The 57,671-nt window shown below is 41.9% G+C and carries 55 protein-coding genes and 1 other annotated feature (2 of these 56 only partly in view); of the genes, 39 read left to right on the top strand and 16 right to left on the bottom strand.

The genetic code is table 11. From position 1 onward, the window contains the following. The 9 genes from MKZ11_RS02220 to MKZ11_RS02180 all read left to right on the top strand — a co-directional run. Positions 1–39, top strand: the end of a protein-coding gene (locus tag MKZ11_RS02220; RefSeq protein WP_340796894.1) for a response regulator transcription factor. 645 nt of this gene lie to the left of the window's left edge; 39 of the gene's 684 nt are visible here — the last part of the coding sequence; its start codon lies beyond the left edge, outside the window; its stop codon occupies positions 37–39. 39 nt (positions 40–78) lie between these two features. Then, positions 79–1,074, top strand: a complete 996-nt coding sequence (locus tag MKZ11_RS02215; RefSeq protein ID WP_340792431.1) for a sensor histidine kinase — start codon at positions 79–81, stop codon at positions 1,072–1,074. A 103-nt stretch (positions 1,075–1,177) separates the two neighbouring features. Further along, positions 1,178–1,966: an ABC transporter ATP-binding protein gene (locus MKZ11_RS02210; RefSeq protein ID WP_340792430.1), complete on the top strand. Its 789-nt coding sequence runs from the start codon at positions 1,178–1,180 to the stop codon at positions 1,964–1,966. Further along, complete coding sequence (locus MKZ11_RS02205; RefSeq protein ID WP_340792429.1) at positions 1,944–3,923, top strand: ABC transporter permease; 1,980 nt, start codon at positions 1,944–1,946, stop codon at positions 3,921–3,923. Before MKZ11_RS02210 ends, MKZ11_RS02205 begins: the two co-directional genes overlap by 23 nt. Before the next feature lie 136 nt (positions 3,924–4,059). Then, a complete protein-coding gene (locus MKZ11_RS02200; protein ID WP_340792428.1) occupies positions 4,060–5,199 on the top strand; it encodes a VanZ family protein in 1,140 nt (379 codons plus the stop codon). Between the two features lie 53 nt (positions 5,200–5,252). Beyond that, a complete protein-coding gene (locus tag MKZ11_RS02195) occupies positions 5,253–6,293 on the top strand; it encodes a DUF418 domain-containing protein (RefSeq protein WP_340792427.1) in 1,041 nt (346 codons plus the stop codon). A gap of 11 nt (positions 6,294–6,304) precedes the next feature. Further along, positions 6,305–6,661, top strand: a complete 357-nt coding sequence (locus MKZ11_RS02190) for a YxeA family protein (protein ID WP_340792426.1) — start codon at positions 6,305–6,307, stop codon at positions 6,659–6,661. Between the two features lie 52 nt (positions 6,662–6,713). Beyond that, the gene (locus MKZ11_RS02185; protein WP_340792425.1) at positions 6,714–6,911 is read left to right on the top strand and encodes a hypothetical protein; all 198 of its coding nucleotides are present in this window, start codon (positions 6,714–6,716) and stop codon (positions 6,909–6,911) included. A gap of 58 nt (positions 6,912–6,969) precedes the next feature. Continuing rightward, the gene (locus MKZ11_RS02180; protein ID WP_445326970.1) at positions 6,970–8,379 is read left to right on the top strand and encodes an alanine/glycine:cation symporter family protein; all 1,410 of its coding nucleotides are present in this window, start codon (positions 6,970–6,972) and stop codon (positions 8,377–8,379) included. A 647-nt stretch (positions 8,380–9,026) separates the two neighbouring features. Here MKZ11_RS02180 and argS read toward each other — a convergent pair. Then, positions 9,027–10,691 carry an arginine--tRNA ligase gene (argS, locus tag MKZ11_RS02175; protein WP_340792424.1) on the bottom strand — a complete coding sequence of 555 codons (1,665 nt, stop codon included), beginning with the start codon at positions 10,689–10,691 and terminating at the stop codon, positions 9,027–9,029. A 55-nt stretch (positions 10,692–10,746) separates the two neighbouring features. Beyond that, positions 10,747–10,941: a binding site (T-box leader), on the bottom strand. A 167-nt stretch (positions 10,942–11,108) separates the two neighbouring features. Further along, complete coding sequence (locus MKZ11_RS02170; protein ID WP_340796892.1) at positions 11,109–13,172, bottom strand: catalase; 2,064 nt, start codon at positions 13,170–13,172, stop codon at positions 11,109–11,111. 440 nt (positions 13,173–13,612) lie between these two features. Between MKZ11_RS02170 and MKZ11_RS02165 the strand changes: the two genes are divergently transcribed. Further along, positions 13,613–13,759, top strand: coding sequence for a hypothetical protein (locus tag MKZ11_RS02165; protein ID WP_340792423.1), 147 nt, complete (start codon positions 13,613–13,615; stop codon positions 13,757–13,759). A gap of 35 nt (positions 13,760–13,794) precedes the next feature. Continuing rightward, a complete protein-coding gene (locus MKZ11_RS02160) occupies positions 13,795–14,298 on the top strand; it encodes a YndM family protein (protein WP_340792422.1) in 504 nt (167 codons plus the stop codon). 108 nt (positions 14,299–14,406) lie between these two features. Here MKZ11_RS02160 and MKZ11_RS02155 read toward each other — a convergent pair whose 3' ends face one another. Further along, the gene (locus MKZ11_RS02155) at positions 14,407–15,318 is read right to left on the bottom strand and encodes an SDR family oxidoreductase (protein WP_340792421.1); all 912 of its coding nucleotides are present in this window, start codon (positions 15,316–15,318) and stop codon (positions 14,407–14,409) included. Between the two features lie 114 nt (positions 15,319–15,432). On the opposite strand from MKZ11_RS02155, the gene MKZ11_RS02150 reads away from it, so the two are divergent. The 18 genes from MKZ11_RS02150 to MKZ11_RS02065 all read left to right on the top strand — a co-directional run bounded on the left by MKZ11_RS02150 (position 15,433) and on the right by MKZ11_RS02065 (position 36,659). Next, a complete protein-coding gene (locus MKZ11_RS02150; RefSeq protein WP_340792420.1) occupies positions 15,433–15,606 on the top strand; it encodes a hypothetical protein in 174 nt (57 codons plus the stop codon). Between the two features lie 154 nt (positions 15,607–15,760). Then, positions 15,761–15,925 carry a hypothetical protein gene (locus tag MKZ11_RS02145; RefSeq protein WP_340792419.1) on the top strand — a complete coding sequence of 55 codons (165 nt, stop codon included), beginning with the start codon at positions 15,761–15,763 and terminating at the stop codon, positions 15,923–15,925. Between the two features lie 251 nt (positions 15,926–16,176). Further along, positions 16,177–18,399: a ribonucleoside-diphosphate reductase subunit alpha gene (locus tag MKZ11_RS02140; RefSeq protein ID WP_340792418.1), complete on the top strand. Its 2,223-nt coding sequence runs from the start codon at positions 16,177–16,179 to the stop codon at positions 18,397–18,399. Further along, complete coding sequence (locus tag MKZ11_RS02135; protein WP_340792417.1) at positions 18,384–18,824, top strand: flavodoxin; 441 nt, start codon at positions 18,384–18,386, stop codon at positions 18,822–18,824. The genes MKZ11_RS02140 and MKZ11_RS02135 overlap by 16 nt, the downstream gene beginning before the upstream one ends. Then, entirely contained in the window at positions 18,803–19,840 is a 1,038-nt protein-coding gene (locus MKZ11_RS02130; RefSeq protein ID WP_340792416.1) for a ribonucleotide-diphosphate reductase subunit beta, read from the top strand. The genes MKZ11_RS02135 and MKZ11_RS02130 overlap by 22 nt, the downstream gene beginning before the upstream one ends. Positions 19,841–20,442: 602 nt before the next feature. Next, on the top strand, positions 20,443–21,705 hold the full coding sequence (ltrA, locus tag MKZ11_RS02125) for a group II intron reverse transcriptase/maturase (RefSeq protein WP_340792415.1): 1,263 nt from the start codon (positions 20,443–20,445) through the stop codon (positions 21,703–21,705). 1,281 nt (positions 21,706–22,986) lie between these two features. Continuing rightward, entirely contained in the window at positions 22,987–23,685 is a 699-nt protein-coding gene (gene ric, locus MKZ11_RS02120; RefSeq protein WP_340792414.1) for an iron-sulfur cluster repair di-iron protein, read from the top strand. A 267-nt stretch (positions 23,686–23,952) separates the two neighbouring features. Then, positions 23,953–27,627, top strand: a complete 3,675-nt coding sequence (locus MKZ11_RS02115) for a nitrate reductase subunit alpha (RefSeq protein ID WP_340792413.1) — start codon at positions 23,953–23,955, stop codon at positions 27,625–27,627. After that, entirely contained in the window at positions 27,617–29,221 is a 1,605-nt protein-coding gene (gene narH / locus MKZ11_RS02110) for a nitrate reductase subunit beta (RefSeq protein ID WP_340792412.1), read from the top strand. The genes MKZ11_RS02115 and narH overlap by 11 nt, the downstream gene beginning before the upstream one ends. Further along, positions 29,214–29,783: a nitrate reductase molybdenum cofactor assembly chaperone gene (locus MKZ11_RS02105; RefSeq protein ID WP_340792411.1), complete on the top strand. Its 570-nt coding sequence runs from the start codon at positions 29,214–29,216 to the stop codon at positions 29,781–29,783. The genes narH and MKZ11_RS02105 overlap by 8 nt, the downstream gene beginning before the upstream one ends. Beyond that, on the top strand, positions 29,776–30,456 hold the full coding sequence (gene narI / locus MKZ11_RS02100) for a respiratory nitrate reductase subunit gamma (RefSeq protein WP_340792410.1): 681 nt from the start codon (positions 29,776–29,778) through the stop codon (positions 30,454–30,456). The genes MKZ11_RS02105 and narI overlap by 8 nt, the downstream gene beginning before the upstream one ends. A gap of 214 nt (positions 30,457–30,670) precedes the next feature. Beyond that, positions 30,671–31,135, top strand: a complete 465-nt coding sequence (locus MKZ11_RS02095; RefSeq protein ID WP_340792409.1) for a GAF domain-containing protein — start codon at positions 30,671–30,673, stop codon at positions 31,133–31,135. Further along, positions 31,135–32,211, top strand: a complete 1,077-nt coding sequence (locus MKZ11_RS02090) for a sensor histidine kinase (RefSeq protein WP_340792408.1) — start codon at positions 31,135–31,137, stop codon at positions 32,209–32,211. Before MKZ11_RS02095 ends, MKZ11_RS02090 begins: the two co-directional genes overlap by 1 nt. After that, positions 32,208–32,855 (top strand): response regulator transcription factor, encoded by a 648-nt coding sequence (locus MKZ11_RS02085; RefSeq protein WP_340792407.1) that lies wholly within the window; start codon positions 32,208–32,210, stop codon positions 32,853–32,855. The genes MKZ11_RS02090 and MKZ11_RS02085 overlap by 4 nt, the downstream gene beginning before the upstream one ends. Positions 32,856–32,873: 18 nt before the next feature. Next, the gene (locus tag MKZ11_RS02080) at positions 32,874–33,401 is read left to right on the top strand and encodes a hemerythrin domain-containing protein (RefSeq protein ID WP_340792406.1); all 528 of its coding nucleotides are present in this window, start codon (positions 32,874–32,876) and stop codon (positions 33,399–33,401) included. A gap of 151 nt (positions 33,402–33,552) precedes the next feature. Further along, entirely contained in the window at positions 33,553–35,046 is a 1,494-nt protein-coding gene (locus MKZ11_RS02075) for a nitrate/nitrite transporter (RefSeq protein WP_340792405.1), read from the top strand. 62 nt (positions 35,047–35,108) lie between these two features. Next, positions 35,109–36,128 (top strand): ThiF family adenylyltransferase, encoded by a 1,020-nt coding sequence (locus MKZ11_RS02070; protein ID WP_340792404.1) that lies wholly within the window; start codon positions 35,109–35,111, stop codon positions 36,126–36,128. Positions 36,129–36,143: 15 nt separating this feature from the next. Beyond that, entirely contained in the window at positions 36,144–36,659 is a 516-nt protein-coding gene (locus tag MKZ11_RS02065) for a MogA/MoaB family molybdenum cofactor biosynthesis protein (RefSeq protein WP_340792403.1), read from the top strand. Between the two features lie 44 nt (positions 36,660–36,703). Here MKZ11_RS02065 and moaC read toward each other — a convergent pair whose 3' ends face one another. Next, complete coding sequence (moaC, locus tag MKZ11_RS02060) at positions 36,704–37,195, bottom strand: cyclic pyranopterin monophosphate synthase MoaC (protein ID WP_340796891.1); 492 nt, start codon at positions 37,193–37,195, stop codon at positions 36,704–36,706. 65 nt (positions 37,196–37,260) lie between these two features. Between moaC and MKZ11_RS02055 the strand changes: the two genes are divergently transcribed. Genes MKZ11_RS02055 through moaA form a run of 6 tightly spaced genes read left to right on the top strand, consistent with a single transcriptional unit; the run spans position 37,261 to position 41,273 of the window. Then, positions 37,261–38,517 (top strand): molybdopterin molybdotransferase MoeA, encoded by a 1,257-nt coding sequence (locus tag MKZ11_RS02055; RefSeq protein WP_340792402.1) that lies wholly within the window; start codon positions 37,261–37,263, stop codon positions 38,515–38,517. Beyond that, positions 38,514–39,026 (top strand): molybdopterin-guanine dinucleotide biosynthesis protein B, encoded by a 513-nt coding sequence (mobB, locus tag MKZ11_RS02050; protein ID WP_340792401.1) that lies wholly within the window; start codon positions 38,514–38,516, stop codon positions 39,024–39,026. The genes MKZ11_RS02055 and mobB overlap by 4 nt, the downstream gene beginning before the upstream one ends. Then, the gene (locus MKZ11_RS02045) at positions 39,013–39,459 is read left to right on the top strand and encodes a molybdenum cofactor biosynthesis protein MoaE (protein WP_340792400.1); all 447 of its coding nucleotides are present in this window, start codon (positions 39,013–39,015) and stop codon (positions 39,457–39,459) included. Before mobB ends, MKZ11_RS02045 begins: the two co-directional genes overlap by 14 nt. Beyond that, entirely contained in the window at positions 39,456–39,689 is a 234-nt protein-coding gene (moaD, locus tag MKZ11_RS02040; RefSeq protein WP_340792399.1) for a molybdopterin converting factor subunit 1, read from the top strand. The genes MKZ11_RS02045 and moaD overlap by 4 nt, the downstream gene beginning before the upstream one ends. After that, positions 39,686–40,258, top strand: coding sequence for a molybdenum cofactor guanylyltransferase (gene mobA / locus MKZ11_RS02035; RefSeq protein WP_340792398.1), 573 nt, complete (start codon positions 39,686–39,688; stop codon positions 40,256–40,258). The genes moaD and mobA overlap by 4 nt, the downstream gene beginning before the upstream one ends. A gap of 4 nt (positions 40,259–40,262) precedes the next feature. Further along, complete coding sequence (gene moaA / locus MKZ11_RS02030) at positions 40,263–41,273, top strand: GTP 3',8-cyclase MoaA (protein ID WP_340792397.1); 1,011 nt, start codon at positions 40,263–40,265, stop codon at positions 41,271–41,273. 179 nt (positions 41,274–41,452) lie between these two features. On the opposite strand, the gene MKZ11_RS02025 is transcribed toward moaA, so the two are convergent. From MKZ11_RS02025 to MKZ11_RS02005, 5 genes are all read right to left on the bottom strand, one after another. Further along, on the bottom strand, positions 41,453–42,979 hold the full coding sequence (locus tag MKZ11_RS02025; RefSeq protein WP_340792396.1) for a tripartite tricarboxylate transporter permease: 1,527 nt from the start codon (positions 42,977–42,979) through the stop codon (positions 41,453–41,455). 18 nt (positions 42,980–42,997) lie between these two features. Beyond that, entirely contained in the window at positions 42,998–43,447 is a 450-nt protein-coding gene (locus MKZ11_RS02020) for a tripartite tricarboxylate transporter TctB family protein (protein ID WP_340792395.1), read from the bottom strand. A 55-nt stretch (positions 43,448–43,502) separates the two neighbouring features. Continuing rightward, complete coding sequence (locus MKZ11_RS02015; protein WP_445326969.1) at positions 43,503–44,522, bottom strand: Bug family tripartite tricarboxylate transporter substrate binding protein; 1,020 nt, start codon at positions 44,520–44,522, stop codon at positions 43,503–43,505. Positions 44,523–44,662: 140 nt separating this feature from the next. After that, positions 44,663–45,355: a response regulator gene (locus tag MKZ11_RS02010; RefSeq protein ID WP_340792394.1), complete on the bottom strand. Its 693-nt coding sequence runs from the start codon at positions 45,353–45,355 to the stop codon at positions 44,663–44,665. Next, positions 45,339–46,949 carry a sensor histidine kinase gene (locus MKZ11_RS02005; protein ID WP_340792393.1) on the bottom strand — a complete coding sequence of 537 codons (1,611 nt, stop codon included), beginning with the start codon at positions 46,947–46,949 and terminating at the stop codon, positions 45,339–45,341. The genes MKZ11_RS02010 and MKZ11_RS02005 overlap by 17 nt, the downstream gene beginning before the upstream one ends. A 138-nt stretch (positions 46,950–47,087) precedes the next feature. Between MKZ11_RS02005 and MKZ11_RS02000 the strand changes: the two genes are divergently transcribed. The 4 genes from MKZ11_RS02000 (at position 47,088) to MKZ11_RS01985 (ending at position 50,199) form a co-directional block, all read left to right on the top strand. Continuing rightward, positions 47,088–48,050 (top strand): 2-hydroxyacid dehydrogenase, encoded by a 963-nt coding sequence (locus tag MKZ11_RS02000; RefSeq protein ID WP_340792392.1) that lies wholly within the window; start codon positions 47,088–47,090, stop codon positions 48,048–48,050. 70 nt (positions 48,051–48,120) lie between these two features. Continuing rightward, positions 48,121–48,534 (top strand): VOC family protein, encoded by a 414-nt coding sequence (locus tag MKZ11_RS01995; protein WP_340792391.1) that lies wholly within the window; start codon positions 48,121–48,123, stop codon positions 48,532–48,534. A gap of 341 nt (positions 48,535–48,875) precedes the next feature. Further along, complete coding sequence (locus MKZ11_RS01990; RefSeq protein WP_340792390.1) at positions 48,876–49,529, top strand: VC0807 family protein; 654 nt, start codon at positions 48,876–48,878, stop codon at positions 49,527–49,529. A gap of 94 nt (positions 49,530–49,623) precedes the next feature. Then, positions 49,624–50,199: a rhomboid family intramembrane serine protease gene (locus MKZ11_RS01985; RefSeq protein ID WP_340792389.1), complete on the top strand. Its 576-nt coding sequence runs from the start codon at positions 49,624–49,626 to the stop codon at positions 50,197–50,199. Positions 50,200–50,311: 112 nt separating this feature from the next. On the opposite strand, the gene MKZ11_RS01980 is transcribed toward MKZ11_RS01985, so the two are convergent. The 7 genes from MKZ11_RS01980 to hutG form a co-directional block, all read right to left on the bottom strand. Then, positions 50,312–50,785 carry a hypothetical protein gene (locus tag MKZ11_RS01980; protein ID WP_340792388.1) on the bottom strand — a complete coding sequence of 158 codons (474 nt, stop codon included), beginning with the start codon at positions 50,783–50,785 and terminating at the stop codon, positions 50,312–50,314. Beyond that, positions 50,751–51,959: a site-specific integrase gene (locus tag MKZ11_RS01975; RefSeq protein WP_340792387.1), complete on the bottom strand. Its 1,209-nt coding sequence runs from the start codon at positions 51,957–51,959 to the stop codon at positions 50,751–50,753. Before MKZ11_RS01975 ends, MKZ11_RS01980 begins: the two co-directional genes overlap by 35 nt. Positions 51,960–52,061: 102 nt before the next feature. Beyond that, entirely contained in the window at positions 52,062–52,892 is an 831-nt protein-coding gene (locus MKZ11_RS01970; RefSeq protein WP_340792386.1) for a hypothetical protein, read from the bottom strand. A 2-nt stretch (positions 52,893–52,894) separates the two neighbouring features. After that, positions 52,895–54,229 carry a tyrosine-type recombinase/integrase gene (locus tag MKZ11_RS01965; RefSeq protein WP_340792385.1) on the bottom strand — a complete coding sequence of 445 codons (1,335 nt, stop codon included), beginning with the start codon at positions 54,227–54,229 and terminating at the stop codon, positions 52,895–52,897. A gap of 390 nt (positions 54,230–54,619) precedes the next feature. Then, positions 54,620–55,981 carry a sodium-dependent transporter gene (locus MKZ11_RS01960; protein ID WP_340796889.1) on the bottom strand — a complete coding sequence of 454 codons (1,362 nt, stop codon included), beginning with the start codon at positions 55,979–55,981 and terminating at the stop codon, positions 54,620–54,622. A 228-nt stretch (positions 55,982–56,209) separates the two neighbouring features. Beyond that, a complete protein-coding gene (gene gltS / locus MKZ11_RS01955; RefSeq protein WP_340792384.1) occupies positions 56,210–57,400 on the bottom strand; it encodes a sodium/glutamate symporter in 1,191 nt (396 codons plus the stop codon). After that, positions 57,384–57,671 carry the final stretch of a formimidoylglutamase gene (gene hutG, locus MKZ11_RS01950; protein WP_445326968.1) on the bottom strand. Its footprint extends 696 nt past the window's final position, so only the last 288 of its 984 coding nucleotides appear in the window; its start codon lies off the right edge, out of view; its stop codon occupies positions 57,384–57,386. Before hutG ends, gltS begins: the two co-directional genes overlap by 17 nt.

Genomic DNA, 57,671 nt, shown 5'->3' with positions numbered 1-57,671 from the left:
ACAAAAAAAGGACAGGGGTATATGGCGACTACGCTGTAGGAAGGAGCTTTTCGTTTGTTTAAAAGTTATCTGTTGGATATGAAAAGCTGGATAATTTTTTTTATAGCAGCACTCGGGTTTGCAGATATGCTTATTTGGCTTGATGGTGGAATCGATGTTGAATTTTCATCTGTTTTGTATTTTAATGTTTTGCTGATAAGTATGTTCTTCATTTTCTTCATATGGCGCTATTTCAAGGACATGAAGTTTATGAAGGCGTTGATTCCGCCCGATGGCGTAATTGAAGAAGATTGGCAAGAAGCGTTGCCGGAACCGCTATCAAAACGAGACACAATGACGAATAAGATGCTGCGGCAAGTTGCGGATGAATATACGAAAAGACTGTACGATTTAAAAGCAACTAATGTGATTGAAAGTGACTATACTGCTGCTTGGGTACATGAAGTGAAAGCGCCGCTGACTGCCATGAAGTTGGTGATTGAAGCAAATCGAAGTGAACCGGCATTGCAGAAAATCGAATTGGAGTGGCTACGTGTCCATTTGCTAATTGACCAACAGTTATACATTTCTCGTTTGCCTTCATTGGAATCGGATTATGTTGTAGAGAATAGCAACATTCATCAGCTCGTAGCTGCTGAAGTGCGCGAGCTTGCATCGTGGTGCAGGCAAAAAAATATAGCCATCGAATTTGAAGAAGACAGGGAAGTTGTTACGGATAGTAAGTGGTGTCGGTTCATCATCCGTCAAGTATTGACGAACGCCGTAAAATACAGCCCGGCTGGCGCAACGATTTGGATTACTACAAATGTGATGGCAAGTGGTAATGTGGTTCTGGCGATAAAAGACGAAGGACCTGGTATCCCATCACATGACCTGCCCCGGTTATTCGATAAAGGATTCACTGGCGGCACAGGAAGGCTACATAACGCAGCAACAGGTCTAGGGCTTTATCTCGCCAAGACAGTCGCCGACAAAATCGGCATCACCCTTACTGCACAATCGGAAATAGGACAAGGGACAACGATACAATTGACATTTACGATTGGAAATGAGTTCGACTCCGTACTAACGTGACGAATATGTAACATTGGCCGACCTGTTTGTCATGCAAATCAAACGACTACAAGGGACTACGCACGATAAGATAAGGACATCGCAAACAGGGAGGCAAATTATTATGAATGAAACACATACAATGAACAAAACAGTTTTGCATGCGCAAAACATCCGGAAATCCTATGGGTCACGCAACAATGTCCAACAAGTACTAAAAGGCATCGAACTTCGTGTCCATGAAGGTGAATTTGTTGGTATTATGGGCTCTTCGGGAGCAGGGAAGACCACATTGCTCAACGTTCTCGCAACGATTGATCGTACAACAGAGGGGTCTATCCTCATCGGAGATTCCGATATTTCGAAGATGAAAGACCGGGAACTTTCCGCGTTTCGTCGTGATAAGTTAGGGTTCATTTTCCAAGACTATAATTTGCTGGATACATTGACTGTAAAAGAAAACATCTTGCTACCTGTATCACTTGGTAAGATGAATAAAAAAGAAGCGGAAGCAGAGTTCACGGCAATCGCAGACATCCTTGGTATTAAAGAACTTGCAAACAAATACCCGCACGAAATTTCGGGTGGTCAAAAACAACGAACGTCAGCTGCGCGTGCGCTCATTAACAGGCCTTCCATGGTATTCGCAGATGAACCGACAGGCGCACTCGATTCCAAATCGGCATCTTCTTTACTAGGCACTTTGGAAGATGTTAATAACAAGCGAGGTGTCACAATCATGATGGTTACGCATGACCCGCTTGCATCCAGCTATTGCAGCCGCGTCGTCTTTTTGAAAGATGGCTCCATTTATACGGAATTGTATCGTGGCGATAAAACGAGACAAGCCTTCTTCCAGGAAATCCTGAAAGTTCAAGGCATTCTCGGGGGTGACAGCGTTGACACTATTTGACCTTGTTATCCGGAGTATGCGGAAAAATATTAAGCACTATTATCTCTATTTCTTTGCATTGATTTTCAGTGTCGTTCTGTATTTTGTGTTTGCAACGTTGCAATATGATTCAGCAGTTATTGAGCAAGCAAGTGATTCTATGAAGATGGATTCTGCATTCAAGGTGGCGGGTATTCTGGTTCTTTTCATTGCAGGCATATTCGTTATTTACGCCAATTCAATTTTCCTTCGGAGAAGAAGTCGTGAAATTGGACTGTATCAATTGATTGGATTGACGAAAGGGGCAGTTGCACGGCTCTTTATTATTGAAAATACACTCCTTGGTGCCGGAGCACTTATTATCGGAATTGGTATGGGGATGCTGTTATCCCGAGTGTTTTTATTGATACTCATGAAATTGGTTGGCTTCGACGGCATTGTAGAGCTGTCATTTTCGATGGCGGCTGTTTTACAGACAGCACTTGTATTCATTGTTATCATCGCACTTACATCGATTCAAATGGTCTTCAAGGTGTATCGGAGTACATTGCTTGCCCTATTCAATGCTGACAAAGAAGGGGAACAGCCGAAGAAACCGAAAAGTGGGCTGTCGGCACTACTTGCTTTACTTGGTATCGGATTGATCGTCTTTGGATATTGGCTATCGGCACATATGTTGAACGAATTGTTATTCTTTAATATGCTTGGCGTTTTATTTTCAACGATATTAGGAACCTATCTTCTATTCCGCGTGACAATCAGTTGGTTGTTCTATCAAGTACGAAAGAGCAAGCAAGGACATTTAGGACTTTCCAATAGTTTGTCACTTGCCTCACTCATGCACCGACTAAAAGGGAATGCGAACTCGCTCACCATCATTACAGTTCTATCTGCAATGACTTTAGCGATGCTTGCAGGTTCCTACTCGCTTTATTATTCAACGGAAAAAGAAACGCGCTACATGATGCCATTCGATTTTGCGTTTGAAGAAGGAGTGGCAACACCGCTTTCAGACAACGAAATATCGGCAGAGGACTTTGAGGTTGAGTTAAAAGAAAATGGAATTGATTACACAACTGGGACAATCGAATTACTCGGAGTGGAAGGAACTCATGAAAAAGGCATTTTCCCTACTTTTCTTGATATGAGGGAAGAAACTTTTAATGCCTATCTTGTAAATGCTAAGCAATTACAAAAAGCAGGTCTCGAAGTTGAAACGCCAAAAGATGGATCTGTCATTTTTCATAACGCTTCCATGTTGACTATGGCAAAAGATATAAAGATACCATTCGAGATGTATATTACAAGTGGTGAAACAGAAAGCATATTTACCGCTGTGAAATATGGTGAAGGAGACGTTGTGAACGCAGTTTGGGGATCTCAACTTGTAGTGAGTGATGCCGATTTTGAACAGTATAAAAGAACGATGAAACCAGAAAAAATAGTAGAGATGACCCCAGAGAGTATAGTAAGGAATGTCCGCGTTTTCAATGTAACAGACAAAGACCAACTTGCCATTGCATCTACTATCCGTAACCCAAATCAAGACACCATGTCGTCATATGGCACCGATTATTATTTGACGTATGTAAAATCCATGCAAAGTACTGGACTTCTCATCTTTATCGCTGGGTTTCTAGGGTTGGTGTTCTTAATTTCTACAGGCAGTATTTTGTATTTCAAACAAATGACTGAAGCTGAACAAGAGAAAAAAAGTTATGCAACACTTCGTCAACTTGGCTTTACAGTAAAAGACATTATGCGCGGGATTATACGCAAACAAGCATTTGTCTTTGGCTTGCCGCTACTGATTGGTCTATTGCATTCAGTCTTTGCGATAAAGGCGGCATCGTTCCTATTCATGTCCGACATTACAGTACCAACAACGATTGCGATGGGCCTTTATGCATTGATTTACCTCGTATTCGCTTTCTTGACAGTCGGCTATTATCGGAAAACGGTGAAAGCTGCACTGTAATTGATTTTAACTTTACGAATAGTTCTAATTTCGAAGTGGCACTCTTTCATGTAATAGTGGATTGGGTGCCATTTCCGATAAAAGGGATTCAATTCAGGAATACGTTAGAGGTAATGGTTAGGAAGGGGGGGATTAATTGCAAACTCATATCATGCCAATTTTCATCGCATTTATTGTCTGTTTTATGCTCGCATCATTTTTGACTTTGCCTTGGGCAATCTACCAATACCGAAAATATGGGTACATTAGTTTTTGGCGCACGTTGTTGATAATCAGTTTTTTATTTTACGGTTTAAGTGCCTTCTTTCTTGTGATTTTACCTTTACCAACAGTTAGGGATAATTGTCAATTTGCGGATCCGATAATGTCGTATATGCAATTACGACCGTTTCAATTCATCCAGGACATAGCACATGATACAGGTGTAGTTTGGTCAAGGCCCTCTTCATATAAATCATTGGTTGGGGCTCTCTCGGTGTATCAAGTCGTATTTAACGTACTCCTATTATTTCCAGCTGGCGTGTTTTTACGTTATTTATTCAAAACGAAGGCCAAATGGTTTTATGTGATTCTGATAGGATTCGGCGTGTCCTTATTTTTTGAAATTACGCAGTTAACAGGTGTTTTCGGGATTTTCACATGTCCATACAGACTGTTTGATGTCGATGATCTTATGGCGAATACACTCGGCGCATTTCTCGGCTTCCTTTTTGCACCCCTGTTCTTAGCGCTTATTCCTTCAAGGGATAAGATAAATGAACAGGATGAAACGCATATGAATGAAGGACAATCGACCATAGGTGCACAACTTTTTGGACTTGTTCTGGACATCATTCTAGTTAGGTTCATTACGGGGGTTGTTATGAGCTTGATGAAATGGACAGGTATGTTCACCGAATTTGCGCTCTTTACGGTTGTCCTATTTGTGGGGATTGTAATTGTACCGATGATTTGGAAGGGCTATACACTAGGTTCAAGAATTGTTCGGATGAAATTACAGCCCGAAACGACCAAATGGTTTACTAGTTTAAGCAGACGATACCTTGCGATTTACTTGCCTTATTTCTTCAGTGGACTTGCAGGTGTAGCAAATCAGTTCGCAAGTCAAGCAGAATTACTGTTACTCCTTTTCTCAATCGGTCTTGTTTGTTTATCAGTGCTTTTATGGATGACTGTAATCGGACATATACTGATTCGTTGGATAAAAAAAGACAAGCCACTTTATTTTAATGAGTATAGCAATATAAATTCTTTAAGAAGACATACAAAAAATTAAATGAATAAAGAAGGCGAAATTCTTATTGTACCTGTAAGAAAGAGGAATGTTGAATGAACCCATCAATCGCAAAAAAAGAAAGAATTATATCATTGGATATTATCCGTGGAATCGCATTGTTTGGTATTATGCTGATTAACATACCTGCTTATAAAGTTGTTATGGAGGGTGATATTCTCCCCGTAAATACTGGGATGAATCATTATGTAGATATGCTCATTCATATCTTGGTGGAAAAGAAATTCTTCTCCATATTCTCCTTCCTGTTCGGTATCGGTTTCTACATTTTTACATCACGTGCCCAGCAGCGTGGAGATAAGCCAAGATGGCGTTTTGTTCGCCGTTTGCTGAGCTTATTGGTACTCGGTATTATTCACGCAATCATATTTTGGGGATCTATTTTAGCAGCCTATGCTGTTATCGGATTTCTTCTCCTCCCATTTTACAGGGTGCAAATCTCGACCATCAAAAAATGGCTGGCCGGCTTCACTTGCGTTTACCTGATTGCGCTGATTATAGCATTAGTCATTCCGACAATGGCCAGTTCCATGGCTTCACTCGGAAATGATACAGTGCTTGTCTACATTATGTTTTTGGCAGGTTTCTTAGTTGCAAAAGCGGACTGGCCACGACAAATTGGCCGATTGCAAAAGCAAGTCAGATGGATTCAGATTGTGACACTGCCAATCGTCATTGGTTTTTCTGTATGGATTTGGATAGCAAAGCAACAAGGTGTAGATTATGTGGATTTAATCATTTCTCTTGGCACAATTCCTACCGTGCTGTTTTATCTGGCAACGATGTTCTTATTGTTTGAAAATAAGATCATTGTACAACTACTGAAACCTGTAGCTCGCGTCGGCCAAATGGCTTTGACTAACTATGTTGCTCAAAGTTTCATTGCTTTGGCAATCATGTCACTAATGGGCATCAAATTTGCATCGTCAAGTCAGACCGTCTTGATTGCCAGTATAATTTTCATTATCCAGATACTTTTCAGTGTTCTATGGTTTAAATTTTTCAAGATGGGTCCATTGGAGAAAGTGTGGCGTCTTATGACTTATGGAAGAAAAAATTCAACTACGAATAGATAGGGAGCAAAATCATGAAGAAAGTAATCGTAGCAATTGCAATCATAGTTGTTATTATCGGTTTCCTAATAACCTTTAGAACTGTGGGTTTCAATCGATTAGGAACAGAAAGTTATTATGTTCAAATCACGGAAAGTGGTACTAAACTCGAGGACAAATCACCCGGTGGAGAGCTATATGTTCGATACGAATACACACTGCCCGCTTTTGATAAAAAAGGAAATGAAAAAGAGTTTACGTTCACAGGTGGTCACGAATTGCGTAAAGATGCATATTTGGAGTTGTTTATTAAGAAAGGAAAGGAAGTAACTTCTTATCAAGAAGTGGAAAAGGAAGAGATTCCCACGAAGGCAAAGGACAAGCTAAATTGATTTTGATAATTGTAATAAACGTTTAATGATGAGTACCAAGTAGCTATATTAAATGTCTGACATTACAGTGCCCGCTTCAATAGCAATGGGCATTTATGTACTGATTTACATTATGTATGCTGTTCTCACTATCGGTTATTATAAAAAACGGTCAAGGCAGCATTATAATCAAAATGCCATCAGGTTTCACCAAAAACCTGATGGTATTTTGATTTATATAAATATAAAGAATACGGTAGACATTTTTTGATTTGGGGTATATAAATATAACTTAACGTAAAAATAGATTAGAAAGAGGTGGTTTCTCCATGTTTATGGATGCATTAAAATGGCTGGTTGGTCCAGCAAATGATTTTATATGGACGTACATACTGATCGGCGTTCTTCTTTTAATAGGAGCCTACTTTACGATTCGTACGAAATTCGTCCAAGTGCGGCTGTTTGGTGAAATGTTCCGCTTGATAGTTGAGAAAAAAGAAGGCGATGATGGAGTCTCCCCGTTTCAGGCATTCACAATCAGTGCAGCTTCACGGGTAGGTACGGGTAATATTACAGGAGTTGCGCTTGCAATCGGAATCGGAGGACCAGGCGCAGTGTTTTGGATGTGGATTATTGCCATTATCGGGATGGCTACGGCTTTCGTGGAAAGTACGCTTGCGCAGGTTTACAAAGTGAAAGATGGTGATTCATTCCGCGGAGGGCCTGCTTATTATATGCAGAAAGCACTTGGTTGGCGGAAACTCGGGATTGTGTTTGCTATTCTGTTGACACTTTGTTTCGGATTTATTTTCAATGCTGTACAGTCGAATACAATTAGCCAATCATTCAATGATGTCTTCGGCATTCCTGCATGGGTGATAGGATTAAGTCTGGTTTTATTAACAGCGGTCATTATTTTTGGTGGTGTTAAAAGGATTGTTAAAGTTACGCAGACAATCGTACCGGTTATGGCGGTCCTTTACATTCTTGTCGCGGCTTATATCGTTATTATGAATATTACTGAAGTGCCCGCAATGTTTGCATTAATTATTGAACATGCTTTCGGCATCAAGGAAATAGTCGGCGGCGGTATCGGAGCTGCAATGATGCAAGGCATACGGCGCGGGCTGTTTTCAAACGAAGCTGGAATGGGGAGCGTGCCGAATGCAGCAGCTACAGCGAACGCTTCACATCCGGCAAAACAAGGGCTTGTTCAGAGTCTAGGTGTATTTTTTGACACGATTATCATCTGTTCAGCTACTGCATTCATCATTCTGCTGGCGGATCTTTATGGGACTGGAGAAATGGACGGTATCCTGCTGACGCAGGCTTCGATGGCTGTTCATGTTGGAGCATGGGCTCCGTATTTCGTTGCGTTTGCCATCATGTTCTTTGCATTCAGTTCGATCATAGGAAATTATTATTACGGGGAGACAAATATCGAATTCATTAATGCCCATAAATCTTGGATGACAGTTTACCGTTTCGCCGTTCTCGGCATGGTTATGTTCGGTGCAATGGCGAAAGTGAGCGTTGTCTGGAGCATGGCAGATCTATTCATGGGAATGATGGCGCTATTGAACTTATTTGTCATTCTGGTGCTTGGTAAAGTTGCATTCAAAGTGCTCGATGATTTCTCAGCACAACGTAAAAAAGGGCTGAATCCGGTGTTTAAAGCTAGCTCGGTTCCGGGTCTTAAAGGTGCGGAGTGTTGGGAAGAGGAAGATGGAAAGCGTTGAATGACATACGGAATTAAAAGTTGGGAAATTTAGTAGCAAATAACGTTGAGAATACTACTAAAAGAAGCGCTGCCATGTAGGCAGCGCTTCTTTTGTGTAAAGAAAGGAGTTTTTGATTACTTACTTCTGAATTAATGAAACGTTCCAACTAACACGGACGTATAAGTAGTAGAGTTGGTTCAAGTAAAAGGGCAGAATGTAAAAAACTATCTGATTCTAGTAATAAAATCACAGGAAAGTAATGAGGTGCAAAGACTTTGGGCTTTTTTGGGCTAATAATATTGCTTGTATTTGTTTTCGACTTTTCAAAAATGAGAAGTCAAAACGAAACAGTGATTGAACAGAATGAAAAGATTATTTCATTGCTGGAGGAGATTAAGAACAAATAGCCGTGTATTCCGCAACTCTATATGTTGAGATAAAGAATATCCGCTTTGGTGGGTGGCCTCCCCTCGCACCAAAGCGGATTCAATGGGATTCTTTATTTCAACATATATTGAACAAGAAACTCAATTAATTAATGTAATGGATTGCGATGGTGAAATGCCAAATTTAAATGTTTGGCGTTTTCATCATCGCTTTTCGTTGTTTTTATACGCTACACAGAACCTAATGACTTACGAATGATTGGTGTCATTCACTTTCAATCACATCTCCTCAGGCGCCTTCATTCCCAACAATCGGAGCGCCTCTTTCAATACAATTACGGTGCTTGTGATCAGCGCAATTCTGTATTGTAGATGGTTTGTATCGGAAAGAACCTTAACATTCCCATAAAAGGAGCTGAACGTTTGGGCAAGATCAATTGCGTATTTTGCAATGATGGAAGGGTCCAACTCATCAGCGGCACGCTTAACTATATGTGGGAATTGCTCCAATGCTCTAATGATCTCCCATTCGAAATCATTCACGTCATTTACGCTAAATGACTGTATTTCCCCGGCTTTTCTTAACACTGACTTGGCCCGTGCATAAGCATATTGGACATAAGGGCCGGTTTCGCCTTCTGTTTGAAGCATTGTTTCCAAGTTGAATTCGATATCGTGTTTTCGGTGCTGTTTCAGATCGCCAAAAATGATGGCTCCGACGCCGACTGCTTCGGCGACTTCTCCCTTGTTAGCTAAATTCGGATTCTTCGCTTCAATTGTCGCCTCGGCGAGCGAAATTGCCTCATTCAAAACTTGTTCCAGCAAGACGATTTTTCCTTTGCGGGTCGACATCTTTTTCCCGGCTTTCAATATGAGACCGAAAGGAATATGTTGGATATCATCTGCCCATTCGTAGCCCATTTTACTAAGGACCTTCTTAAATTGCGTAAAATGGAGACTTTGTTCATTCCCAACGACATAGAGAGATTTGACGAAGTCATACGTTTCTTTTCTATCGATTGCTGCAGTTAAATCACGTGTGGCATATAATGTCGCGCCGTCTGATTTCATAATCAAACAAGGCGGCATATCCTCATCAAGTTCAACGACGAGTGCTCCATTTGATTCTTGTAAAAGTCCTTTATCCGCCAACTCTTTAACGATTGGTTCCATCTTGTCATTATAGTAGGCCTCGCCGTTATAGGAATCAAAAGTGATACCAAGCAAATCATAAATGCGTTGAAATTCTTTGAGGGATTCCGTTTTGAACCATTTCCATAACGCCAACGCTTCCAAATCTCCATCTTCCAGGGCCTTGAATGCTGCTCTGCCTTCATCATTCAGCGATTCGTCATGCTCCGCTTCTTCATGAAAACGAATATACAGTCTTAGTAACGTCTGAATTGGCGCTAGCTGAACCTCTCGTTCATTGCCCCATTTCCGGTAGGCTGTCAGCAGCTTGCCGAATTGCGTACCCCAATCACCGATGTAATTGATTTTCACAGTCTTAAAACCGTTTTTTTCTAGTAGCAGTGAAATTGAATTCCCGATGACAGTGGAACGCAGATGCCCCATGGAAAATGGCTTTGCGATATTAGGTGAGGACAAGTCAATCGTCACCACGCCGCCACTCCCTACGTTAGATGAACCAAAGGATATTGATTGATCTAGAATTTTCAGCAGTAGGCTACTGGTAATCGTAGAACGGTTCAGAAAGATATTCACATACCCGTTGACGGCCACAGCTTTATGAATCAGTGGATGATTGATGGCTTGTGCAATTTCATCGGCAATAATAACAGGTGATTTTCTAAGTGCTTTTGCGAACGGGAAACAAGGCAGGGCCAAATCTCCTAAATGTGTGTGAACGGGCCTTTCTAACATATTTTTATCCAATGGCACCGGGCTGAATTGTTGAAGCACTTGCAGGACATCTGTTTTCATCACGAACACCCCTTTAATTAATGAAAAAATAAAATAAAAAGCCTTCATCTCAAATTAATGAGACGAAAGCTTAACTTCCGCGGTACCACTCAAATTGCCCGCAATAGGGGCCACTTTCTCATAACGGCGAGACACCGGCTTGGAACAAGCATCTCTGAAGTGCGGTTCACAAGCACTCTTCACCGGGCTCCCACCATCCCCGGTTCGCTGAAAAAGAAGCGGTTGCTACTCTCTTCGTCAATGATATTGTATGTGATCATAGCAAGACGACGAACAAGTGTCAACAAGTAGTAAACAGCGGATATTTGGATGAAAATTCACGTTTAATGGAACAAACGTGTTAGTTGTGAAATTCATGTTTGATTTGGTGACTGTCACCATAATAAATTGCGATTGTCCCCAATTAAGATCACAATACTATTTTCTATCCCAAAAACGTTGCTGAGCGATTGCAGAGACAAACTCATTGCCGAAGTCTTGATTATTTTCGGCAAAAACGATGCCAGCTAAATTATTTTTTTCTGTTTTTTGAAAATAAGACTGACCAGTTGAAGCAACACCAATTGGTTTATAGTGTTTATATGTGTTATTTACATAATACATCATATCTTTCTTGAATTTATCTTGGTTTTCAGAATTTCCTCCAACTACATAAATGGAGTCAAGTAAATATGGACTAGAGGTGAGAAAGGTCTTATTGACTTTGATTTTTGTTCCATCGGCCCCAGTGACTGTACCAAGCCTTTCACTGACTATTTCGATGAAAACCCCATGCTGTTGGAGTGCGTTAATCGCATTTGTTACCTCTTGACCGTTAAAACCATTGCCAATCAATACGCCAACTTTTAACGAATATGCATATTTAGGGGTACTTGCCTGACTAAGGGAAGCGTAACTAGTTGATACCGGGACATTCGTTCCACTTGGACGATCGACACCGATATTATCAGCCACAATGCAAGCCAATTCCTTATCTACATTGACCAACATATCGACGTTTTGCTGGCGGACAGATTCGCTCATTACACTTCCGAGTTGATAGCTAAGCGCTTCGATCGTATGTTGCTTTTCAACTGGAGTCAAGCTATTCCAGAAGATTCTCGGTTGAGTAAAGAAATCATCGAACGATTTGCTCCGTGCCCGTATGGCGTGCCCATCTATTTTTTTCGGATAGGATTCATAGCCGCCTTCTTCCGGTGGCGTCGTGTACGGCGTATTATTCGCTAAAGAGTTTTCGTGATAGCTGACTTGGTCCACATCGATCCGATATCTCATAAAGCCTTGTCTTGTATTATTATGAAACGGACAGATCGGCCGATTGATCGGCAAATCCTGAAAATTTGCGCTGCCGAGACGATGGTATTGTGCACTTTGATAAGCGATTAACCTTCCTTGCAGGACTGGATCATTGGAAAAATCAATTCCCGGAACGACATTGGCAGGGTTGAATGCGACTTGCTCCAATTCTGCAAATTCATTATCGACATTACGATTTAATGTCATTTTACCAATCAGTTGAACAGGGACAATCTCTTCCGGCCAAAACTTCGCAGGATCTAAGACGTCAAAGTCGAATTTGAATTCATCTTCCATCGAAATCAGCTGGACACCTAATTCATATTCAGCATAAGCACCACGGTCAATCGCTTCTCGAAGATCCCGTCGGTGGAAATCCGGGTCTATTCCGCCAATTTTTTGCGCTTCGTCTTGAAGCAAGGAATGGACACCGAGGACAGGTTTCCAAACAAACCTTACAAAGGTTGCTACTCCTTGATCGTTGACCAATAGATACGTATTGATCGACCATGATTCCATCATACGATAACTTCTTAAAATGCCCCGATCCGACATGATCCACAACACCATATGCAGCGATTCCTGGTTATTTGCTACGTAATCCCAGAAGGTGTCATGTGCCCCGGCGGCAGTTGGCATTCCGGTACGCGGCTCGGGTTGATAAGCATGCATGACATCCGGGAATTTCATCGCATCTTGGTTGACTAATACAGGCATGGCAATCGTTGTCAAGTCGTAATTTCCTTCTTCTGTATAAAATTTTACGCCCTTGCAACGTAAATCCCTTGCTGTATCCTTAGAACCTCTACTCCCTTGCACAGTAGAAAACCGGACAAATACAGGAGTCTTTTTCCCGGTTTCCTGTAAAAATCCGGCTTTTGTATACTGTTTCATCGACTGATAACATTCAAACTCACCATGGGCCCCGTAACCTCTTGCGTGAACTTTTCTTTCCGGTATTGGTTCATGGACAAAATGCGTCATTTTTTCAAAGAACTCATAGTCCTGACGCAATGAAGGACCACGTGCTCCGGCCTTCAACTGTTCCGAGTCATTTGATAATTTTTTCGATTGATTTGTGGTCAATGGTTTCCCTGTATTTTGTATGCGGAACTGTTCTAGTTGTTCGTTTTTGCTATTTTCGTCAACAGGTTTTTTGTTTCTTGAGGAGGATTTGTCATCCATGCAATCACCTATCCCATCATTGTTTTTCTCCATCATTAAATCGTATGCATTTTTTTATTAACTTATACCTTTCGGATTTAGTTGTCGAAGAAACACATAGTCAAAAAAAGGTTCGCTATCTGTGCTTATTCCTAGAATAGAGTATGCTGTATAACTCAAATTTGACAGACCGTAGATAAAAGTTCTGCAAAAGTCTTTACTTTTTTCTGCACCCTCCATTAACCATTTCATAGGGTGGTTGCATGAATCAATTTCATAATTACTTGTAACCTTTTTTTGAGAAATTGCGGTAGATAAAAATCCTTGTATCACATTTGCTTTTTTGGGAATAGGCAGATTATACAAATTACCACTACTAGTATAAAAAATACGTTTAGTGACAAATTAATGGTGTTCCAACACGAAGTGGATGAAAAGTTGTGGACAGTAATCTGTCTTTTGTGAACGACTACAAATTCATCCCTGCAACTTCAATTGTAAGTAGAGCTGGAACAGAAGCCCTGCAGGATTTATACAGTCACACTGTACAAATCGTAAATATTAGTTTAGTTGGACATTCTAATCATGTCGGTTTTAAAAAGAAATAAACAAAATTATAACCCAGAATGGAGGAAAGTAACTGATGAAGACGATGACAGCGCTAATAATTAAATTTGTAATGATTACAGTAGTGTTGTGGGTTGTTTTAGGGCTTTACGGAGTTTCGTTTGCAAATATCCTGCTCACAAGTGTGTTATTGACAGGTGTATCGTTTATCGGTGACATGTTCTTGTTACCACGGATAAAAAATATAGCTGCTACAATAGCCGATTTTGGTTTAGCACTTGTTATGATCTGGTTAGTGGGTACGTACTTTTATGACCAGCCCGTTCGCTTAGGTATGGCTGCTTTTATATCTGCAATTCTTATTGCGGGAGGGGAATTCGTATTTCATAAGTATTTACAAAAACAGATTTTCACTGATGAAAAAGTGGTTCCTGAAAAAGACATTAGATCATACCAAAAAGATAACTTGCAGACCGAATTTGGATCAGAGTACGATATCAAGAAGCCAGTTGAAGATAAGCCAAAAGATAAGAACAAAAAATACAGACCTAAAAAACGGAAGAAGAAAAATCCATATTAACCCCCATTTCATGATGAAAACACCAGAATCCTGTTAAGGTCTGGTGTTTTCTGATTGTACAGCATGGTCTTAGGCAATATGGGCGTAAGTTACAGTTATAAACTATTCTTATGATGAAGTGAATTGTCCGCCATTCACATGAAGTGTTTGACCTGTCACGAAACGTGAATCATCGGATGCGAGATAGACAAAGGTTGGGGCAACTTCAAAAGGCTGACCTTGGCGCTCCATTGGATTTCCCGCTTGCGTTACTTCGTCTGCGGAGAAACTTGAAGGGATGAGCGGGGTCCATATTCTGCCGGGTGCAATTGCATTGACTCGAATACCCTGCGACACAAGATTGTTCGCCAAGGCCCGCGTGAAACTGACGATGGCTCCCTTGGTAGCGCTATAATCGATCAATTGATCATTACCTTCGTAAGCTACCACAGAGGTTGTGTTAATGATGGAACTTCCTGCTTGCAAGTGGGGGAGTGCAGCACGGGTTGTATAAAAATAGGAGTAGATATTCACTTTGAAGGTATCATCGAATTGCTGATCACTGATATCCAGCAGACTTAATTGCTGGAATTGGATTCCGACGTGATTGCAAAGGATATCCAGCTTCCCGAATGTACTGATGGTTTGTTCCACAATATCTATGCATTGTTGTTTATCCCTTAAGTCGCCAGGCAAGAGCAGACAACGCTTTCCAAGTTCTTCAATCCTCGTTTTTGTCCGGTTTGCATCCTCGTGTTCATCCAGATACGAAATCGCGACATCGGCCCCCTCTTTTGCAAAAGAAATCGCGGCTGCTGCTCCCATCCCGCTGTCTCCGCCTGTTATGAGCGCGACTTTATTGTTTAGTTTCCCACTGCCTTTATAATTCGGATTTTCAATAATTGGGGCGGGGACCATCAATCCTTCGACGCCTGGTTGGCGCAGTTGGCGTTGCTCGGGCACTGTTATCGGTACTTCTTGATACCTTGTGATTTTTCCGAAGTTCGGATACAGCGGATAATCCTGACTTTCTTTTGTCACAGGAAACCTCCTAAAGTTCTAGATGAACTACATTATGCTAGCAAAGCAATGACAATGAATGACTTTCCTGATTGAGTTCGAATAGGATAGAAAAAGAGATGGAAGGATGTTACTTTGCGGAACGATAGCGTCAAAAATGAAGTAGAAGTATTGCTAATTAATCATTCAGACGAAAAAGTGGATATCATTTATAATTCCAATCCGATTCCTGTGCGAGCACCTAAAATTGGAATGAGGCCGCCTTTTTACTGGAATCCACAATATGTGCACTATTATCCGACTATCTAACGCAAGTGCGTTAGTTATGGAAGGTGACCCAATATATTGTGTCGGTAACAGGGGGAAGAGGATATTTGACATTTTAAGCGAGTTTTATTCCACAATATAAAGGGTGAAAAATGTAGAAAAATGAATTGAGAAATTGGACTGACCGCTGAAAGTAATGTCAGCCCAATTTTTTTTAGATTTTAAATTAATGTTTATAACTTGTGTATCATTTGCAAGAATGACGATGATGACGGTCAAAGCGACACGAGAAAATGACTGTGGATATGTGGATAAGTTATTGATGGTAGGACAAGTAAACTTTCTTCCTATTTACGATTAGACCACAACATGTTAGGGTATGTATAATGATTAAGACACTACATATAGTGTTAGTGGCGAAATTGAACGAAAGCTGTATTATTGACAAATAGGAATTTAGAGTGTCAAATAAGTTCTTGACTACCTAACTACAGCCAACAAATTATCCCTCAGTAAATAAAACTCATAAACGATGGATCTGCCTGAAAAAGGTGGGATTATCGTTTTTTATTGGAAATAGAAAAATTAGGTTTGATAAAGGAGCCGATGAAAATGACAATGAATATTACTAAGACGAGCACTGAGATGCTATTGGAAGATTTGCAAAACGAGTTTGGCGTGGAGGAGATCCGTCCATTGCTTAATGCAAGTGAAAAATGGAATGAACGCCATCCGGAAGCAAGCGCATCAGAATGGACGAAAGCAATGATCTTAGAAACGCTCAGCAATATCGACGAAGTTACGACGTACTGGACATTTGTTGCTGCACGTATCCATCTGCATGACGTTTATAATCGTCAAGAACAGCTGCGTGGTGTAAAGGTCTATACAGACTTTGCAGATAATGTTGCTCGTCTTGTTGAACAAGGATTATACACACCCGTCTTAACGGAAAAATATTCACGCGAAGATCGTGTCATTCTTGGCAATCTAATCGAACCGGAACGGGACAAGTTATTTACATATATCGGATTGAAAACACTTATGGACCGTTACGTCACTGTGGATTTCAGCAAACGATCGGTTGAACTGCCTCAGGAGCGCTGGCTTGTCATTGCGATGACGTTGATGCAGGACGAAACAACTAACCGACTTGAAAAAGTAGCGGAGTCGTACTGGGCGATGAGCAGTCTCTATATGACGGTTGCAACACCTACATTGTCGAATGCTGGAAAACCGCATGGCCAACTGTCGAGTTGCTTTATCGACACGGTCGACGATTCTTTGCAAGGCATCTATGACAGCAATACGGATATTGCCAACTTGTCGAAATACGGCGGCGGCATCGGCGTTTACATGGGTAAAGTTCGGAGCCGTGGCTCATCCATCCGTGGATTTAAAGGCGCATCAAGTGGTGTCCTTCCGTGGATCAAGCAGTTGAACAACACTGCGGTAAGTGTGGATCAGCTTGGACAGCGCCAAGGTGCGATTGCAGTGTATCTCGATGTTTGGCATAAAGATATCTTCACGTTCCTTGACCTCAAATTAAACAACGGTGACGACCGCTTGCGTGCACACGATATCTTTACAGGCGTCTGCCTTCCGGATATCTATATGGAACAAGTTGATGCACGCGGGGACTGGCATCTGTTCGATCCACATGAAGTTCGGACAGTAATGGGTTATTCACTTGAAGATTTCTACGATGAAACAAAAGGTGAAGGTTCATTCCGTGAAAAATACGAAGAGTGTGTCAATCATCCTGAACTCAGCCGTGAAATCGTTCCTGCCATTGATCTCATGAAACGGATTATGCGTAGCCAATTGGAAACGGGAACACCATACATGTTTTACCGTGATGAAGTGAACCGCGCGAATGCGAACAAACACGAAGGCATGATTTATTCGTCGAATCTTTGTACAGAAATCATGCAAAATATGAGCCCGACTCAATTTGAATCTGTCACGCTCGAAGATGATATCGTTGTTACACGTTCAAAACCGGGTGATTTCGTCGTTTGTAACCTATCATCCATTAACCTTGGTCGTGCAGTTCCAGCAAGCGTTTTGGAAAGACTTATTACAATCCAAGTACGCATGCTTGATAATGTCATTGATCTGAATAAAATACCGGTCGTTCAAGCACAACGGACTAACGCTCGTTACCGCGGAATCGGTCTAGGGACATTTGGCTGGCATCACTTGCTTGCCCTGCAAAATATACAATGGGAATCAAACGAAGCAGTGGATTATGCGGACAAACTATATGAGAAGATTGCTTACTTGACGATAAAAGCTTCAATGGAACTGGCTACGGAAAAAGGTTCATATCCATTATTTGAGGGATCCGACTGGCAGTCCGGCGTTTATTTCGACAACAAAAACTACGATTCGAAGGAATGGCATGAACTCCGTAATGACGTGGCAGCAAACGGAATGCGAAATGGTTATTTGATGGCAGTCGCGCCAAATAGCTCGACGTCTATCATTGCAGGATCAACTGCATCAATCGACCCGGTTTTCAAACCGTTCTATCATGAAGAGAAGAAAGACTATAAACTTCCGGTTGTTGCACCTGATCTTAATCACAACACATACGACGTTTACCGCCGCTCCGCGTATATCGTCGATCAGCGTTGGTCGATTAAACAAAACGCAGCAAGACAGCGCCATATTGACCAGGCTATCTCTTTCAACATCTATGTTCCGAATACAATCCGTGCATCCGTTCTGCTTGAACTTCATTTGCAAGCGTGGAAGTCTGGTATGAAAACAACGTACTATACACGTTCAACTGCAACGGATATTGAAGAGTGTGAATGGTGTCATTCTTAATCGTTTACGCATCGTGGAGCGGAAACACGCAAGAAGTTGCTGAAATGATTGAAGAAACGTTAGTGTCGGAAAATATAGATGTTGTCACATATCGAATCGGTGGGGGCACAATTCCGAATCCCCGCCATTTCGATGTGATGCTCTTTGGATCGTTCACGTGGGAGCAAGGCGCAACGCCTGACGAAGTAAAAGATTTTGTAGCAGACGTAGGTTATAAACCGGATAATGTATACGTCTTTGGAACGGGTGATACCCAATTTGGTGGCGATACATTATTTTGCCACGCCGCAGTGAAGTTGGCCCGGTTTTACGGATCAACTTATGAGCCGCTTAAAATCGAACAAAGCCCGCGCGGCGTACAAGAAGAGAAAGTAATTGAATGGTCGAAGGGAGTCATCAGACATTGGAAAAACTTAAACGAGTAAAAGTGCTAGAACCAGCACATCCAAATAAATCAACGGCTATTTTCGGTGGGAAGGCGAGCGGTATCCTAAATTGGAATGATATCGCACATCCCCATTTCTATACATTAAGACAGCAAATCCGTTCACTATTCTGGACGGCAAATGAAGTCGATATGACGCAAGACGTCAAGCAATTTGCGACGCTGACACAGCCGGAGCAAGATGCATTCCTTAAAATCATCGGCTTACTCGCGACACTTGACGGTCCGCAGACGACAATTGCGTTAAAAATGGCGGACTATACAACCGATCCATCTGTTAAATCAATTATGGCTACCATCGCTGATCAGGAAAGCGAACATAATCACAGCTATGCGTATGTTCTTTCATCAGTTACGACACTTAATAAGCAGATGGCTTCATTTGAAATGGGCCGCTCAGATGAAGTGTTATTGAAACGGAATGAGCGTATTGTCGAAGTCTACAACGATTTCGCAGAGCGTCCGACAATTGAATCGGCATTGAAAGCGATGGTCTATACGACGCTGCTTGAAGGCTTATTTTTCTATAGCGGTTTTGCATTTTTCTACAATCTGGCACGCAACCAAAAAATGGTCGGCACATCGACAATGATTTCGTACATCAACCGTGATGAGTTGCAGCACGGTAAAGCGATCAGCGATATATTCCGTGCAGCACTTGCGGAAAATCCTGAACAGAATACAGATGAATTTACAGCTTGGATTTATGATCAGTTCAAACATTCCGTCGAACAGGAAGTTATCTGGAGCCGTTATGTGCTTGCTGATATCGAGGGCATTGACTTGGCCGAGATGGAAGGGTACGTCAAATACCGTGCGAACAAAATGCTTCGGATGCTAGGACTCAGTGAAATCTATCCAGAATTCACTGATAATCCGATGAAATGGATTCGCGCATATGTAGATAGTTTTGATGATACGAAAACCGACTTCTTCGAACAATCTTCACGTCAATACGTTAAAACAAGTGATTTGAACGGCTTCGACGATCTATAATTTAAAGTCTTACAAAAGCGTACACGAGGTATCTCGTGTATGCTTTTTTAAGTGCGCCCAGCATGGGCGTAGTCTATAGGGTGCAAGTCCCGAACTGTGAAGGCAGAAGTAACAGTTAGCTTAACGCAAGGGTGTCCATGGCGACGTGGAATCTGAAGGAAGCGAGCGGCAAACCTCCGGTCTGAGGAACACGAACTTCATATAAGGCTGTGTATGATTGGGTGAGTTTGCTTAACAAAACAAAGCCCTTTCTGCCGAAGGTCATATGCAGTAAATGAAGCAGATAGGTGGAGGGAAAGACTACGTTCTTACCTGGGGAGGTCTGATTGAAACGCCGAGTACACTTGGTAACCTACTCAGTGATGGGTAGCTGAACAATCAGAAGTCAGCAGAAGCCATAGTACCATTCGAACTCGAGCAGAATGGGAAGGGCTGAACAATTAAGAGAGAACAACATCTTGGCATTCAGTAACCTGCGAAGAACACAGATAACCGATAAGGCATGCTTGAAGGAGGAAGTGGTGAATCCCATGGGGGACTTCGAGATGGTGGAGCAGAGCTGGCATAAGAAGAAGCGTTGTTCACGGAAAGAGGCGTAACCAATGTTGATGGAACGAATACTGTCGCGTGAAAATCTGCTTTCTGCCCTGAAACGGGTAGAACGCAATAAAGGGAGCCATGGTGTAGATGAAATGCCCGTACAAAACCTACGAAAGCACATCTTGGAACACTGGGAATCCATGAAAATGGAACTTCTTGAGGGTACTTATAAGCCGCAACCTGTCCGCAGGGTCGAAATCCCGAAACCTGACGGTGGCGTGCGGTTATTAGGTATCCCTACCGTGACGGATCGTCTCATTCAGCAAGCCATTGCCCAAGTATTAACTACTTTGTATGATCCAACGTTTTCAGAACATAGCTATGGATTTCGACCAAAGCGAAGCGCCCACGGCGCAATAAGGAAAGCGAAAGGATATATGCAGGAAGGTAATCGGTGGGTAATCGATATAGACTTGGAGAAATTCTTTGACAAAGTGAACCATGACAGGTTAATGGGAACACTTTCGAAACGAATCGAAGACAAACGTCTGCTTAAGCTAATCCGTAACTATTTGAAATCAGGAATTATGATAAATGGTATCGTGACAACCAATGAGGAAGGTACGCCGCAAGGTGGCCCACTCAGTCCATTACTTTCCAATATTGTCCTTGATGATCTAGACAAAGAATTGGAGGAAAGAGGACATAAATTTGTCCGATACGCTGACGACTGCAACATCTATGTGAAAACAAAGAAAGCAGGAAATCGAGTCATGGGTTCTGTCACTTCGTTTATTGAAGGAAGGCTTAAGTTGAAAGTTAACCTGAATAAATCTGCGGTAGACCGCCCTTGGAAGAGGAAGTTTCTTGGATTCAGCTTTACTTTACATAAAGAACCAAAGGTTCGGATTGCCAAAGAAAGTATGAAACGGATGAAGAATAAAATCCGAGAGATAACCTCTAGGAAGAAACCCTATCCGATGGATTATCGAATCAAGAAACTAAATCAATACCTTATGGGGTGGTGCGGTTATTTTGCATTGGCGGATACGCCAAGCGTTTTCAGAGCTTTCGATTCATGGATTAGAAGAAGACTTCGAATGTGTATGTGGAAAAACTGGAAGAAACCAAGTACGAAGGTGAGGAAGCTCATTGGATTAGGTGCGCCGAAAGATAAGGCATACGAATGGGGTAACTCGCGTAAAAGTTACTGGAGAATTTCTAAAAGTCCTGTATTACATAGAACCCTCGGAAACTCCTATTGGAGTTCCCAAGGGCTCAAAAGTCTACTATCACGTTACGAAATTTTGCGTCATCAATCTTAATTGAACCGCCGTATACCGAACGGTATGTACGGTGGTGTGAGAGGTCGGGAGTTAATCACTCCCTCCTACTCGATTACTGTATATCAGATTCGTTTATTAACTAAATTTAATCATAAAGTGACTGCTTACTCTTTCTTTATAGTATTTTCTCTTCGAATTTAGGGTACTTTCAACCCCTATAGAAAGGTAGTTATTCTTTCAACTTCGGAAGTATATATGCTGAATAAATGAATACGGCGTATGCGCTTTATAAGGGCTTTTGGGAGGTCGCTGAAAAAGAACTAATACTTGGAGTTAATTGGAATTACTACTAATGCCGCTTCGGCGCTTTGTGGATGCCTTCCCCGATAAGCCAGAAAGGAGAACACTTTCAGTCTTATCGCTCCGGCTACCACGAAGTCGCTCCTTCGCTGGATGGTCTATTTGAGAAAGCACATTTTGTTATTTGTGGTGAAATCTGCAATCTGGCGTGACGTAAATCGAGCGGATGTGATCAACGAATGTCCCAATACACGAGGATAGAATTAGAAATCCTGCTAATATCGCTTCGACGCTTTGTGGATGCCTCCCGCGAGAAGCCGGAAAGGAGAGCGCTTTCAGTCTTATCGCTCCGGCTACCACGAAGAAGCGTCTTCGCTGGATGGTCTATTTGAGAAAGCGCATTTTGTTATTTGTGGTGAAATCTGCAATCTGGCGTGACGTAAATCGAGCGGATGTGATCAACGAATGTCCCAATACACGAGGATAGAATTAGAAATCCTGCTAATATCGCTTCGACGCTTTGTGGATGCCTCCCGCGAGAAGCCAGAAAGAAGAGCACTTTCAGTCTTATCGCTCCGGCTACCACGAAGTCGCGCCTTCGCTGAATGGTCGATGTGAAAAAATATATTTCATTAGCTGTGATGAAATCTGCGACCTGAAGTGAATCTTTCTTGACTATAATTATAGATGTTGAACTAGTGAATGCGGTGTATAAACTGAGCGAAGGCGCCTTAACAGGGGTAGCCGAAGCCATAAGACTGGCGGCGAAGCTGCTTGGCTTATGGCGGGAGGCATCCCCTAGCGCCGTAGCGGTTCAATGGAATTCTTTATTTCATCATACGTAGACTATTATGCTATTCTTACTGGTGCTTTATGTGAAAAAGTGGTTAATCAACAGACGTGACTTTATATATCGTCTATTTCTTAAGTAGGGAAAGCCCTACTATTACTCGTTAACACAACAATCTATAGTTAAAAGCAAGTACCATTCTCGCCAAAAAGAATGTAGGAGGAAAACGAATGAGTCAACTCGCACTCGACACTCAAGTTTCCGATATTGTCACAGCACTTCCTCAAAGTGCTGATTTGTTCAGAAATCTGCGCATCGATTTTTGCTGCGGTGGAAAAGTGGCCCTCAAAGAAGCCGCAGAAAAACGCGGTCTTGATCCAAAGGAAGTGTTAACGAGTTTAAAAGAGATGGAACAGAAGCGTGAAATGCGTGAAAGCATTCATCCATCTTCATTCGGCAATAAAACATTGATTGCTTATATTCAAGAAAAGTATCATGCAGATTTACGGGAAGAATTGCCTTTGCTGGCCCCTTATATAATGAAAGTTGCTCGTGTCCACGGAGGGAAGTATCCTTATCTGTTACGTGTTCAAGAAATCTTTAAAACATTGCGCACCGAATTGCTTGATCATACAGATGATGAAGACAGAAATGTATTCCCGCTCATTCAAAAGTTCATGGAAAATCCAACGCCGGCATTAAAAGAAAAATTGAAGCCGCATGTATTCGAACTCGAGGAAGAGCACGACAACGCAGGGAAGCTGCTGAAGGAATTGAGAGATATTACCGGCGATTTCACTCTTCCGGAAGATGCCTGTGGGACATTCCAGATTGTCTACAAACGGCTCGAACAGCTTGAAAAAGACACATTCGATCATGTTCATCTCGAAAATAATGTGCTATTTGATCGCGTACGAGCTGCAATATGATTCGATAAGATGTCAAAAGCCAAAGTGGATGGTGGCAGAAAAAGTCACAACATGTATATGGAAAGTCGAAATAGGCCGTTTTATCATGTCCAATGCGGATAGATAAAGCGGCCTTTCATATGAGTAAGGGTATTCCCCATGGTAAATAGGAACATCCCTACTAGGAAGACTCCTAAACTATACCTACAATTAGTAGTATATGAATGAACAAATCTCTGATTCCCGTCATTGATCGTTAGGTATTCTGAAAAGGAGTTGGTTTTTCCAATGAAGAAAAAGTTTGAACTTAATTACTTCAAACCGGTTGAACGTTTTTCGGGAAATTGGTCAATTTTAGAAGAAAAAAGTCGAGATTGGGAAAATATGTACCGGCAACGTTGGTCGCACGACAAAGTTGTACGGACGACGCACGGCGTGAACTGCACAGGCTCATGCAGTTGGAAAGTATTTGTGAAAAATGGAATTATTACGTGGGAAAATCAGCAAATTGACTATCCTTCATGCGGACCCGATATGCCTGAATTTGAACCGCGAGGATGTCCTCGTGGAGCCTCTTTTTCTTGGTATGAGTATAGTCCTCTTCGAGTGAAGTACCCCTACATACGAGGAAAACTATGGCGCATGTGGAGCCAAGCCGTTGCTGAACTGAAAGATCCGGTGAAAGCATGGGCAAGCATTGTAGAGGATCCTATAAAAGCAGATGAATATAAAAAAGCACGTGGAAAAGGCGGACATGTCCGTGTTAACTGGAGAGACGCGACGTTAATGATTTCTGCGCAGCTCATTTACACAATCCAAAAGTATGGACCTGACAGAGTTGCCGGATTTACACCGATTCCCGCGATGTCAATGGTCAGTTATGCGTCAGGGGCGCGATTTATCTCTCTTCTTGGCGGTGAAATGCTTAGTTTCTATGACTGGTATGCAGACTTACCGCCTTCTTCACCGCAAATCTGGGGTGAGCAGACAGATGTTCCTGAATCGAGTGATTGGTTTAACGCCGGTTACATTATTATGTGGGGATCGAATGTGCCCCTAACGAGAACACCAGATGCTCACTTCATGACAGAAGTGCGCTACAAAGGAACAAAAGTAGTTTCCGTTGCTCCTGATTACGCGGAAAGTGTTACACATGCGGATGATTGGATTTCGGCAAATCCCGGAACGGACGCAGCAGTTGCTCAAGCAATGACGCATGTCATTCTCGATGAATTTTATGAACAACGTAAAGAGCCGATGTTCTTGAATTACGCGAAACAATATACAGATATGCCTTTCCTGATAACACTCGATGCACATGAAGATTCATATAAAGCTGGTCGATTTTTACGGGCAAGTGATATTGGTCAAGCTTCCGAGCACGCAGAATGGAAACCGGTAATTTTCGATGAGGCAAAAAGTGAAGTGATTGTCCCGAACGGTACGATGGGACAGCGCTGGGAAGAAGACAAGAAGTGGAACCTAATTCTTGATAGTGTAGATGGGACACGCGTTGAGCCAGCCTTGTCGATCGCTGAACATGGCGCGGAATGGAAAGAGATTGTCTTCCCATTCTTCGATAATGTGTCAAATGGAACATTTAAACGTCCGATTCCTGTAAAGAAAATATTGCTTGCGGACGGAACAGAAAGTCTTGTAACGACTGTTCATGATTTGATGTTAAGCCAGTATGGTGTCAACCGGATCGGCAGTGATCTTGAAGCTTCCGGCTATGATGATGCCGGGTCATTTTACACGCCCGCATGGCAAGAGAAAATCACGAGTGTGAAACCCGAACTGGTTATCCAAATCGCACGGGAATTTGCACATAACGCACTTGAAACAGGCGGTCGTTCCATGATTATTATGGGAGCGGGCATTAATCACTGGTTTAACAGTGACACGATTTATAGATCAATTCTTAACCTAGTTATGTTAACTGGTTGTCAAGGCGTTAATGGTGGTGGCTGGGCCCATTACGTTGGTCAAGAAAAATGCCGTCCGATTGAAGGATGGAGCACAATCGCATTTGCACGTGACTGGCAAGCACCGGCGCGACTTCAAAACGCGACATCTTATTTCTATTTTGGAACTGATCAATGGAAGTACGAGGAAATGGGCGCGGATCTTCTTATGTCACCGACAGGCGGAAAAGCCCGCTATCAGCATCCGGCAGACTATAACGTATTGGCTGCACGACTTGGTTGGTTGCCGTCTTATCCCCAATTCAACAAGAATAGTCTGATGTTTGCAGAAGAGGCAGCAAAAGAAGGAAAAACAACCACACAGGAAATCGTTAATTATACACTGGAACAAATCAAGTCAGGCGAAACGCAATTTGCAATTGAAGATCCGGATGCTCCGGAAAACTTCCCGCGGTCTCTATTTGTTTGGCGCTCTAACTTAGTGTCGAGTTCTGCAAAAGGTCAGGAATACTTTATGAAACATTTATTCGGCGCTTCCCATGCTCTGCTTGCAACGCCAAATGAAGATGTTAAGCCTGAAGAAATTGTTTGGCGTGATGACGTAGAAGGAAAACTTGATCTTCTCGTAGCACTGGATTTCCGGATGACAACAACTCCGTTGTACGCAGATGTCGTTCTTCCAGCAGCAACTTGGTATGAGAAACACGACCTTTCTTCAACGGATATGCATCCATTTGTTCACCCGTTCAACCCAGCAGTTGACCCACTTTGGGAATCTCGTTCGGATTGGGATATCTACCGCGCACTTGCGGAAACCTTCTCGGAAATGGCGAAAGTTCATCTTCCGGGCGTTTATAAAGATCTTGTCACTACACCGCTTGCGCATGATTCTATCCAGGAAATTGCCCAGCCTTATGGCGAAGTGAAGGACTGGAAAAAAGGCGAGGTTGAAGCGATACCGGGTAAAACAATGCCCGCTATGACAATTGTGGAACGTGATTACACACAAATTTACGATAAATACGTCACGCTTGGACCGTTATTATCAACAGGTAAAGTAGGAGCACACGGCGTCAGTTTCTCTGTCGCGGATGAATATGAAATGATGAAGGGCATCAACGGCACCTATTTCGATGAATCCATCAAAAACGGTTTGCCGAAACTGCATACAGCAAAGCACGCGGCGGAAGCAATGCTGACACTATCTTCTGCAACGAATGGTCGCGTTTCTCAAAAGGCTTTTGCAGCAGCGGAATTGGATACCGGCGTTGAACTGAAAGATATTTCAGCCGATCGTGCTGCAGAACGCTTTACGTTTGCAGGTATCACTGCACAGCCGCGAGAAGTGATTCCGACACCGGTATTCTCCGGTTCAAATAAACTTGGTCGCCGTTACTCGCCATTTACAACGAATATTGAACGGCTGGTTCCGTTCAGAACATTGACAGGCAGACAGCATTTCTATATTGATCATGAATTATTCTTGGAATTCGGTGAAGGCTTACCGGTTTATAAACCGACGCTTCCGCCGATGGTATTCGGACCACGGGATAAAAAAATCATTGGCGGACAAGATTCACTCGTTCTGCGGTATTTGACACCCCATGGTAAGTGGAACATTCACACGACGTATCAGGATAATCAGCATATGCTAACGTTGTTTCGCGGCGGGCCGACTGTCTGGATTTCTAGTGAAAATGCAGAAGAGCATGGGATTGACGATAATCAGTGGCTTGAAGTGTACAACCGAAACGGTGTGGTTACTGCGCGTGCCGTCGTCAGTCACAGAATACCAAAAGGAACGATGTTCATGTATCACGCACAAGACAAACATATTCAAGTGCCAGGCTCTGAGATCTCAGAGGAACGGGGTGGAAGCCATAACGCACCGACGCGGATTCATATGAAACCGACGCAAATGGTTGGCGGATACGCGCAGCTCAGTTATGGATTCAACTATTATGGACCAATCGGAAATCAGCGGGATGAGTATGTAGCAGTCCGCAAGATGAAGGAGGTAAACTGGCTTGAAGATTAAAGCACAAGTTGCAATGGTTATGAATCTAGATAAATGTATTGGTTGCCATACTTGCAGTGTTACGTGTAAAACGACATGGACAAACCGTGAAGGCGCGGAGTATATGTGGTTCAATAACGTTGAAACAAAACCGGGAATCGGCTATCCAAAACGCTGGGAAGACCAGGAACTTTACAAAGGTGGATGGCAAATTAATAAAAAAGGTAAGTTGGAGCTGAAATCGGGTTCGAAACTATCGAAAATTGCCCTTGGTAAAATTTTCTACAACCCGGATATGCCCGAGATGAAAGACTACTACGTGCCATGGACATATGATTACGAAAAACTGACGTCTGCAACAGACAGTAAGCATACGCCTGTTGCTCGTGCAAAGTCTGTTGTGACGGGTGAATACATGGATCTCGAATGGGGGCCGAACTGGGAAGATCAGCTTGCCGGAGCTCATATTACCGGGCCTATGGATCCTAATATCGAAAAGATAGAAGAAGAAATTAAATTCAACTTTGAACAAGCGTTTATGATGTACCTGCCAAGGTTGTGTGAACACTGTCTCAATCCGAGCTGTGTTGCTTCATGTCCTTCAGGCGCGATTTACAAGCGGGATGAGGATGGGATTGTCCTTGTTGACCAAGAAGCTTGCCGTGGCTGGCGCTATTGTATGACTGGCTGTCCTTACAAGAAAGTCTATTTTAACTGGAAAACGAATAAGGCCGAGAAATGTACATTCTGTTTCCCGCGCATTGAGTCAGGATTGCCGACTGTCTGTTCTGAGACATGCACAGGCCGGATTCGCTATTTAGGCGTTCTTCTATATGACGCAGATCGTGTTCTTGAAGCAGCTTCTACACCGAACGAAAAAGAGTTGTATAAAGCACAGATTGATCTCTTTCTTGATCCAAATGATCCTGAAGTTATCGCCCAGGCAAGAAAAGATGGGATTACAGAAGAATGGATTGAAGGCGCTCAAAATTCGCCGGTCTATAAATTGGCGATTGAATATAAGCTTGCTTTCCCCCTTCACCCTGAATACCGCACGTTGCCAATGGTCTGGTATGTCCCACCATTGAGCCCAATCATGAATTACTTTGAAGGAAAAGACTCGATTAAGAATCCGGATATGATTTTCCCGGCAATCGAGGAAATGCGGATTCCGATTCAATACCTTGCGAATATGCTCACGGCGGGGGACACCGAAACTGTGAAAGGTGCGCTGCAAAAAATGGCAATGATGCGTTCATACATGCGTGCCGTTTCTTCCGGAAAAGAATTCGATGAATCACGCCTGGAACGTGTCGGTCTGACTGCTCAACAAACGAAGGCGATGTACAGATTGCTGGCAATCGCAAAATATGAAGACCGTTTTGTCATCCCGACGGCTCATAAAGAGGGCCACATGAATGCATACCGTTCTCAAGGCTCCGAAGGTTATGCCGAAATGGGCGACTACAGTATGGGCACATCGGAAAGTCCATACAGCTATGCGGGAATAAAACAAGAAGATAGTAGCTGTGATGGTTGTGGTACGCAGCCTCAAGCGAAATCGGGCAAAGAAATTTACGAAGAGAACTTCTACGGGGGGATTTGGCGTGATTGATCTGCAGAAGCTGTATAACGAAAAACATGCATTTGGCTTCTTCGCACAGCAACTTACGTACCCAGAAAAAGTGAATTTTCAACCGTCGGTCATGGAAGAGTCATTTGACTCTTCTCATCCGGCATATGTGCATATTAAAAAATACTGGGAGCTAATGCATGAATACAGCTTCGATGACATCCAGGAAATGTATACATATACGTTTGATTTCCAGACAGACTCGACGTTGTTCATGACCTACGTAAAGTATCAGGATGCGAAAGATCGCGGTCAAATGCTTGCTAAATTGAAAGTGCTTTATGAAATGTTCGGATTGAATATGCCAGCTGGTGAACTGTCTGACTTTTTACCCCTTATGTGCGAATTTATTTACGCGTGTGAGTGGGTAGGTGATCCAAGGGCAGAACAAAGTTTTAGTATGCTTCTCGCAGTAATGGAGGATGGAACATATCATCTGTTAAAAGCGCTGGAGAAATATAATAGCCCCTACTTCCATCTAATTAAGGGAATGAGGGAAACCTTTAAGTCATGTGCTCTTCAGGAGGCGACTACAAATGGGTAATCAATTTTTATGGGTCATTTTTCCTTATCTTTGCATGGCAACATTTGTTGTAGGGCATATTTTCAGATATCGGAACGACCAGTTTGGCTGGACTGCAAAATCAAGTGAATTTATCGAAAAGAAACAGCTGATGATAGGTAGTTTACTGTTCCATATCGGCATCATGCCCGTAATAGCGGGCCATGTCGTGGGGCTTGCTGTTCCGAAGGAGTGGACGCAGGCGCTTGGCATAAGTGATCATATGTACCATATGGGTGCTGTATGGGGCGGGGGATTTTTTGGAGTCGTCACGTTCTTGGGGATGTTCATTTTAACGTATCGCCGTTTTGCATTGAAAAATGTACGTAAATTGTCAACAGCTTCAGATTTAATCGTTAACTCACTTTTGTTGTTCATTGTTTTCATCGGCATGTATAGCGTGATTGCGACAAGTATTACACAACCGGAGTTTGATTACCGCAGTTCCATTTCGATATGGTTCCGATCCTTACTTATCTTTCGGCCTGAGGGTGCCTATATGTTAGGTGTTCCGCTAGCATTTCAGCTGCATGTATTATCCGGGTTCCTTATTTTTGCAATGTGGCCATTTACTAGACTCGTTCATGTGTGGAGTGTACCGTTGAATTATGTGGGAAGAAGCTATATTCTATATAGAAGGCACCGTAATAACTAAGATAAGTATCTTGAATCTAGATAGCGAACATAATAAAAAAGGTACGTTTGTTCTATATAGCTTTTAAAAAAAGAGGAAAAAGGTCTATATAAGTTGAAGTATTAAATCTGGTACATATACTGAGCGAAGGCGCCCCCTAGCGCCGCAGTGGTCCAATGGAATTCTTTATTTCAACTTATAGAGTTCGCCTGTTTCCAGACGGGGAGAAAAAGTAATGTTCGAAAACCAAGCTTTCAATTATCAGCAGGAAATAGAACGGTTGAAAGACTTATTTGAATTCGACTTTGTCGCTTTAGCACTTGTTCAGTCGGTTGAAAGTCGTTTTGCTCACAAATGGGAATATGTAAGCGGCAATCGAAGTAATCGATATAGACGTATTACTTTACAAACTGGAAAAGGGATTGCAGGCCATGTGTTTAAAACAGGGAAACCGCTTTTCATTCAAGATGTAGCTACTACTCTTGCACCAAATGATTTGTTTAATTATCCCATCGTCGTTGCAGAAGGATTGAAAAGTTTTGGAGCGATTCCGCTCTATAAGTACAATCGTGTAAATGGGGTATTGCTAGTTGCATATCGTGATGACAAAAGGATGACTACTGAAACGTTTATAGAATTCGAAAATAATGTTGGACCAAATTTCGGTCCGTACTATAGTAAGGAGATGGTCAAGCATTGATGCAACTCGGGGATTTTCAGTTGACAGACTTGTTAATGAAAATGTACGACAACACTGCTGAAGCTATCTTCTTTTTTGACTCCAGCGGAAAAATCATTGCCATGAATAGTGCCGCGGAACTTATTTTGGATGCAGAAGTGCTGGATAGCATGGCTGAGGGAGATGTACGGGCAATTTGCATGTCCTGCAAAGGGTATACGAGTGAAACAGAACTTCAGACATGTCTGTCGTGTTATTTAGTAAGTCCTCAAGATGATTTTAGTTCATTTCAAGTCTATTTAGATACTCGGGGAAAAGGGATAATCCCTTATACAGCAAGTTACCAAACGATTGATGCAGAAAATGGAATCCGTGTATTCATGCTGAGGGATTTGACGAAACAATATAAAACGCAAGAAACGCTTAATCAAAAGACAATGATGAAAAACGTGATTAAAGCACAGGAAGATGAAAGGAAGCGGCTGTCGAGGGAATTACACGATAGTGTAGCTCAAGAAATGCTTAGTTCGCTTGTAGATTTACGTGTGTTGAAGTATATGAATATAGATGCGGAAGTGCTTAAGAAAGTGCAGCAGACAGAAGGTTCACTTATGCGTTTACTGGACGATATTCGCCATTTATCTGTTGAACTGAGACCGGCAACTTTAGACGATCTTGGCCTTGAAGCTGCTTTTAGAACGCATTTTAAATGGATTGAAAAGAATTATGGACTTATCGTTCACTTTACTGCTGAACTTGAAGCGAAAAGGTATGAAGGTGAAATTGAGACAGTTGTTTACCGGGTTTGTCAGGAAGCCATTCTTAATGCGCTTAAATATGCTGGTACAGATGAGGTTTCGGTTCGACTTTTTGAGCGCGCCGGGCATCTTGAATTGATGGTTATTGATGAAGGATCAGGGTTTGATAAAAAGATTATAGATCCAAGTGGGACAGGTCTCGGTCTTTATAGCATGAGAGAACGTGCAGAACTGGTAAATGGGCAGCTTGTTATCCAATCGGATATTGGCAAAGGGACATCCGTACGTTTAGAAATCCCACTCACAGTACCTGTGAAAAAGGAGGGAGGAAACCGATGAAAATTATAATTGCGGACGATCATGCCGTGGTTCGTAGCGGTTTTATGCACATTTTGAACTTTCAAGATGATATGGAAGTAGTTGCCACTGCCGCCGATGGTTTGGAAGCCTATGCCTTGGTTGCGAAGCTCCGTCCCGATGTGTTGCTTTTGGACTTAAGCATGCCTCCCGGAGAAAGTGGATTAATTGCTACGGGGAAAATTAATGAGGATTTTCCTGAAACAAAAATCCTCATTTTGACAATGCATGATGACGAGGAGTATCTATTCCATGTGCTGAAAAACGGAGCATCCGGTTATGTACTTAAAAACGCGCCAGATGGAGAATTACTTTTAGCAGTTCGTACTGTTTACGCGGGTGATACATATATCCATCCTGCGATGGCAACTTCGCTCGTTCGTGAGTTCGTCAAACATGATGCGGGGATAACGGAAGACGATCCCTTTAAGATTTTAACGAAACGTGAAATCGAAGTTCTTCCGCTCGCAGCAAAGGGCTATGGAAATAAAGAAATTGCAGAAAAACTGTATATTTCCGTTAAGACAGTCGAAGCGCACAAAGCTAGGATTATGGAAAAACTTCAATTAAAGAACAGGCCCGAACTTGTTGAATATGCGTTGCGGAAAAAACTATTAAACTTTTAGCGGAAAGGTGTGTTTCAAATGGCTGAAGCACAAAAGTTCAAGTTTGACTTACCGGCTTTGCGTGTGCTTGAAAATGAACACCGTTATTTGGAATACTTAATGAGCGGCTGGCATACGATTGTCCTTGCTTTTGAGAGGGATATTTATACGGTTGAAGAAGGTCATGAGGCGTTGAAGTCGCTTAGAAAACTCATCGTTGAATTCATTGAACCGTTAAAGAACCATACGGACAAAGAAGAAGAATTTCTCTTTCCGATGCTTGCTCAGTATGTTGGATCGGAACAGGGCCCCGTCAATGCAACGGAAGAAGAACACGAAGAAATCGATGCATATATCGGTCATTTTCTCCACCACACATTAGGTGATGTAAGCCACTTTTCGATGGAAGAAATGAAAAAAGTTGTTCAAGATGCTGCAGAAGCGTTTGAGGTCATAACCGTTCATTTTTTAAAAGAAGAATCAGTGTTATTTTTAATGGTTAATAATATCCTTAACATAAAAGAGCAAGATAAACTCTATGAGCAATTATATACATCAATACTTTAGTAGGTTTTGTTAGAGATTGCTTGATATAGGGAAAACCCTTGTAGGCAAAAGGGGGAGTACCTACTACTTATCGTAAAATAATATATCTATAATTAAAGCAGGGAATCAATGTCGAATTCATTCAAATAAATAATGATTGGATTGATCTTTGATGAATAAAAAAATACAATTGCCATTACAAACGGCGAATTTAGTAGTCGGTTTCATGGTATGGGTGCTAATTTCTTCACTGTTACCATTCATCCGTGAGGATATTGCGATTCCGGCGGAAAAACTTGCTATTGTAACAGCTGTTCCGGTTGTACTAGGGTCCATCCTTAGAATACCGCTCGGCTATTATGCAAATATCTTTGGTGCAAGAATAATTTTTTTTGCGAGTTTCATATTACTCTTGTTTCCTGTGTTTTACATAAGTTCTGCGTCGACGTTCGCAGATCTGATTATTGGAGGTACATTCCTCGGAATCGGAGGGGCTGTATTCTCTGTTGGTGTAACATCGCTTCCTAAGTATTATCCAAAGAAAAAGCATGGTCTCGTCAATGGTATTTACGGAATGGGAAATATGGGGACTGCAATTTCAACCTTCGCGGCACCAGTCATCGCAACGCAAGTAGGTTGGTCGATGACGGTCAAATTCTATCTTGTACTACTGCTTATCTTCGCAGCTTTGAACTTCATATTTGGTGATAAGCACGAAGTGAAAGTGAAAACACCGATTCTCGAGCAAATCAAAGGCGTTTATAAAAATGAGAAACTGTGGTTCTTCTCTCTATTCTATTTCATAACGTTTGGTTCGTTTGTTGCATTTACAATTTTCCTTCCCAACTTTCTGGTCACGTACTTTGAACTGGAGAAAGTGGATGCGGGTATGCGGACTGCAGGTTTTATCGTAGTCGCGACATTTCTGCGGCCAGTCGGTGGATGGCTTGCTGATAAATTCCAGCCGTTGTTCTTATTGATGGGTGTCTTTGCGGGTCTTACGTTTGCCGCTATTATTCTCGCATTTTCACCGTCGATTGAGTTGTATACGGTGGGTAGTATGTTAATCGCTGTCGCTGCTGGAATCGGGAATGGCGTCATTTTCAAACTTGTTCCGTTTTATTTCAACAAACAGGCGGGGATTGCCAACGGAATTGTATCGATGATGGGCGGTCTAGGCGGATTTTTTCCTCCTTTGCTGCTATCGGTTATCCACTCGATGACAGGTTCCTATTCAATTGGTTTTATGGCGTTCTCTCAAGTGGCGCTCGTAAGCCTGGTCCTCGTCATCTGGCTCTATTATATGGATCGGCTTAGCATGTCTGCAGAAGTTTTCAATTCGACAGGCCAAGGTATTCTTGTAACAGACGTGACAGGAACGATTGAATCGGTGAACCCCGCGTTTACCAAACTGACTGGCTATACGGAAGAAGAAGTAGTGGGCAGCAATCCGAATATGTATAGTTCCGGAAGACACTCGAAAGAGTTTTATACGTCAATGTGGAGTCAAATTGGTCAAGAGGGCTTATGGCAAGGCGAAGTATGGAATAAACGCAAAAACGGTGAGGAATACCTTGAACTGCTGTCAATCAGTGCAGTGAAAGATGATTCCGGAGATATAACCCGTTACGTCGGAACATTCAGTGATATAACGCCGAGAGGCTGAGAGGGCATCCGGTCGAACAGACCGGTAGCCCTTGCTTCAATTTAGAGGGGGAGAGAAGGCTGTTGAAAAACCGGTATTCGAGGCAAACATTATTTAAACCTGTAGGACAGGCGGGACAAGATAAGTTAAGTTCGGCCCATGTTGTCATTATTGGGTGTGGCGCATTAGGCTCATCCGTTTCAGAGACGCTTGTTCGGGCAGGGGTAAGAAAACTGACGATTGCAGATCGGGATTATGTCGAGCCTTCTAATTTGCAAAGACAACAGCTTTTCACTGAACAAGATGCGCAGGACGGGAACCCTAAAGTAATTGCAGCCGCCGCTCGTTTGAAGACAATCCGGCAAGACGTTGAAATTGTTACTATCCTTGACCATGTAGACGGCTCGATAATGGAGCAGATCACTGATGATACTGATTTAATCATGGATGCGACAGATAACTTCGAAACGCGCCTGTTGATAAATGATCTTGCATGGAAAAAGAATATTCCATGGATTTACGGGGCATGTGTAGGCAGTTCGGGTTCGATTTTTCCATTTGTACCAGGTGAGTCAGCTTGTTTCCGCTGTTTGTTGCCGGTTTTACCTTCGGTTAATGAAACTTGCGATACAACAGGAATTATTGCACCTGCCGTTCAAATTACGGCTGCGCATCAAAGTGCGGAAGCGCTGAAGTGGCTAACAGGGAATAAGGATGCGATGCGCACGAAGCTGTTCCATTTCGATGTTTGGAACAATACACATGTAGAAGCAGGGATTTCTCGTCTGCGGAACGAAGTATGTGAGACATGTGGAAATTCGCCCACATATCCTGCACTACACCGTGCAGAAGGAACTATATATGCGGTGCTATGCGGACGAGATACGATACAGATTATTCCGGATGCAAGCCGCTCATTGACGATTACAGATGGCGAAACAGTCGCTAAAAGGTTGGGGGTGCCTTATAAAGTGACCCCGTTTTTCGTGGAATTCAATACGGAGCGGTATCGCTTTATTTTATTTGGAAATGGCCGTTTATTAATCCATGGACTTAAGGATATGAAAATAGGCCGTAAATTGTACCATCAATTTTTTGGGTAAACTGGAGGGATATACTTGTCACACTTGAACGACTCGGATAAAGAGAGAAAACTTATTTTTTGTGTTTTGACGACGAGTGATACGCGAAATGTGTCGAATGACAAAAGTGGCTGGACAATTCGGCAAAAGCTTGAATCGGCGGGTCATCATGTCTTTGAATCATGGATCTGTCAAGATGACAAGATGGAAATCGAATCAATCGTAGAAGAATGGCTGCGAAATCCGAACGTTAATGCAATCATATCAACAGGTGGGACGGGCATTGGTTTCCGTGATGTCACAATTGAAACTGTATCGCCTTATTTCACGAAAAGGATAGATGGCTTTGGAGAATTGTTCAGGTATCTGAGCTATACAGAGGATGTTGGAACGAAGGCATTATTAAGCAGAGCGGCGGCGGGTGTAATTAAAGAGAAGGCGTATTTTGCACTTCCCGGATCTGTGAAAGCAGTTGAACTTGCGATGGATAGGCTGATCTTGCCTGAGGTTCACCATATCGTCCATGAGCTGACGAAGCATCTGGACGACTGATTAATGTATAAAGAAGACCAGCAAATGCTGGTCAGACAGTCATTTTAAGCTTGTCGATTGTAATCCCCATTTTTTCCGCCGGTCTTTTGCAGAAGCATTGTCGGCCCTATGACCATTTCTTTTCCAGCCGCTTTGCACATGTCGTAAATTGTCAGCGCAGCAGCTGAGGCGGCAGTGAGTGCTTCCATTTCAACACCCGTCACGCCTTTTGTTTTCACTTCGGCTTCGATTAGCACTTCATAATAACCAGCTGATTCGTCGATATTCCATTCGAAACGGATATTGACGCCTGTCAGTGGAATCGGGTGGCACATGGGAATGATGGAGGAGGTACTTTTTGCCGCCATGATAGCAGCGACTTGGGCGACTGCAAATACATCCCCTTTTTTATTTGTACCTTCCGTAATTTGTGAATGAATTAATTCGTTAACGACGATGGAAGATTTTGCGATTGCTGTCCGGACTGTTTCTGCCTTGTCGGAAACGTCGACCATTTTCGCACGGCCTTGTTCGTTGAAATGTGTGAGCTCTGACAATGGAGTCATTCCTTTCATATCATACATAATGTTTTCAGTATAGCAGATAAAAGAGGAGGATCCTTATGGTAGAAATGAGAAAGCCTATTCAGGTGTCGGAAGCTGTCCGTCTTGTTATGGAAAACGTCCATATGATGGGTACAGAAGCGATTGCACTTGAACATACATATGGCAGAATTCTTGCCGAACCGATTATTGCAAAACATGATGTGCCTTCATTCGACAGGTCACCTTATGATGGATTTGCGGTCCGTGCAGAAGATACAGTAGGCGCCTCGGGGGATAACCGTATACCGTTCACTGTAATTGGTGAAATAGGTGCAGGACATGTAGCGGACCGCGGCATTGGTTCTAGGGAAGCATACCGGATTATGACAGGTGCCCCGATTCCAGATAATGCCGACGCGGTTGTCATGCTAGAGCAGACGACCGAAGGAAAAGACAGTTTCACGTTGCGAAAACCATTTAGCCAAGGCGAAAATATATCTTTTAAAGGTGAAGATGCAAAAGAAGGTGAACGTTTAATTGAGGCTGGGGCATTTATCCATCCAGGTACAATTGCGCTCCTTGCGACATTCGGTTATGCAAAAGTTAACGTAGCCAAGCGTCCTATCGCTGGTATTCTTTCGACAGGGACGGAATTGCTTGACGTGTCCGAAGAACTTGCGCCTGGAAAGATCCGAAATTCAAATGGGCCGATGATTGCAGCGCAACTAACACGAATGGGAATTGGCTACACATCATATGGTATGCAGGTGGATGATCTCGATACGTGCACGGAAGTAGTTGAAAAAGCGCTTGCTGAAACGGATTTACTGATTACGACAGGCGGTGTTTCCGTCGGAGATTATGATTATTTGCCTGCTATTTACGAGCGGCTCGGTGCTAAGGCTTTATTTAACAAAGTTGCGATGCGTCCGGGAAGCGTGACGACGGTCGCTGTGCTTGGTAATAAACTTTTGTTCGGTCTATCGGGAAATCCTTCCGCCTGTTTTACGGGTTTTGAATTGTTGACGAGACCTGCGATTCTTGGCATGCAGGGGGCTATCACACCCTATATGCCGCGTATGACAGTGAAACTCGGCGAAGACTTCGCAAAGCCGAATCCTTTCACGCGCTTCATTCGTGCATTTTGGGAAACAACGCCTGCGGGTATCGTTGCAGTGCCTGCGGGCTTTAATAAATCAAATGCGGTTTCATCGATTGCACGGGGGAATTGCCTGATTGTCTTGCCAAGTGGAACGCGCGGGTACAGGACTGGAGCAGATGTCGATATTCTATTGCTCGGAGCTGAGCAAGGCATCGGTGAGTGGGTACTATGAAGACGCTTCATATAGTCGGCTATAAAAATAGCGGGAAGACAACACTTATTGCGAGATGGGTTCGTTTACTGAAAGACAAAGGTTTTTCGGTCGCCGTATTGAAACATCATGGACACGGGGGGCAACCTGCTATGCCCGATTCCGCGACAGATACGATGCAGTTTTTCGAAAGTGGTGCGGACGTTTCGATTGTTGCAGGCGGCGGTGCGGTACAATTACTGTTGAATGAAGAGACAGAATTCGTCGGAATGAAAGAATTAGCTACGATCAGCAAACCGGATATTCTACTCGTTGAAGGGTATAAGAAAGAACAAGGAGAGAAAGTGGTCCTTCTGAGGAATAACGAAGATTGGGTATCACTGTGTAAATTGGATAGCATTCAGCTCATCGTCGGGTACACGGAAAGCGCAATTGGGATTTCGCATATTACATCTAGGCTAGACGTTGAGCAATTGGATGGATGGCTACTTGACTGGATTGAAAAGGAGGATGGCAATGAAACCGTTTGAAATTGTTGAAACACCAATTGAATCGCAAAAGTATACGGATTATGTCCTCCATGCAGGTGCGGGCGCCGTCACTGTATTTACAGGCCATGTACGGGAATGGACGCATGGGATTCGTACATTGTATTTGTCTTATGAGGCATATGTTCCGATGGCGGAAAAGAAACTGGTACAAATCGGGGCGGAAATGGAAGCGAAATGGCCGGGCGTAAAAGTGGCGATTGCCCATCGAATCGGAGAGATGCATATTTCAGATATTGCGGTAATCATTGCAGTTTCCTCACCGCATCGTAAAGCGGCCTATGAGGCGAACGAATATGCAATTGAACGCATCAAAGAAATCGTGCCCATCTGGAAAAAAGAAATATGGGAAGATGGCGAAGAGTGGATTGGCGGTCAGAAAAAGTATCCTGAAAAGGGGATTGAGCAGAAGTGATTAAAGTAAGCTATTTTGCAAGGCTGCGTGAATTGACGGGTAAGCCGGAAGAAACAATTGAACGTGAATCAATGACTGTCCGTGAACTGCTGGATTGGGCGGAAATGACGTATCCGGGTTTTGGAAAAGATACCGTGCATGTCGCGGTAAATGAAGAATATGCCTTAAAGGAAGATTTCATCCAATCGGGTGATGTCTGTGCATTTATTCCACCGGTGAGCGGCGGATGACAAAGACGGTGGGCATTGTTTTAGCGGGCGGATTATCACGGCGGTTCGGTTCGCCGAAAGCGTTCGCTAAACGTGGAAATCAGTACTTTTATGAATGGGCAATGGATGCTTTGGCTATATGCTGTGACGAAATTGTTGTTGTGACACGGCCGGAACATATGGAGCGTTTTCCTAGCCATGTGCATATTATGACCGATTTAGTGGCATATGCAGGACTCGGTCCGCTTGCAGGGATCCTGTCTGTGATGGAATCCGTGGAAGCGGACCGCTATGTAGTATTGCCGTGCGATATGCCATATGTAGATGGATCGGTCATGTCGAGGTTGATGAAACACCACGAAAGAGGTATTACCGCGGTTGTTTCGTATGGGCGGTATCATCCGCTTGTGTCCATTTGGGATGAAAAATTGAAAATTGCTGTGAAAAAAGCGGTAGAAAATAGTCAGCTAAGTGTGATGAACATACTCTCTATTACTAATACAGTATGGATTAATGGAAGCACTTTGACTGATGATGAAAAAAGGGTGTTCATGAATGTGAATACACTTGAAGCCCTGGAAAGGGGATGAAGTTTTGGAAGCAATCCTAGATAAGCTTGGACGACCGATTCGGGATCTTCGGATATCAGTGACGGATCGATGTAATTTTAGATGTGCCTATTGCATGCCGAAAGAAGTTTTTGGTGATGATTACGTATTTCTACCAAAAAATGAACTTCTATCCTTTGAAGAAATTGAGCGGTTTGCCAAGTTATTTGCACTACTTGGTGTGAAAAAACTTCGTTTGACGGGCGGTGAACCGCTTATGCGTCGCGATCTGCCGAAGTTGATTGAAAAACTGATGAAGATTGAGGGCATTGAAGATATCGGTTTGACGACAAATGGTGTGTTACTCAAACAATATGCACAACCGCTTTATGATGCGGGTCTCCGCCGATTGAACATGAGCCTTGATGCACTGGATCCTGTTATTTTTGGGAAACTGAACGGGCGGGGGATAAAACCGGAATTGATACTTTCCAATATCGACCACGCGCAAAAAATAGGATTTGAAATAAAAGTAAATATGGTTGTTCAAAAAGGCGTCAATGAGGGAGAAATACTTCCAATGGCCGCTTATTTCAAAGAACGCGATATCACACTGCGTTTCATTGAATTTATGGATGTCGGTAATGATAACGGATGGAGCTTTGAAAAAGTTGTCACGAAAAAAGAAATTTACAATATGATTTCTTCCGTCCATACGATTGAACCAGCAGAAGAGGAGTATTATGGCGAAGTTGCGAAGAGATATCGCTATGTGGATAATGGGGCGCAAGTCGGTTTCATCACTTCTGTTTCGGAGTCTTTTTGCTCGACGTGCACAAGGTCCAGATTGTCATCGGATGGTAAATTGTACACATGTTTGTTCGCGACAGAAGGGTTCGATCTGCGGGAGCTAATCCGTAGCGGAATGACAGATGCAGAATTACTTGACGTAATTACAGGCGTGTGGCGGGGCCGCGGTGATCGTTATTCGGATGAACGAACTGAACAGACAGCGAAAAACCGCAAGAAGATTGGTATGAGTTATATAGGTGGATGAGGAAAGAAAGCGTTGTTGCGGCAACGCTTTCTTTATGTGAGAGGATGCAGGGGCGAGCGTTATCTAGTAACGGTAAAACGTTGTTTAGTTTATCGAAAAAGCATCGCACCTCCTTATAACTTCAAAAGCGGATCACCTTGAATCGAAGGCAATCCGCTTTTGAAATTGAACGCTCACTATCAGCTTTCATCTTCTACAACGACTGAGCGGCCTTTGAGTTTCAATAACATTGGAATCAGAAGCCATGCCGCAGCCACTATGATGAAAACGAGTGATAATGGCTTTGTGAAAAAGATACTAAAATCACCATTTGAAATAGTTAGTGCCCTCCGCATATTATTCTCAATCATTGGACCTAATACGAGTGCCAAGACTAATGGAGCTACCGGATAATCATTTTTTGATAGTAAATAACCCGCCAAACCACAACCAAGTAGCAAGTATAAATCAAATGTCGTATATTGGACTGCGTAAACTCCGAAAAATGAAATGGCAATAATAATCGGCAATAAGTATTTCTTAGGCGTTTGAATGACCTTGGCAAACACACGAACGAGTGGCATATTCAATACTAGTAACATCAAGTTGCCGATAAACATACTCGCAATGAGCCCCCATGCGATATCCGGATGCTCGTCAAAGAGTAAAGGGCCTGGCTGAATGTTATACATGATAAGCGCGCCCATTAATATAGCGGTTGTACCGGAACCCGGGATTCCTAATGTAAGTAAAGGAATCATTGCGCCCCCAGAAGCAGCATTATTTGCAGATTCAGGACCCGCTACTCCGGCAATGTTCCCTTTTCCGAAGCTTTCGGGGTTTTTACTGAACTTTTTCTCCGTTATATAGGAGAAGAAAGATGCGAGTGTTGCCCCGGCGCCTGGAAGTACCCCGATGAAAAATCCTAGTAGGGAACCACGTACAATAGGAACTGCGCTGTCTTTCATATCTTGTTTTGTCGGGAGGATGCGATTGATCTTTGCAATGGCCCCGTCTTCTTCATCGCGTTCCAATACCGTCTTGAATACTTCACCAAGTGCAAACAATCCAACAGCAATTGTTAAAAATTCCAATCCGGAAAAAAGAATAGGTTGGTTGTATGTAAAGCGGGCAATTCCTGAAACTGCGTCAATGCCGATTGTTCCAAGCATAAGTCCGAAAACAGTCATCATTAATGCTTTCGTCATCGACTTTCCGGCGAGTCCGCTTACTGCGGCTAAACCCAACAGCATTAAAGAAAAATATTCCGCTGGGCCAAACTTGATTGCGACATTCGAAAGCGGCTGAGCTAGTAGCACAAGGCCGATCAGCGATATGATTCCGGCGCAAAATGAACCAATTGCAGAAATGGCCAGAGCTGCACCGGCACGGCCTTGCCGGGCCATCTGGTAGCCGTCGAGTGTTGTGACGACTGACGAAGATTCGCCAGGGGTATTCAATAATATCGATGTTGTGGAACCCCCATACATTGCTCCATAATAGACACCGGCCAGTAAAATGATTGAACTGGCGGCCGCGGCATCAGTTGGCATTCCTGAAGTGATCGTTGCCGTAACGGGGATGAGAAGGGCGACACCACTCATTGGACCGATGCCGGGTAACACGCCGACCGCTGTCCCGATGATGACCCCGATAAAAGCGAATAATAGATTATGCCATTGAAAAGCGACGCTGAATCCGTCGGCTAAAAACTGTAAAGTGCTCATAGCTTAACTCCTTTCGCGCTAAAATACAGGAAACCCTGGCAATGACCCACCAAGAAGTTTCGCGAACAAATAGTAAATTCCAAATGAAAATGCAGCTGCAATAATGGTGGAAGGCAGTAATCGACCACGCTCCATCGTTTGGAAAGCAATGAGTAAAAAAAGGAACGTCGAGATGACATATCCGACCTTTTCCAATAGAAATGCATACAAAACTGCGCTGATAACGATAATAATGAATTTCTTATATTGAAGCTTCAGTCCAGAAGTTGTTTTAGTCTTGTATTTAAACGTTTCGTATAGAAGTCGCAAGCTTAATAGAATTAAAATAATGCCAAGCCACATTGGAAAAATTTTCGGTCCAACTGATGAACCATAGGCACTGTCTGAAATTTTTTGACTTTCGATTACAAATAAAAGACCAATCAGTAAAAAGGCGATACTGCTGTATCGATCGAACGTTTTACTCATAGTCTTCGACACCTCCCTAAAAGAAAAGGCGGCTGCTGAAGCCGCCCGAATAATGTTATTTTTGCATTCCGAGTGCTGTTAACAATTCCACAATCACTTTGTCTTGTTCTTCCAAGTAGGTAGTGAAGTCGTCAGCATTACGGTATTCGCTTTCCCACCCGTTTTTCTCCAGTTCCGCGTTCCACTCATCTGATTCCACCATTTTCTCTAGCTTCTCGGACCAATAGTCATAAGCCGTTTCCGACATTTCTTTTGGACCGAAGATGCCGCGCCAAATGGTGAATTCGGCGTCAATCCCTTCTTCTTTAAATGTAGGGACTTCTGTCAATTCACCGCCAAGCCGTTCTGAAGAACTGACAGCGAGGACACGGACATCACCGGACTTCAGATATGCTCCAATAGTGGAGGCATCCGTAGCGATAACGTCTGCATTTCCACCGAGCAATGCTGCAACTGCCTCTCCGCCGCCATCATACGATACATACTTTACTGTTTTTGGATCAATTCCATATTCAAATGCGGGCAAGACACCGACAAGATGGTCCATCGATCCGGGAGCCGATCCGCCGGCAAGCGTCACCGATTTCGCGTCTTTCTTAATTGCTTCTAGTACATCTTTCAATGAATTGAACTTCGAATCCGCCTTGACGACAATTGCTCCGTAGTCACGTGTTAATTGCGCCAAAGGTGTTGTGTCTTTATAGCCGTAAGCACTGTTTCCTTCCGCTTTGTTATTGTTGATTAAGATTGGCGGAGATTTTACAAGAAGGACATGATCATTTTTTAGTTCTTTTGTTGCAAATTCTGCCATGTAAACAGCACCACCGCCACCAGGTTTGTTTTCAACTACGATTGACTTATCGATTAGATTTGTTTCACTCATCGTTTTTGCAATCGCTCTGGCAGTTAAATCCCATCCACCGCCTGCGCCGGATGGAGCGACAATTGTTATGTTACTCTCCGGATATTTCGAGGTAGCTCCTTCCACTTTTCCTTCTGATTCATCCGCAGAACATGCTGCGAGGCTGAGTGCCAGCATACTTGCTAGGGCAACCGTCGTAAGTTTCTTCCACATCTTCATATAATCCCCCTTATAATTAAAAATGATGACAGCGTTTTCATTCGCTGTCATCAATCTATCAGAATATTTATTCAATTAAAAGTTATCGTTTATAAGTTTGATAATGAGAGTAAACATCATTTTGTTCATACTGTTCAGCGTTTTTTTATGAAGTATCTTCTTTCAGGACGCCCGACTGAGCCGTATAGAAGTTCTGTAAATGCACGTTTTTCTGAGACGAGGTATTCTAGATAACGTCTTGCGGTCGAACGGCTCACGCCGATTTCCAATCCAAGTGTTTCTGCAGTAATTCCGCCTTCTATATTTTTAATGTGGCTGACTACTTTCTCTTTCGTCATGGGGTCAATCCCTTTTGGTGGAATGTAATCAGGGTTTGATGAAGCGGGTAGCGTTTTATTCCAAAGAGATTTGATGGAATCTTCCTGTATGAGTCCTTCACCTGAAAGTGTTTCCCTTTTAACTTTATAAGAAAGGAGGCTTTCCTTAAATCGATCGAATGTGAGCGGTTTTAGGATGTAGTCGATGACTCCGTGGCGAAACGCCTTTTTTACAACTTCAATTTCCGCCGCGGCGGTGATGAAAATAATATCTGTTTCAGGGCTGTTTTTGTGGATGAAATCCATTAGCTCTGTACCGAGTACATCGGGCAAATAGACATCGAGCAAAACGAGGTCTGGCAATAATGCTGAAATCCAATCTTTTGCTTCATCACCGGTATGCGCGGAACCTACGACTGTAAAGCCCTCTATTTTCTCGATGAATCGCTGATGGATGTCGGCAATTCGCAAGTCATCTTCAACTATTAAGATTTCAATGAGATTTGTCATCTGAAAACCCTCCTTTCGGTATGGAAATGATAAACAATGCACCGCCTAAATCGCCTTTTTCGAGTGTGATAGAACCACTGAGATTTTTTACATTCTCTGCTACTTTCATAAGTCCGTATCCACGGTGACCTTGATTTTTTGTCGATACCTTTTCTTGAAAGAGTACATCCAGCACTTCATCAGCTATCCCATGTCCAGAATCTTCAACTTCAATTAAGATCTCTTCCCCGTTATCCAGAATGAAGATGCGGACCATTCGTTTTTCTTCCGGAAAAGAGTCGGTCGCTTCGAAAGCATTTGTAACTAAGTTTCCAATGATTGAAACGAAATGGTTTTTTTCTAAGTGTTTCGGGAGTTTTTTTAAGAGGCTATCTTCATCAAGAAGGAAGCGGACCTTCAATTCCTTTGCCCGGTTGAAGAAACCGATAATAATTCCTCCTAGAAATGGATCCTGCAACCGCTTTGTCACGAACTGGATGAGCGATTGATGGTCAGCTGTTTCCTCGTGAATCAGGCTTAGTGCCTCGTCGTATGAATTGAGTTGAATGAGACCCGATATTGTATATAAAAAGTTATTGTATTCATGGGTTTGTGCACGAAGCGCTTCCGTATACCGTTTCACTTGTGATAATTCCATTGTGAGTTGGTCGATGTCTGATTGTAGCCGAAAAGTTGAAACCGCACCGACAATCTGTTCGCCAACACGGATGGGGACGCGATTTACAATTACCTTTTTTCCGCGAATTTCCATTGGGCGATCGAGATGCCGTTCTCCGGTTTCAAGTACCTTTGGAAGAAGTGTGTTTGGAAGCACTTCCTGAATCGTCCGACCGATTAGTTCCGATTGATTAGGGAGGGAAAGCGTTTCATATGCAGCCACATTCACAGTTGTAATGATACCGTTTGCGTCAACCATAATGATTCCTTCTCGCACAGACTCAATAAGAGCGTTTCGTCCGGTGAATAAGTTCGCTATTTCCGCAGGCTCTAAATTAAAAAGTTCTTTTTTTATATTGCGTGCCAGAATGCTGGAACCAATAATACCTAGAATGATTGCGATAAGTACGATATAGGAAATGTTGTCGGCATACTGAAAAAAGATAGAGGAAATATTCTTTTTTAAAAAACCAACGGAAACAATCCCGATAATCTTGCCATCCTCGTTAAATACTGGTGTTTTCCCGCGTAAGGCGGCCCCGAGTGTCCCGGTCGCCTCGGAAATATAGGATTCTCCTGAAAGAAGCGCGCGTTCATTATCATCACCCACCATTTTTTGCCCAATCCGTTCTGGAACAGGATGAGCATACCGGATACCTTCGCTGTTTCCGATAACGACATATTCAGCACCAGTTTTGAGTCGTACCGCTTCGGCGATAGGCTGCAATAGTTCCGTTGGATCAGCGTGTCCAAACCCTGCACGGACATCGGGGCGGTCTGCTGTTGTCCTGGCTATACTTAGCGCCTGGTCTCCAATCTGTTGTTCGATACCTTGCGACATTGTAAAATAGAAGGAAACACCGATAATGATTGCTATTATGGAAACAAAGAGTGCGCCATATGAAAAAATGCGGGATTGTAAAGTAGCGGTTTTCATGGAAATCATCTCTCAATCTTGAAGTAACCATATCTACTTACATTAGTCTTGGGCAGGCTTTTTACAAAGTTGACCGTCGACCAATTGGTTCACACTATATGCTACACTATTGTTAATTGTGGGAATAGGGGGATTTAAGTGAAGCCAAGAATTTTCATTACAAGAAAGCTGACAGAAGAGGCGGTTGCGCCGCTTCATGAAAAATTTGATGTACGGATGTGGGACGAAGAAAGTGTAGCGGTTCCGCGCGCTGTTTTATTGAAAGAAGTGGCAGAAGCGGATGCACTATGGTCGGTTTTGGCGGATAGCATCAATCGCGAGGTTTTTGAAGCGGGTACGAAGCTTAAAATCGTTGCCAATATGGCCGTTGGTTATAATAATATTGACTTGGAAGCGGCAAAGGAATATGACGTCATCGTAACAAATACACCGGGTGTGTTGACTGAAACAACTGCAGATCTTGCTTTTGCGCTCCTGCTAGCGACGGCACGTAAATTAATCTCTGCAGAAAATGAAATTAGAAAAGGCAATTGGACTTCATGGGCGCCGATGAGATTTACGGGCATGGATGTTGGAGGAGCGACACTTGGCATCATTGGCATGGGAAGAATCGGTGAAGCGGTGGCGCGCCGGGCAAAAGGCTTTGATATGCAAGTTCTTTATCATAATCGCAACCGCAAGCCGGATGCAGAAGCTGAGTACGGACTTGAATTCAGAGATTTGGATACACTGCTGAAAGAGGCGAATTTTGTTATCATTCTAGCACCATTTACACCAGAAACCGCGGGGATGATTGGTGCACGGGAACTTGACCTTATGAAAAATACGGGGGTTCTTATTAATGTCGCTCGTGGGGGAATTGTTGACGAAGCTGCTCTTTATGCTGCATTGAAGAACGGTACGATTTGGGCGGCGGGGCTCGACGTGTTTGAAAAAGAACCAGTTCCATTCGATCATCCGCTTCTTACATTGCCGAACGTAACAGTCCTTCCGCATATCGGCAGTGCCAGCATTAAGACACGCCTTGCGATGATGAACTTGAACGCACAGGCAATTACGGATGTACTTGAAGGCCGCCAGCCAAAAGGTATCGTTCAGTAAAGAACAGCAGACGAATGAATTGTGTCTAAATTGACTTGGTGACTGTCACCACATAGGAGGAGGTAACAATATGAAAGGTACAATCATTCCATATTTAACGTTTTATGGAGAAGGAAAAGAAGCGGCTGAATTCTATGCAAATTTGCTAGGACTTGAGGAAGTCGGAATGCAGAAATATGCGGATGCTAATTTCCCACATCCGCCGGAAGCAGCAGATTATGTTCTCCATTGCCATCTGAAAAAAGGTGATTTTCAAATCATGCTTGCCGATTCCGCGGACAAGCCGTCTGAAAACAACAAACACGGCGTGGCTCTTCTTATCAACTGTGAAAACGTGGAAGAAGCGAACCATCTTTACAACGGTCTGCGGGAAGAAGGCGAAATACTGATGGAACTGCAAGATACGTTCTGGGGTGCTAAGTATGGGAAAGTGAAAGATAAGTTTGGCTTTACTTGGGATTTGAACTGCGAGAAAGAAGGATAGAAAAAGGAAGACTCCTCGTCGATTTTATTAAAAGTCAAGAGATAACATGTTCCTCTTGATATATCAGCATCCTTTATAGAATGTGCAACATTATAAGAGCTATATTAATTGAAGAAAAAGAGATCGTCATTGACGATCTCTTTTATGTCGTATCGGGCCATAACATGTAGTAGAAACATCTAGTACGTAGCACTTTTTTGATGCCTACTAAATGGGCAGATATGGTATTATGATATAGATAGCTCTTCAACAAACGGGCCATTTTGTTGAGTAATTTATTCTGAAAAAAAATGGGATAAATAAAATTCCTACAACGTTATCAGAAAGCTGGGGTTTAATATTTGAATAAAAAGCTAGTAATCTACGACATAATTTTTTATGCAGTTATCCCTTTTTTCATTTGGACTTACGGAAAGGAACCACTTGGTGATTACACAGCCATCCTACTATCAACTGTTCCTGGATTTATTTATACTATTTATCGCTTTATAAAAGAAAAAGAGCTAAATATTGCAGGTCTTTTTATTATAACATCGTTATTCATAAGTACCGCTGTTAATTTGTTGTCAACATCGGCTGATAGTATGCTCTGGAATCAGGTTTATCTAGGTTTTGGAACTTGTATAATTTATTTAATCTCAATGATAATTAGAAAACCTATGGCACTATACTTTATGGTTGACATTGCCTATCTATATGGGGATCCACGAGAGTTTAGCAAGAGGTTATTTAACTCTGACGGATTATTTATGTGGTTTCAAATATTTAATTTATTATTTATAGTTCGTGGAATTTTTCTAAGTACGTTAAAAGCCTTTTTAGTGAAAACATATGGAGCAGCGGGCTATGGAAAGATGCTTATCTATATGAATATAAGTAGTTTGGTGTTTAGTGGCCTGATTCTATTGGGATATTTTTTCATTAATAAAAAAGTAAAGCAATATCTTAAGGAACAGGAAGAAGTGAAGGAGCCAGCGATGGAAGGTGAAATATAGGTGCTGTCACAATTGGACCAGAATATCGCAATAAGGAATTTTTTGTAGAAAGAGCATCGAACTTGGAACGCAGTTAATGCTGAAAAGGAAGGGAGTGGATACAATTTTTGGAAAGGATAACGCTAACGTTTATACAATAATTATTGTTCTCTACATTTTAGTTTTTATATTGGATAAACTAATATTTAAAGATACTTTTTTGGAATTGGCTGGTGGGAAAAGTTTTAATAATATGCAGGGTAAAGAGTGGTATCGACTGCTTACGGGCTCATTTTTTCATCAAAATATATTGCATTTATTAGGCAATGTTTATGGTATGTATTTTGTTGGTATTATTCTTGAAGATAAGATTGGTAGTTGGAAGTTCTTAACTATTTACTTAATCGGAAATATAATTACATATCTTGTATATGCTATTTTTGCAAATTACACAGAAGGCACTGGAGCATCGCCGGGAATTTATGCACTTATTGCCTGCATAATTATCCTACACCTATATGACAAAGAATTTCTTAGTTTACAATTTGATAGCTGGCCCGTAATTTACATATTTGCTATTTTGATACTTGGAAACTTTTATGGGATGGGTGCATTTATCGTACATATTCTAGGTTTTAGTTTTGGTATAATTATTACGTTAATATTTTTGTTTTTAAATGTATTGATTTAGCACAATGATTTATGTGTCTTCTTCAAGAAAAGGGCGCGATTGTTGAACAAGATAGTTAAAATAACCTTGTTAAAAATAATTTAACGAGGCTATTTTTCAACTCATTAATCATCTACTTGAACTGCTCAAATTGATTAGTTACCCATCGCTCTTGGTTTTCTGCAACGTATTTTTCAACCGCTATTAATCTATTCACCAATTCCTCTTTCGAAAGCTGCATATACCTCTTTTGGGCGACGTTTACATCGCGTTCAGACGAAATCCTTCTTAAAGATGCTTCGTCAAATCTAGAGGGCATTACAGGCTTTTTACGCGTATTTTTCACTTTATACGTTCTGCTATGCTTTTGATAATATGAATGTAGTTCCTCATTGCGTTTAATCGTATTATGATGGATGCCTTTTCCTTTTTCATCAACTACTTTTGAATGCTCACTAATGTTGTTATAAGTTACGGGAATTCCTTGTTCTACGAGAAAATCAATCGTTTGAATACCGATAGTAAGTGAACGGTCTTTACGTTGCTGATGCACTTTGTCGAGCCATTGCCGTTTATCTGAATGGATTACGCTTTGTTGCTGGTTCATAATTACGTTCCTCTCTATATTTTTTTATCAAGTCAATCTCTTTTAATTCAATCTTAGCTTGCTTCGCCATTTCTTTTGCTTTACGAACTTCAACTTCTAACCCCATCTTCTTGAATCGTTTCTCCATATCCTTTGATAATTGAATAACTTCTAAAAGTTCATCCTCTTGGTCTGGTTCAGGTACTTTTGCTTTACAACCTAAACACTGCATTTTAGTTGGACACACGAAGTCGGTCACGCAAGTACCACCTAATACTTTGTTATATACACCAACCTTTTCAGCGTGTTCATCAAATTGCTGTTGCAACTCTTTAGGGCTTCTTAAATACGCATCATCAATATCGACATAGCTTGAAATGACATCATGTAATTCACTTACTGATTCAGCGATTTGCGATGATGTTGGTGCAGAGTAATAAGCTGTTATATTCAAATCCCTCTGATGTAACATCTTTGCGACAATATCAATATTCATGTTTTGTCGCTGGACTGCTTCTGTTGCAAAAGCATGGCGTAAAAGGTGGGTCTTGATTGTTACGGGCTTACCACTTTGTGTTTCAAAAACCAATCCATGAAGGAGGAATCGAATGGAACTGTATATAGCATCCTTTCTTATTGCTTTACCTTCGTATTGAAAATAATAGGACATAGGCTTAGGGAAAAAATGCTTTCTATCACTCCTATATAAAACACTTGGAATTTTCTCAACAGTATAATGCTCTTTTAACAATCTTGCTACGGTTTGAATATGCTCCATAGTCTGTTTGCTTATATAAAATTCTTCTAATGAATCTCGTCCTTTAGGGATAGCTTTAAATGAGAAATGCAACTTCTCTTTAACCTTTTTTATAAGGATACACTCTTTCGTATTATTAATTTGAAGTAATTCATTAATTCTTGCACCAGTAGTAGTTAAAATATCTGTTGCTAATAGACCAAATGTACAAGCTACATAAAATGGCTCAACATCAATTAATAGTCCTTGTGCTTTGTCTTTGTGCAAAGTAACAAAAGTTGACAGTGTTAAAACGCCTTTATGTTGAGATAGAAATGGAGAGGGCTTTTGCTGATGCCCTTGTTCGTAGCCCCATAAAGATAGAAACCTTAAAATACGTTCATGTTCTTCAATCGGTCTATTCCTAGACCAACCTCCAATAACATTAAATTCAATCAATTCATTGAACCAAAGTCCTTCTCCTTCTGATTCGTCCTCTATTGATTCCGCACGAATAAACTCAAGGAAATAAGCGTTGTTTTTATCAGAATAAGTTACCTTCTACTGTGTTGCTTGTTTTATAATAGTTTCTGAAAAATGTATTTGGTGATGCAATACAAAGGATGGTTTATCCCATAAACGAAAATGAAATCTCTCCCCGATTCGTTCGGGTTCATCGTAGAAAAACTCAATTGGTAGTGATAAAGATTTAGTTTTTACCTCCTGTATTTGTTGATGAAAGGCATCACGTAGTCTTTTCATCTGATTCCATCGTAAGTTTGCTTCTGCACGTATCGTTGGAAGCATTGGAACAATAGCATCTGTTTCATCTTTACGAATAGTTTGAGCTTGTTCTTTTGCTAACTTTCGAAATGAAAAATCTCTTGGGTCAAACAAAATGGGGTGCAATAGAAACAGGTTAAAATATTCTTGTTCTTCAAGAGATAAGTTGTTATGAATCCATTTTTTTGTAGTGTACTCGGCTCTACTATAGCATCCCAACAACTCGCTTCTTTTGCTGTTGGAATCGTTAGGGAAAACCTCACCTTTTAAATATCCATATAAATGAACATTCGGATCGAAGTCTAAAAGTCTAGTAATGTTAAAATGATTGAAAATATCTTTAAATCGTGTGCTTAATGTCCCGAGGATTCTTTTAATAGTTGCAGTATCTTTATTTTGAGCTACTTCGATTAATATAATCAATAAAAGGTGATTCTTCCAATCAAAATTTAAGCAATTATTATTAAGTTGTTTAAGATTCCGTTGATCTACTTTGTCGATTAAAAACTCGCTTCGACCGTTCTTTAGGCACATTAGCTTTGTATCCATTTTTCCAAGCCATTTATCATACCATTCCGTCGCTGGTCTTAGTTGTGTTGTGTCAGTCAATTTTATTCCAACCCTTCTAATAACTCTTTTAAGTCTTCATCGACTAGTTCAATTTTTGGTGTTTCAATGACTGCTAGCTTTGGTTTTCCAGAAGATTTACGCTGCTTAGTGTAATCTTGCTCTCTTTGTGCCATCTGTTCCATCATATTTTCATGAGCTTCTCGATGTTTTGCTTCGTCAAAATGATGTTCGTATATATTCATGGTATCTTGATTTTTCCATTTCATATATTTAATCAATTCGTTTTTACGCTGTTGAATTTCAGCATCATTCATGGAAATATTATAAATTTCTCTCAGGCGAGAAGTAACAAACCAATGTCTTGCTTTATGCGGGTTTAAACTTAATTCACTAACTTTCATTGCCCGATTCCAATGATAATACCAAGCATGATAAGTAAATGCTGTTCCATTTGCAGATAAGAAGATTGGTGCATCGTCAAGTAATTGTTCAAATCCTAAATGGTTTTCATCATAGGATTTTCTCTCGGTGTCTATATAGTGAAACAATCGCTTGACTGTATCTTTACTAAAGCGTAGGAACTTGATCTTCCTACCATGACTCCCTTTGTTAAACGTACTGACCTCTTGATGACTTTTACGCTGACGATAATCTCCAACAGTTAGTTCAATAATTTCCGATGCCCTTGCTCCCGTTTCGAATAGCATACGAGCTATAATCATTTCACGTTGCGACCAATTTACTTTTTTTCCTGCTTGATAAACTTGATAAGGTAAATTCATATCATCAATAATTTGTGGCTGCCATTCTTCATTGATGATTTTAAAATAGGAATCTGTTAATCTTCGGTGAATGATAGGGTCTTCTGTCCCTGCAACTGGAGGCATTCTAGGTTTATCTTCTCGAACACCTCTTACCTCTTCTTTATAGCTATGTAGAATCGCTTGCCCGTCAATTAAAGGGTTATGATGTGGATAGTATTTTAAACGAATCATTGACATATAAAATGACTTTAGTGCCGATAAAAAACGACTAATAGTAGTAGGGCTTTTATTTGTTAAATTCACAAAACGAAATGAATCTTTATCACGAACTTTACAGCCCATTTCATGCTGTAAATAATCCTCAACAGCTACACGTATCTTTCCTTCGGATTCATTCCATAGCACTCGATTTCCCTGATAGTTACTTTTTTCCTCTAGCCACTTGAAAAAGGGTAATAAGCACTTTAAATTAGATGTTGCAGAGCTCTTATCAATTCGCCCTAAACAATCTTGGTAATAGTCTGTCAAAGGTAGAAAGGGCTTGTTATCTTTAAATACTAACAGTTGATATTTACTTTCAACATTCTTCGGACAATACTCATACCAATACAATTATTAACCCCCTCCATTAAAAGAATATTTGTTCTAATTTTAATGCTTTTCTTCGTAAGTGTAAATGTTTAACCTTTTAATAAAACAATGCAGAAATATTAGCCAAAATAAAAATGCACATACTAAAATTTACTTTTAGTAATGTGCATTTTTATAATGTGTGTAACATTATAAACAAGCCATGACGGGATAAGTCATCATATACAATTACTTGTCTTTAATATTACAGAGTAAGGAGTCTTCCTTTTTTTATTGCCAGTTCAACTTTTCGCCGATTTGCGATGATGGTTTCGAGTTACGTGTATTAACTCATTCCATTTCTGCCAACAGAGTTGGGGATTTTGTAAAAGTAACTGCCTCTTCGTTTGGAAGAAAAGTTCTCAATTACTTTTAATGGTCTGCGAACAAGTTAAACACACCTAGTGCATCAAGGAAAACAATAATGATTGCGATAGGGGTCAGATATTTTAAAAGGTAGAACCAAATGTTGAAGAAGGTCTTTCCGACTTTCGACCCTTGCTTCATCTCATTAAACAAATCTGTTTTAGCTATCTTTAAAGGGATGAATATCGAAATCAATAATGCGCCAAGAGGCATCAATACATTGCTTACTGCAAAATCGACTAAATTGAATACCGTTTTATCGAAAAACTTCACATCAGCCATTACTCCGTATGATAAACAAGATGGAATTCCAACAACGAAAATTGCCATTCCAATTATCCAAGTGAATCGTTTTCGTTTTGAAGGATCATTTTTCGTCATTGTTGCAACAATAATTTCAATCATAGAGAAAGCGGAAGTTAAAGCCGCGAATAGAAATAAAACCAAAAATGCAATGAAGAAAAACACCCCAAAGGGCATTTGGTTAAATACAGCAGGCAGTACGGAAAAAATCAATGTCGGTCCTGCATCCGGTGCCATTCCAAATGAAAACACACCCGGGAAAATCGCAAGGCCGGCTAACAGAACGATGACGATATTCATAGCGATAATGGACATCGCCGAGCTCGGCAGGTTTTGCGTTTTAGGAAGATAGGAAGCATACGTAACCATAACAGAAGCACCTAATGTGAGAGTGAAAAAGGCTTGTCCCAAAGCGAATAAAATCGTTTCAGACGTTAATTTAGTGAAATCCGGTACCAGCAGAAATTTTACGCCTTCCATTGCCCCATCCAAGCTAAGAGAACGGGCAACGATAATGATAAATAAAATGAAGAGAGCAGGCATCATAATCTTGCTTGCTTTCTCAATCCCTTTTTGAACACCTTGGGCTACAACAACAATTGTTAGCACCATAAAGATCAGTTGACCGGCTAACGTAGCGAATGGATTTGAAATAATTTGGCCGAATAACGGTCCGAACTGGTCTTGCGAAAGTCCGGAAATACCACCTGTTAATGCTTTGAATAAGTAGAGGATAATCCATCCTCCAACAACACTATAAAATGATAGCACTAAGAAACTGGTTACGACGCCAATGATTCCTGTTATATGCCAACCTGAATTGGGCGCAAGCTTTTTGTAGGCAGTAATTGCGTCACTTTGACTTTTACGACCGAGAATGAACTCACCGATTAAGAGAGGGAATCCTAATAACAGCGTAAATAGTAAAAAGACCAGTAGAAAAGCGCCACCACCGCCAGTCCCGGCTACATAAGGGAATTTCCAAATTGCGCCTAATCCGATTGCTGAACCGGCAGCAGCTAATATAAAACCTATTTTTGATTTCCAGTGTTCTTGTTGAGGCATAAGGTCAGTCCTTTCGATGAAACGAATATGTATGTACTTATAAAACAAGTCGTTTTGTTTAAGGGTAGCGTATTTTAAGGAGGCTGTCATTAAAATAACAAGTTTCAGAGCATTATAAGTATATGGCCTAGAGGAGTTATTAATGAATAAAACCTGTGTATGAGTATCTGAACGAACGAAAAAGCTTCCCTCATTACATGGAAATGTAATGAGGGAAGCTTACTATTATCAATTGAACAGGTTTATCGTCGTTATAATAATTGGCATCGCAAATACATCGATGAGGAAAGCACCAACAATCGGAACTACGAGGTATGCTTTTGTTGAAGGGCCGTACCTTTCTGTGACTGCCGCCATATTAGCCATTGCATTAGGAGTGGCGCCGAGACCGTGACCTGTAAAACCAGCTACCATGATGGCTGCATCGTAGTCTTTGCCGAGTAGACGGAACAAGACAAAAATCCCGAATAAGACAATGAAAACAACTTGTATGAAGACGATAACTAGTAGCGGAAGAGCTAAATTTGCAACTTCCCACAGTTTGATGCTCATGAGTGCCATTGACAGGAAGATTCCTAACGTAACGTCGCCGATTAAACTGATGCTCTTCATATCGACTGCTTTTGGATTGATTTTGTCAACAATATTCCGAACAAGAACAGCAACGAACATGGCACCGACGTACCCTGGCAGAACGAATCCTGTTGCAGCTGAGAATAAATCACCTAAGTATGTACCAAGTGCCATACAAAGTGTGATAAGCAAAATTTGCGTGAAGAAAGAATCTGTTTGAATTGGTTTTTCTTTCTCTTCAATAGGAAGCCCGAGATCATCATCCGTTTCCGACGGTTTGAGATTATGTTTCGTAATAAGGTACTTAACTGTAGGACCGCCAACGAGACCTCCGGCAACAAGTCCAAATGTGGCTGCTGCGACTCCGATTGATAGGGCTGAATTGATACCCATGTCTTCAAGGGTCTGTCCGAATGCAGTGGCGGCTCCGTGTCCGCCTTCCATTGAAACTGCTCCAGCCATCATTCCAATAAGTGGATGCAGGTCGAACAAATAAGCCATAGATACACCGATTGTATTTTGCGCAAGCGCTAAAAATCCACATGCAAGCCAGTAAATGACGAGGAGTTTTCCCCCGAGTTTAATGAGTTTAAAGCTTGCTCCTAGACCAATCGTTGTAAAGAATGTAAGCATGAATAAACTTTGCAATGATGTATCAAGTGTAATTTCTAGCCATCCGAGAGACTTGAAAATGGTTGCAAAAACAGCGAATAATAATCCGCCGACAACGGGAGCAGGTATGCAGAATTTTCGTAAGAAACCAACTTTCTTAACTAAAACCATCCCTAAAGTTAGCAATGCAATAGAAAGGAAGATTGTGGTGACTTGATTAAGAACTAGCGTCATGAATTTCCCCTCCTAAAAAAGTTGTAATTGCTTCATTTGTTAAGTAAGCACCGAGTTTTACTGTACGGTTGTTTTCATCCAAAATGGGGTTCACTTCCGAAATATCGAACGACAGTGTTTTTTTATGTGCTGTAACTGTTCGAATGATTGAACGGACAACGGAAGGATCTAATCCGAATGGTGAAGGAGCACTGACACCGGGTGCGAAGGCCGCGTTCAGTACGTCCGTGCATAATGTTAGAAAAACATAGTCATGTTGGTTGATGAATTG

The organism is Sporosarcina sp. FSL K6-1508, assembly GCF_038007465.1.
GTDB classification, from domain to species: domain Bacteria; phylum Bacillota; class Bacilli; order Bacillales_A; family Planococcaceae; genus Sporosarcina; species Sporosarcina psychrophila_B.
Note: the sequence above shows the minus strand (reverse complement) of the source record. Positions and strands in the feature narration are given on the sequence as shown.

What these genes read in the sequence shown, in the direction of transcription:
- ltrA (WP_340792415.1), top strand. Translation starts at nt 20,443, where the DNA reads ATGTTGATGGAACGAATACTGTCGCGTGAAAATCTGCTTTCTGCCCTG.
- MKZ11_RS02210 (WP_340792430.1), top strand. Translation starts at nt 1,178, where the DNA reads ATGAATGAAACACATACAATGAACAAAACAGTTTTGCATGCGCAAAAC.
- argS (WP_340792424.1), bottom strand. Translation starts at nt 10,691, where the DNA reads ATGAAAACAGATGTCCTGCAAGTGCTTCAACAATTCAGCCCGGTGCCA.
- MKZ11_RS02090 (WP_340792408.1), top strand. Translation starts at nt 31,135, where the DNA reads ATGCAACTCGGGGATTTTCAGTTGACAGACTTGTTAATGAAAATGTAC.
- MKZ11_RS02045 (WP_340792400.1), top strand. Translation starts at nt 39,013, where the DNA reads ATGAAACCGTTTGAAATTGTTGAAACACCAATTGAATCGCAAAAGTAT.
- MKZ11_RS02015 (WP_445326969.1), bottom strand. Translation starts at nt 44,522, where the DNA reads ATGTGGAAGAAACTTACGACGGTTGCCCTAGCAAGTATGCTGGCACTC.
- gltS (WP_340792384.1), bottom strand. Translation starts at nt 57,400, where the DNA reads ATGACGCTAGTTCTTAATCAAGTCACCACAATCTTCCTTTCTATTGCA.
- MKZ11_RS02185 (WP_340792425.1), top strand. Translation starts at nt 6,714, where the DNA reads ATGTCTGACATTACAGTGCCCGCTTCAATAGCAATGGGCATTTATGTA.
- MKZ11_RS02170 (WP_340796892.1), bottom strand. Translation starts at nt 13,172, where the DNA reads ATGGATGACAAATCCTCCTCAAGAAACAAAAAACCTGTTGACGAAAAT.
- ric (WP_340792414.1), top strand. Translation starts at nt 22,987, where the DNA reads ATGAGTCAACTCGCACTCGACACTCAAGTTTCCGATATTGTCACAGCA.
- MKZ11_RS02085 (WP_340792407.1), top strand. Translation starts at nt 32,208, where the DNA reads ATGAAAATTATAATTGCGGACGATCATGCCGTGGTTCGTAGCGGTTTT.
- MKZ11_RS01980 (WP_340792388.1), bottom strand. Translation starts at nt 50,785, where the DNA reads ATGAACCAGCAACAAAGCGTAATCCATTCAGATAAACGGCAATGGCTC.
- mobA (WP_340792398.1), top strand. Translation starts at nt 39,686, where the DNA reads ATGACAAAGACGGTGGGCATTGTTTTAGCGGGCGGATTATCACGGCGG.
- MKZ11_RS02140 (WP_340792418.1), top strand. Translation starts at nt 16,177, where the DNA reads ATGACAATGAATATTACTAAGACGAGCACTGAGATGCTATTGGAAGAT.
- MKZ11_RS02180 (WP_445326970.1), top strand. Translation starts at nt 6,970, where the DNA reads ATGTTTATGGATGCATTAAAATGGCTGGTTGGTCCAGCAAATGATTTT.
- MKZ11_RS02080 (WP_340792406.1), top strand. Translation starts at nt 32,874, where the DNA reads ATGGCTGAAGCACAAAAGTTCAAGTTTGACTTACCGGCTTTGCGTGTG.
- MKZ11_RS01995 (WP_340792391.1), top strand. Translation starts at nt 48,121, where the DNA reads ATGAAAGGTACAATCATTCCATATTTAACGTTTTATGGAGAAGGAAAA.
- MKZ11_RS02190 (WP_340792426.1), top strand. Translation starts at nt 6,305, where the DNA reads ATGAAGAAAGTAATCGTAGCAATTGCAATCATAGTTGTTATTATCGGT.
- MKZ11_RS01960 (WP_340796889.1), bottom strand. Translation starts at nt 55,981, where the DNA reads ATGCCTCAACAAGAACACTGGAAATCAAAAATAGGTTTTATATTAGCT.
- MKZ11_RS02010 (WP_340792394.1), bottom strand. Translation starts at nt 45,355, where the DNA reads ATGACAAATCTCATTGAAATCTTAATAGTTGAAGATGACTTGCGAATT.
- narI (WP_340792410.1), top strand. Translation starts at nt 29,776, where the DNA reads ATGGGTAATCAATTTTTATGGGTCATTTTTCCTTATCTTTGCATGGCA.
- MKZ11_RS02145 (WP_340792419.1), top strand. Translation starts at nt 15,761, where the DNA reads ATGTCAGCCCAATTTTTTTTAGATTTTAAATTAATGTTTATAACTTGT.
- MKZ11_RS02005 (WP_340792393.1), bottom strand. Translation starts at nt 46,949, where the DNA reads ATGAAAACCGCTACTTTACAATCCCGCATTTTTTCATATGGCGCACTC.
- MKZ11_RS02215 (WP_340792431.1), top strand. Translation starts at nt 79, where the DNA reads ATGAAAAGCTGGATAATTTTTTTTATAGCAGCACTCGGGTTTGCAGAT.
- MKZ11_RS02055 (WP_340792402.1), top strand. Translation starts at nt 37,261, where the DNA reads ATGGTAGAAATGAGAAAGCCTATTCAGGTGTCGGAAGCTGTCCGTCTT.
- mobB (WP_340792401.1), top strand. Translation starts at nt 38,514, where the DNA reads ATGAAGACGCTTCATATAGTCGGCTATAAAAATAGCGGGAAGACAACA.
- MKZ11_RS02095 (WP_340792409.1), top strand. Translation starts at nt 30,671, where the DNA reads ATGTTCGAAAACCAAGCTTTCAATTATCAGCAGGAAATAGAACGGTTG.
- MKZ11_RS02115 (WP_340792413.1), top strand. Translation starts at nt 23,953, where the DNA reads ATGAAGAAAAAGTTTGAACTTAATTACTTCAAACCGGTTGAACGTTTT.
- MKZ11_RS02135 (WP_340792417.1), top strand. Translation starts at nt 18,384, where the DNA reads ATGGTGTCATTCTTAATCGTTTACGCATCGTGGAGCGGAAACACGCAA.
- MKZ11_RS02195 (WP_340792427.1), top strand. Translation starts at nt 5,253, where the DNA reads ATGAACCCATCAATCGCAAAAAAAGAAAGAATTATATCATTGGATATT.
- MKZ11_RS02160 (WP_340792422.1), top strand. Translation starts at nt 13,795, where the DNA reads ATGAAGACGATGACAGCGCTAATAATTAAATTTGTAATGATTACAGTA.
- MKZ11_RS02025 (WP_340792396.1), bottom strand. Translation starts at nt 42,979, where the DNA reads ATGAGCACTTTACAGTTTTTAGCCGACGGATTCAGCGTCGCTTTTCAA.
- MKZ11_RS02075 (WP_340792405.1), top strand. Translation starts at nt 33,553, where the DNA reads ATGAATAAAAAAATACAATTGCCATTACAAACGGCGAATTTAGTAGTC.
- MKZ11_RS02020 (WP_340792395.1), bottom strand. Translation starts at nt 43,447, where the DNA reads ATGAGTAAAACGTTCGATCGATACAGCAGTATCGCCTTTTTACTGATT.